Annotated in this window: 47 protein-coding genes and 1 pseudogene; 20 read left to right on the forward strand and 28 right to left on the reverse strand. The window is 62.3% G+C overall.

The annotated features are described in order from the left end of the window. From IGW03_RS29720 to ugpQ, 5 genes and pseudogenes are all read right to left on the reverse strand, one after another. Positions 1-190, reverse strand: a pseudogene (locus tag IGW03_RS29720) (electron transfer flavoprotein subunit beta/FixA family protein); the annotation flags it as partial. 290 nt (positions 191-480) lie between these two features. Then, the gene (locus tag IGW03_RS29725; protein ID WP_194726086.1) at positions 481-708 is read right to left on the reverse strand and encodes a sulfurtransferase TusA family protein; all 228 of its coding nucleotides are present in this window, start codon (positions 706-708) and stop codon (positions 481-483) included. A gap of 193 nt (positions 709-901) precedes the next feature. After that, positions 902-1399: an NUDIX domain-containing protein gene (locus IGW03_RS29730; protein ID WP_194726129.1), complete on the reverse strand. Its 498-nt coding sequence runs from the start codon at positions 1397-1399 to the stop codon at positions 902-904. A gap of 44 nt (positions 1400-1443) precedes the next feature. After that, positions 1444-4071 carry an alanine--tRNA ligase gene (gene alaS, locus IGW03_RS29735; RefSeq protein WP_194726087.1) on the reverse strand — a complete coding sequence of 876 codons (2628 nt, stop codon included), beginning with the start codon at positions 4069-4071 and terminating at the stop codon, positions 1444-1446. Positions 4072-4197: 126 nt separating this feature from the next. After that, a complete protein-coding gene (gene ugpQ, locus IGW03_RS29740; protein ID WP_194726088.1) occupies positions 4198-4974 on the reverse strand; it encodes a glycerophosphodiester phosphodiesterase in 777 nt (258 codons plus the stop codon). A 126-nt stretch (positions 4975-5100) separates the two neighbouring features. On the opposite strand from ugpQ, the gene IGW03_RS29745 reads away from it, so the two are divergent. From IGW03_RS29745 to IGW03_RS29775, 7 genes are all read left to right on the forward strand, one after another. After that, entirely contained in the window at positions 5101-6945 is a 1845-nt protein-coding gene (locus tag IGW03_RS29745; protein WP_194726089.1) for a diguanylate cyclase domain-containing protein, read from the forward strand. Positions 6946-7103: 158 nt separating this feature from the next. Then, positions 7104-8342 (forward strand): CaiB/BaiF CoA transferase family protein, encoded by a 1239-nt coding sequence (locus IGW03_RS29750; protein WP_194726090.1) that lies wholly within the window; start codon positions 7104-7106, stop codon positions 8340-8342. 67 nt (positions 8343-8409) lie between these two features. After that, the gene (locus tag IGW03_RS29755; RefSeq protein ID WP_194726091.1) at positions 8410-10005 is read left to right on the forward strand and encodes a gamma-glutamyltransferase family protein; all 1596 of its coding nucleotides are present in this window, start codon (positions 8410-8412) and stop codon (positions 10003-10005) included. 143 nt (positions 10006-10148) lie between these two features. Then, the gene (locus IGW03_RS29760; protein WP_194726092.1) at positions 10149-10529 is read left to right on the forward strand and encodes a DUF2306 domain-containing protein; all 381 of its coding nucleotides are present in this window, start codon (positions 10149-10151) and stop codon (positions 10527-10529) included. 37 nt (positions 10530-10566) lie between these two features. Beyond that, positions 10567-10842 (forward strand): 2TM domain-containing protein, encoded by a 276-nt coding sequence (locus tag IGW03_RS29765; protein ID WP_194726093.1) that lies wholly within the window; start codon positions 10567-10569, stop codon positions 10840-10842. Further along, positions 10839-11930: a sensor histidine kinase gene (locus IGW03_RS29770; protein WP_194726094.1), complete on the forward strand. Its 1092-nt coding sequence runs from the start codon at positions 10839-10841 to the stop codon at positions 11928-11930. The genes IGW03_RS29765 and IGW03_RS29770 overlap by 4 nt, the downstream gene beginning before the upstream one ends. Beyond that, complete coding sequence (locus IGW03_RS29775; protein WP_194726095.1) at positions 11927-12718, forward strand: LytR/AlgR family response regulator transcription factor; 792 nt, start codon at positions 11927-11929, stop codon at positions 12716-12718. Before IGW03_RS29770 ends, IGW03_RS29775 begins: the two co-directional genes overlap by 4 nt. A gap of 25 nt (positions 12719-12743) precedes the next feature. On the opposite strand, the gene IGW03_RS29780 is transcribed toward IGW03_RS29775, so the two are convergent. Then, positions 12744-13157, reverse strand: a complete 414-nt coding sequence (locus IGW03_RS29780) for a hypothetical protein (protein WP_194726096.1) — start codon at positions 13155-13157, stop codon at positions 12744-12746. Positions 13158-13538: 381 nt separating this feature from the next. Further along, positions 13539-14627 (reverse strand): DUF2157 domain-containing protein, encoded by a 1089-nt coding sequence (locus tag IGW03_RS29785; protein ID WP_194726097.1) that lies wholly within the window; start codon positions 14625-14627, stop codon positions 13539-13541. A 140-nt stretch (positions 14628-14767) separates the two neighbouring features. On the opposite strand from IGW03_RS29785, the gene IGW03_RS29790 reads away from it, so the two are divergent. After that, complete coding sequence (locus tag IGW03_RS29790) at positions 14768-15100, forward strand: YnfA family protein (protein WP_194726098.1); 333 nt, start codon at positions 14768-14770, stop codon at positions 15098-15100. A 74-nt stretch (positions 15101-15174) separates the two neighbouring features. Next, positions 15175-16917, forward strand: a complete 1743-nt coding sequence (locus IGW03_RS29795; RefSeq protein WP_194726099.1) for a glutamine--tRNA ligase/YqeY domain fusion protein — start codon at positions 15175-15177, stop codon at positions 16915-16917. 66 nt (positions 16918-16983) lie between these two features. Here IGW03_RS29795 and IGW03_RS29800 read toward each other — a convergent pair whose 3' ends face one another. The 5 genes from IGW03_RS29800 to IGW03_RS29820 all read right to left on the reverse strand — a co-directional run bounded on the left by IGW03_RS29800 (position 16984) and on the right by IGW03_RS29820 (position 20481). Then, positions 16984-17460, reverse strand: a complete 477-nt coding sequence (locus IGW03_RS29800; RefSeq protein WP_194726100.1) for a hypothetical protein — start codon at positions 17458-17460, stop codon at positions 16984-16986. A 97-nt stretch (positions 17461-17557) separates the two neighbouring features. Next, on the reverse strand, positions 17558-17863 hold the full coding sequence (locus tag IGW03_RS29805) for a hypothetical protein (RefSeq protein WP_194726101.1): 306 nt from the start codon (positions 17861-17863) through the stop codon (positions 17558-17560). Next, positions 17860-18378, reverse strand: coding sequence for a DUF2778 domain-containing protein (locus IGW03_RS29810; RefSeq protein WP_500048346.1), 519 nt, complete (start codon positions 18376-18378; stop codon positions 17860-17862). The genes IGW03_RS29805 and IGW03_RS29810 overlap by 4 nt, the downstream gene beginning before the upstream one ends. A 408-nt stretch (positions 18379-18786) precedes the next feature. After that, positions 18787-19578: a DUF3014 domain-containing protein gene (locus IGW03_RS29815; protein ID WP_228536187.1), complete on the reverse strand. Its 792-nt coding sequence runs from the start codon at positions 19576-19578 to the stop codon at positions 18787-18789. 192 nt (positions 19579-19770) lie between these two features. Beyond that, positions 19771-20481, reverse strand: a complete 711-nt coding sequence (locus IGW03_RS29820) for a transglycosylase SLT domain-containing protein (protein WP_194726102.1) — start codon at positions 20479-20481, stop codon at positions 19771-19773. Positions 20482-20716: 235 nt separating this feature from the next. Between IGW03_RS29820 and IGW03_RS29825 the strand changes: the two genes are divergently transcribed. Then, positions 20717-21331 (forward strand): hypothetical protein, encoded by a 615-nt coding sequence (locus IGW03_RS29825; protein ID WP_194726103.1) that lies wholly within the window; start codon positions 20717-20719, stop codon positions 21329-21331. A 65-nt stretch (positions 21332-21396) separates the two neighbouring features. Here the strand turns inward: IGW03_RS29825 and IGW03_RS29830 are convergent, their stop codons facing one another. From IGW03_RS29830 to IGW03_RS29850, 5 genes are all read right to left on the reverse strand, one after another. Next, positions 21397-21903: a hemerythrin domain-containing protein gene (locus tag IGW03_RS29830; RefSeq protein WP_194726104.1), complete on the reverse strand. Its 507-nt coding sequence runs from the start codon at positions 21901-21903 to the stop codon at positions 21397-21399. A 95-nt stretch (positions 21904-21998) separates the two neighbouring features. Continuing rightward, positions 21999-22778: a CBS domain-containing protein gene (locus tag IGW03_RS39325; RefSeq protein ID WP_438943686.1), complete on the reverse strand. Its 780-nt coding sequence runs from the start codon at positions 22776-22778 to the stop codon at positions 21999-22001. A 28-nt stretch (positions 22779-22806) separates the two neighbouring features. Beyond that, a complete protein-coding gene (locus IGW03_RS29840; protein WP_194726105.1) occupies positions 22807-22989 on the reverse strand; it encodes a hypothetical protein in 183 nt (60 codons plus the stop codon). A gap of 191 nt (positions 22990-23180) precedes the next feature. Continuing rightward, the gene (locus IGW03_RS29845; RefSeq protein WP_194726106.1) at positions 23181-23717 is read right to left on the reverse strand and encodes a hypothetical protein; all 537 of its coding nucleotides are present in this window, start codon (positions 23715-23717) and stop codon (positions 23181-23183) included. A 63-nt stretch (positions 23718-23780) separates the two neighbouring features. Next, positions 23781-25151: a cytochrome P450 gene (locus IGW03_RS29850; RefSeq protein ID WP_194726107.1), complete on the reverse strand. Its 1371-nt coding sequence runs from the start codon at positions 25149-25151 to the stop codon at positions 23781-23783. Between the two features lie 263 nt (positions 25152-25414). Here IGW03_RS29850 and IGW03_RS29855 point away from each other — a divergent pair, with 263 nt between their 5' ends. Next, positions 25415-25990 (forward strand): hypothetical protein, encoded by a 576-nt coding sequence (locus tag IGW03_RS29855; protein ID WP_194726108.1) that lies wholly within the window; start codon positions 25415-25417, stop codon positions 25988-25990. A gap of 39 nt (positions 25991-26029) precedes the next feature. Here IGW03_RS29855 and IGW03_RS29860 read toward each other — a convergent pair whose 3' ends face one another. Then, positions 26030-26470: a hypothetical protein gene (locus IGW03_RS29860; protein WP_194726109.1), complete on the reverse strand. Its 441-nt coding sequence runs from the start codon at positions 26468-26470 to the stop codon at positions 26030-26032. A 217-nt stretch (positions 26471-26687) separates the two neighbouring features. Between IGW03_RS29860 and IGW03_RS29865 the strand changes: the two genes are divergently transcribed. Together IGW03_RS29865 and IGW03_RS29870 are read left to right on the forward strand one after the other, a co-directional pair. Continuing rightward, on the forward strand, positions 26688-27614 hold the full coding sequence (locus IGW03_RS29865; RefSeq protein WP_194726110.1) for an ABC transporter ATP-binding protein: 927 nt from the start codon (positions 26688-26690) through the stop codon (positions 27612-27614). Beyond that, on the forward strand, positions 27611-28372 hold the full coding sequence (locus IGW03_RS29870) for an ABC transporter permease (RefSeq protein ID WP_194726111.1): 762 nt from the start codon (positions 27611-27613) through the stop codon (positions 28370-28372). Before IGW03_RS29865 ends, IGW03_RS29870 begins: the two co-directional genes overlap by 4 nt. A 297-nt stretch (positions 28373-28669) precedes the next feature. On the opposite strand, the gene IGW03_RS29875 is transcribed toward IGW03_RS29870, so the two are convergent. The 4 genes from IGW03_RS29875 to IGW03_RS29890 all read right to left on the reverse strand — a co-directional run bounded on the left by IGW03_RS29875 (position 28670) and on the right by IGW03_RS29890 (position 31172). After that, positions 28670-28822 carry a hypothetical protein gene (locus tag IGW03_RS29875; RefSeq protein ID WP_194726112.1) on the reverse strand — a complete coding sequence of 51 codons (153 nt, stop codon included), beginning with the start codon at positions 28820-28822 and terminating at the stop codon, positions 28670-28672. A 39-nt stretch (positions 28823-28861) separates the two neighbouring features. Then, the gene (locus IGW03_RS29880; RefSeq protein ID WP_194726113.1) at positions 28862-29524 is read right to left on the reverse strand and encodes a DsbA family oxidoreductase; all 663 of its coding nucleotides are present in this window, start codon (positions 29522-29524) and stop codon (positions 28862-28864) included. Between the two features lie 34 nt (positions 29525-29558). Continuing rightward, positions 29559-29939 carry a hypothetical protein gene (locus IGW03_RS29885; RefSeq protein ID WP_194726114.1) on the reverse strand — a complete coding sequence of 127 codons (381 nt, stop codon included), beginning with the start codon at positions 29937-29939 and terminating at the stop codon, positions 29559-29561. A 150-nt stretch (positions 29940-30089) separates the two neighbouring features. Then, complete coding sequence (locus tag IGW03_RS29890; RefSeq protein ID WP_194726115.1) at positions 30090-31172, reverse strand: HDOD domain-containing protein; 1083 nt, start codon at positions 31170-31172, stop codon at positions 30090-30092. A gap of 232 nt (positions 31173-31404) precedes the next feature. On the opposite strand from IGW03_RS29890, the gene IGW03_RS29895 reads away from it, so the two are divergent. The 5 genes from IGW03_RS29895 (at position 31405) to IGW03_RS29915 (ending at position 35842) form a co-directional block, all read left to right on the forward strand. Continuing rightward, positions 31405-32436 carry an HDOD domain-containing protein gene (locus tag IGW03_RS29895; RefSeq protein ID WP_194726116.1) on the forward strand — a complete coding sequence of 344 codons (1032 nt, stop codon included), beginning with the start codon at positions 31405-31407 and terminating at the stop codon, positions 32434-32436. Between the two features lie 116 nt (positions 32437-32552). Then, positions 32553-33641 carry a PRC-barrel domain-containing protein gene (locus tag IGW03_RS29900; RefSeq protein ID WP_194726117.1) on the forward strand — a complete coding sequence of 363 codons (1089 nt, stop codon included), beginning with the start codon at positions 32553-32555 and terminating at the stop codon, positions 33639-33641. Between the two features lie 51 nt (positions 33642-33692). Next, complete coding sequence (locus tag IGW03_RS29905) at positions 33693-34853, forward strand: glycosyltransferase family 2 protein (RefSeq protein ID WP_194726118.1); 1161 nt, start codon at positions 33693-33695, stop codon at positions 34851-34853. Positions 34854-34958: 105 nt separating this feature from the next. Further along, positions 34959-35429 carry an SRPBCC family protein gene (locus IGW03_RS29910; protein ID WP_194726119.1) on the forward strand — a complete coding sequence of 157 codons (471 nt, stop codon included), beginning with the start codon at positions 34959-34961 and terminating at the stop codon, positions 35427-35429. 59 nt (positions 35430-35488) lie between these two features. Continuing rightward, positions 35489-35842 carry a CzcE family metal-binding protein gene (locus IGW03_RS29915; RefSeq protein WP_194726120.1) on the forward strand — a complete coding sequence of 118 codons (354 nt, stop codon included), beginning with the start codon at positions 35489-35491 and terminating at the stop codon, positions 35840-35842. A 7-nt stretch (positions 35843-35849) separates the two neighbouring features. On the opposite strand, the gene IGW03_RS29920 is transcribed toward IGW03_RS29915, so the two are convergent. The 3 genes from IGW03_RS29920 to IGW03_RS29930 form a co-directional block, all read right to left on the reverse strand. Beyond that, positions 35850-36740 (reverse strand): MipA/OmpV family protein, encoded by an 891-nt coding sequence (locus IGW03_RS29920; protein ID WP_194726121.1) that lies wholly within the window; start codon positions 36738-36740, stop codon positions 35850-35852. 114 nt (positions 36741-36854) lie between these two features. Next, complete coding sequence (locus tag IGW03_RS29925; protein WP_194726122.1) at positions 36855-38138, reverse strand: hypothetical protein; 1284 nt, start codon at positions 38136-38138, stop codon at positions 36855-36857. A 268-nt stretch (positions 38139-38406) separates the two neighbouring features. Then, complete coding sequence (locus tag IGW03_RS29930; RefSeq protein WP_194726123.1) at positions 38407-39408, reverse strand: MBL fold metallo-hydrolase; 1002 nt, start codon at positions 39406-39408, stop codon at positions 38407-38409. Positions 39409-39570: 162 nt separating this feature from the next. Here IGW03_RS29930 and IGW03_RS29935 point away from each other — a divergent pair, with 162 nt between their 5' ends. Further along, positions 39571-39756, forward strand: coding sequence for a hypothetical protein (locus IGW03_RS29935; RefSeq protein ID WP_194726124.1), 186 nt, complete (start codon positions 39571-39573; stop codon positions 39754-39756). Between the two features lie 99 nt (positions 39757-39855). Here the strand turns inward: IGW03_RS29935 and IGW03_RS29940 are convergent, their stop codons facing one another. The 3 genes from IGW03_RS29940 to IGW03_RS29950 form a co-directional block, all read right to left on the reverse strand. Continuing rightward, positions 39856-40053, reverse strand: coding sequence for a hypothetical protein (locus tag IGW03_RS29940; RefSeq protein WP_194726125.1), 198 nt, complete (start codon positions 40051-40053; stop codon positions 39856-39858). A 122-nt stretch (positions 40054-40175) separates the two neighbouring features. After that, the gene (locus IGW03_RS29945; RefSeq protein WP_194726126.1) at positions 40176-40424 is read right to left on the reverse strand and encodes a GlsB/YeaQ/YmgE family stress response membrane protein; all 249 of its coding nucleotides are present in this window, start codon (positions 40422-40424) and stop codon (positions 40176-40178) included. Positions 40425-40550: 126 nt separating this feature from the next. Then, a complete protein-coding gene (locus IGW03_RS29950; protein WP_194726127.1) occupies positions 40551-40955 on the reverse strand; it encodes a nuclear transport factor 2 family protein in 405 nt (134 codons plus the stop codon). A 334-nt stretch (positions 40956-41289) separates the two neighbouring features. Here IGW03_RS29950 and IGW03_RS29955 point away from each other — a divergent pair, with 334 nt between their 5' ends. Next, positions 41290-41508 (forward strand): hypothetical protein, encoded by a 219-nt coding sequence (locus IGW03_RS29955; RefSeq protein ID WP_194726128.1) that lies wholly within the window; start codon positions 41290-41292, stop codon positions 41506-41508. The last annotated feature ends 322 nt before the right edge of the window (positions 41509-41830 follow it).

Raw genomic sequence — 41830 nt, forward strand, 5'->3', positions numbered from 1 at the left:
CGGCGGAGACGGCCACGATTTCGGTTGCCTTGCCGCCTTCCTTCAGGCGGGTGGCTTCTTCGACGGCAATCTCGTCAAAGGGATTCATCGACATCTTGACGTTGGCGATATCGACGCCGGAGCCGTCAGACTTCACGCGCACCTTGACGTTGTAGTCCACCACGCGCTTGACTGGAACCAAAACTTTCATAGCTTTGCCTTTGTAAAGAAACAATTGACGTTTACGTAAACCGAATCGTGATTATAAATAGATCTGTACTGATGCAGAAATTTAGCACGACCGTTCTTTTAATTGGTAGAGAGTATGCACTAAATTGAATGAAAAATCCAAAACAGGCTTGGTTGAAATCGTAGGACGCCGACGGATGGCGGAAATTGCAGTATGGAAGCCGTTCCGCGGCAACAGGGCCTTCGCCGCGGAAGAAAGATTAGCGCAAGCGGGTTGCCGCGTCTGTGCGCGCGATCATTGTCATGTGCTCGTTATTTGCGCTTCATGAAGAAGGTAAATTCCTTGTTGCTTTCGCTATGGTCAACAAGGTCATTGCCGGTCTGGCGGGCAAATGCCTGAAAGTCCCGCACCGAGCCCGGGTCGGTTGCCAGCACACGGAGTATTTCGCCGCTGCTCATTTCAGCCAGCGCCTTTTTCGCCTTGAGGATAGGCAATGGACAATTCAGACCCCTGGCGTCGAGCTCTTTATGAAATTCCATGTTCGAGTCCCTTACAAACGATAGATGGGAAAGTGGCAGAAAATTCTACCGCAATTATGGGAGGGATGGTGCGACGCAGCAAGCCAAAGAGAAATAATGGTGCGAAAGCTCATGGCTCCGGAGCGGCATTGCCGTGTTCTTTGAGCCGGCGCATGCATGCGGCTATGCAGCGAAATCGTGCGAAAACGCTAGCTCAGGCTGACGGCCGCTCCATGAATTCCACCGGAAGATTGCGCGCGCGCATCCAGTCGGCCATCGCGTAGCCGGTGCCGGCCCGCCATGGACGCAGCTTCTCTGGCGCCACGAGCCGGTACTCGACCAGTTCTTCCGACAAGCGGATCTCGCCGGACGCCTTCACATGATAGGCAATGATGAGCTCGTTCTTGCGGATGAATTCATAGACGCCGATGAGATTGATTTCATCGGCGTCCAGATTGGTCTCTTCCTTGAGTTCGCGTGCGACGCCCTCTTCCGGCGTTTCACCGCGCTCCATGAAACCGGTGATCAGCGCGAACATCTTTTCCGGCCAGGCCGCATTCCGCGCCAGCAGGATACGGCCCTCGACCTCAACCAGGGCAGCCACCACCGGCAATGGATTATCCCAGTGCGTCCAGTGTCCGTCAGGACAGGCAAGCCGCAGCTTGCCGCCCTCGCCCGCATCCGCCCGCTGGACCAGCGGTGCGGCGCACATCGGACAATACTGATAATCCAAGCCGTTCTCCTTCAGATCAAGAATCAGGCGCGCTCGCGCACCCAGGCGCCGACGCCGTCGAGCGCCTTGGCCAGGCCGCTCGGATCGGTACCGCCGGCCTGCGCCATGTCGGCGCGGCCGCCGCCCTTGCCGCCGACCTGCTGGGCGACGAAGTTGACCAGTTCGCCTGCCTTGACCTTGGACGTCGCATCCTGCGTCACGCCGGCGATCAGGCTGACCTTGCCGTCATTGACGGCGGCCAGCACGATGGCGGCGGTCTTCAGCTTGTCCTTGAGCTTGTCCATGGTCTCGCGCAGCGCCGGCACGTCGGCGCCGTTCAGCGTCGCCGCCAGCACCTTGATGCCGTTGATGTCGACGGCCTTGCCGACCAGTTCATCGCCCTGGCTGGAAGCCAGCTTGCCCTTGAGCGAAGCCAGTTCCTTCTCGAGGCTGCGCACCTGCTCGAGCACGCTGCCGATGCGGCCGGAAATCTCGGACGGCGTGGCCTTCAGCGTGCCGGCCACCTGGTTGACGGTCGATTCCAGCGACTGCAGGTAAGCCAGCGCATTCTCGCCGGTGACGGCCTCGATCCGGCGCACGCCGGCGGCGACGCCGCCTTCGGCAACGACCTTGAACAGGCCGATGTCGCCGGTGCGCTGCACGTGGGTGCCGCCGCACAGCTCGCGGCTGGAGCCGATATCGAGCACGCGCACCTCGTCGCCGTATTTTTCGCCGAACAGCATCATCGCGCCGGACTTCTGCGCTTCATCGATCGGCATCACGCGCGCCTGCGTCGGATGGTTGGCCAGGATTTCCGCGTTGACGATGGCTTCCACCTTGCGTATCTGCTCCTGCGTCATCGGGCCGTTGTGGGCAAAGTCGAAGCGGGTGCGCTCGGCATTGACGAGCGAGCCCTTCTGCTGCACATGCGCGCCGAGAACTTCGCGCAGCGCCTTGTGCATCAGGTGGGTGGCGCTGTGGTTGCGCACGGTGCGGGCGCGCTTCTCGGCATCGACCTTGGCGTTGACGACATCGCCGACCTTGATCACGCCTTCGACGATGCGTCCGTGGTGGCCGAAGACGTCGGCCTGGATCTTGAGCGTGTCTTCGACCAGGAAGCGGGCCGCGCCGTTGCGCAGTTCGCCGGTGTCGCCCACCTGGCCGCCGCTCTCGGCGTAGAAAGGCGTATGGTCGAGCACCACCACTGCGTCGTCGCCGGACTTGGCTTCGTCGACCGCCGTGCCGTCGACATAGATGGCAGTGACCCTGGCGGTGTCGTGGATCAACTTTTCATAGCCATGGAAAGTGGTCGCGCCGCCGCTGTATTCGAGGCCCTGCGCCATCTTGAACTTGCCGGCTTCGCGCGCGCGCTGGCGCTGCTCGTCGAGCAGCGCGTTGAAGCGCGCCTCGTCCACCGTCACGCCGCGCTCGCGGCAGACGTCGGCGGTCAGGTCGACCGGGAAGCCGTAGGTGTCGTGCAGCTTGAAGGCGGTGTCGCCGTCGATCTGCTTGGCGCCGGTCGCCAGCGCGCGCTCCAGGATTTCCATGCCGTTGGCGATGGTGCGGAAGAAGGCATCCTCTTCCTGCTTGAGCACTTCGGTGGCGCGCTGCTCGTTCTGGCGCAGCTCCGGATAAGCCTCGCCCATTTCCTTGACCAGCGCCGGTACCAGCGTATGGAAGAACGGCTTGCGCGCACCCAGCTTGTAGCCGTGGCGGATCGCGCGGCGGGCGATGCGGCGCAGCACGTAGCCGCGGCCTGCATTGCTCGGAATGACGCCGTCGACGACGGTGAAGGTGCAGGCGCGGATATGGTCGGCAATGACTTTGAGCGACGGGGAATCCTTGTCGCAGTCGCCGCCGCCGGCCGCATCGACCGCCCGCTTGGCCGCAGCGAGCAGGTTCACGAAGGTGTCGATTTCATAATTGCTGTGCACATGCTGCAGCACCGCGGTGATGCGCTCGAGGCCCATGCCGGTGTCGACGCTGGGCTTGGGCAGCTTGTGCATCACGCCCGCTTCGTCGCGGTTGAACTGCATGAACACGTTGTTCCAGATCTCGATGTAGCGGTCGCCGTCTTCATCGGGCGACCCGGGAGGGCCGCCGGCCACGTCGGGGCCGTGGTCGTAGAAGATCTCGGTGCAGGGGCCGCAGGGGCCGGTGTCGCCCATCATCCAGAAGTTGTCGGATGCATAACGCGCGCCCTTGTTGTCGCCGATGCGCACGATGCGCTCCGCCGGCACGCCGACCGTCTTGTTCCAGATCTCGTAGGCTTCGTCGTCTTCCGCATAGACCGTCACCCACAGCTTTTCCTTCGGCAGCTTGAAAACCCCGGTCAGCAGTTCCCACGCATACTGGATCGCGTCATGCTTGAAGTAGTCGCCGAAGCTGAAGTTGCCCAGCATTTCGAAGAAGGTATGGTGGCGCGCGGTGTAGCCGACGTTTTCAAGGTCGTTATGCTTGCCGCCGGCGCGGATGCACTTCTGGGAAGTCGTCGCTCGCGTATAGGGCCGCTTGTCGAAGCCGAGGAACACATCCTTGAACTGGTTCATGCCGGCATTGGTAAACAGCAGCGTCGGATCGTCGCCCGGCACTACCGGGCTGGACGACACAATGGTGTGGCCCTTGGATTCGAAATACTTCAGGAATTTTTCGCGGATTTCAGACGATTTCATGTTCAGTGACGAAAAGGGGTAAGCGGGTATGCGTATAAACGATTGATTATACGTGATAAGCCCGGCGCAAAGCGGTGTGGACGGATTGGCAAAACCGGGCCGCGAACTGCAATGCCCAATGCAGTTTCACGCGGCAAAATCATGTCCGATCAGGTCGATCCTGTCGGTGCAGAAGGCATCGACGCCCCAGGCCAGCAGTTCCCGCGCCCTCTCGGGATCGTTGACGGTGTAGCAGAACAGGCCATACCCCGCCCGCTTCACTTCGGCGGCTTGCTCACGCGACAACTTTTTATGATTGGTATGGAGTGCAATGGCGCCCAGCGCCTCCAGCCGCTCCTGCCAGTCCGGCGAGATCGTGTCGAGCAGGAAGCCGCGCGGTATCTCGGGGGCTGCCTTCGCTGCCTGGCCGAGCGCATCGAAGGAAAATGAGGAGAAGAGCGGCAGGCCGGATGCATTACCCTGTGATGCACTTCTTTCCGCCGCCGCAATTTCCTTGGCGAAAAGACGGCGCGTGACTTCGCCGACCACTCTGCCGGTTTCCACCTCATGCCCGGGCGCCGGCTTGATTTCCACATTCATCCAGATGCCATTGGACTTGCAGAAATGCACGGCCTGCTCGTAGGCGGGCACGGGTTCGCCCGAGAACCTGGCATCGAACCAGGCGCCGGCGTCAAGCTTGCCAAGATCGGCGGCACTGGTCAGCGCAACCTGCCCTTCTCCGCGCACCGTGCGGCCGAAATGGGGGTCGTGCATCAGCACGGGAACGCCGTCGGCCGACAGCATCACATCGAATTCCACCGCATGAAAGCCGTGGGAAAGACCGCACTGCAGTGCGGCAATGGTGTTCTCGGGAGCAAGTGTGCCGCCGCCGCGATGGGCAATGATTTTCGGATAAAACCACATGGCTTGATCTATGTCTCGGAATATTATCAAACGAGTCGTAGTCTAATGCCAATCGTTAATCCAGGGCGAAGGCCGTATCGCGACCATGCCGGTCGATATGCGGCGCGTCCATTGAACCGTCTTGCCATGCCAGCTGACAGTACTTATTCCACCACGCCTTTCGATACATCCAATTTCATCATTCCCGCAGAGTGGCATGCTTTTTCCGACCTGCTCGGCGGAGCGGATACCGGCCTGCTGTTCTTGCGGGACGGCATCGTCCTCCATGCCAATCCCACGCTTGCCACGCAGCTCGGGTATGAAGAGGAAGAACTCGCGGGCCAGCCGCTGGAATCCCTTTTTCTCAGGCAAGACGGCGATGCCGTACAGCCCGAGGCTACCGACGGCAGCCATATACGACTTCGCAACAAGAACGGCACCGCCCATGACTTTCTGCTGATCGCCAATCGGGTCGATACGCTGACCGATGCCGGCTGCGTGATCTGGGTGCTGCAGCCGCTGCTGTCCAAACGCGAGGTCGATGCGCCGGACTCTCCGAGCCGGCTCCGCGCCATCACCGAACATCTGCCCGACCTGGTCATGGTATGCGACCCTGACGGCAGCATCAGCTATGCCAACAAGGCTTACGACAATCTCGTGGGCGGGCAAGGCGATTCGCTGACGGAACTGCTGCACGAAGACGACCGTCCGTTCTTCCGGAGCGTGCTGGGCGAAAGCACCGAGAGCGGCCGCACCGAACAACTGGCATTCAGAATCAGGGCGCACGGCGGCGGATGGCGGCATGTGGCCGGCGAGGTGCGCAACCTGCTCGCCGATGAAGACATCGGCGGCCTGCTGCTCAACCTGCGCGATGTCACCGAGGAAACCCAGCGCCAGCAGGATATTGCCGCCGACAAGAAGCGGCAGCTGCATTACCTGACGCGGCTGCTGCAGATCGCGCAGAATCCCCACGCCAATTTCTCGTCGGCGCTCAAGGTCATTCTGAAGTCGGCGGCCAAGGCCCTGGGCACGCATCGCTGCGCCTACTGGGACGTGCACGATGAAGCCCCGCGCACGCTGTGCATGCTGTCCTACGACGAGACGAAGCAGAATTTCATCGAGGAAAAGATCGACCAGGGCGGCGACAGCCTGCATCCCCTGCTGCGCCACGTGCTGCGTACCGAGCATCAGCTCGTCATCGCCGATGTCGACCAGGACCCGCGCGCCGCGCTGTATTGCGAATATTTCCATGCGCAGTCGATCAAGGCGGTGATCGCCATGCCGGTCAAGCACAACGATGCCTACGTGGGCGTGCTGATGCTGTCGCATTTCGAGCAGCCACGTTCATGGCGTCGTGACGAATCCGAGTTCGCCGAAACCGTGGCCGGCGTGATTTCCCTCATCCTCAGGGAAGTCGAGCGCGTGCGCGCGGAAGCGCAGGCCAAGCACTTCGCCCGCCACGACCGCCTCACCGGCCTGCCCAACCGCGACTTCCTGCTCGACCAGGCGGCCGACATCTTCCCCAAGCTGACCGCAAAGGCCAATACGCTGGCGGCCTTCTTCATCGATCTCGACGGCTTCAAGGAAGTCAATGACAACCTGGGCAAGGATGTCGGCGACGAGCTTCTGAAGGCGGCGGCGATGCGCCTGCGCAACGTGGTGCGCAAGAACGACATCATCGCCCGGCTGGGCGGCGACGAATTCCTGCTGCTGGCACTCAACCTGAGCGACATGAAGATTGCCGACGACATTGCCTCGCAGCTGGTGGACACCATGCGCGGCGCTTTCTCGGTGGGCGGACACAAGGTCCAGATATCGGCCAGCGTCGGCATTGCGCTGTACCCGTTCGACGGCACCGACCTCGACACGCTGATGCGCAAGGCCGACATCGCGCTGGTCGAAGCCAAGCGCTCCGGCCGCGACCAGTACCAGATGTTCCGGCCGCAGCTCAACGACGGCCTGCCGCCGATTACGCGCAGCGGACGCAACTGAGCAGGCGCCATCGCAGTCAAGCCGTGCGCGGCGCAGTTTCTGCAGGGGCATGCGCATGGGGTTAGAATCGGTGACGCCCGGCCGGCGCGAGCAATGTAGACGCGCCGGCCGGGCGAGGTTCCCATGCTCCATCCCTGCTCACGACACATCATCAGAACATGTCCGCCACACCCGCCAAACAAGCGCTTTCCCATATCCGTGTCCTCGACCTTACCCGCGTCCTCGCCGGACCGTGGTGCGCGCAGAACCTCGCCGATCTCGGCGCCGACGTCATCAAGATCGAGCGCCCGGGCGCGGGCGACGACACCCGCCACTGGGGCCCGCCCTACCTGCGTGACGCCGACGGCAAGGACACCGCCGAAGCGGCCTACTATCTCGCCGCCAACCGCAACAAGCGTTCCGTCACGCTCGACATCGCCTCCGCCGAAGGGCAGCAGATCATCCGCGAACTGGCGCGGCAGTCCGACGTGGTGCTGGAAAACTACAAGGTAGGACAGCTGAAGAAATACGGGCTCGACTATGAATCCCTCAAGCGCGAGAAGCCCGACCTCGTCTACTGCTCCGTGACCGGTTTCGGCCAGGACGGCCCGTATGCGCAGCGCGCCGGCTACGATTTCATCATCCAGGGCATGGGCGGTTTCATGTCGATCACCGGCGAGCGCGACGACCTGCCGGGCGGCGGACCGCAAAAGGCCGGCGTGGCGATTTCCGACCTCATGACCGGCATGTATGCGACGATCGCCGTCATGGCGGCACTGACCCACCGCGACCGCACCGGCGAAGGCCAGTACATCGACATGGCCCTGCTGGATGTGCAGGTCGCCATGCTGGCCAACATGAACACCAACTACCTCGCCAGCGGACAGGCGCCCAAGCGCTGGGGCAATGCCCATCCCAACATCGTGCCCTACCAGACTTTCGCCACCTCGGACGGCTACATCATCGTCGCCGTCGGCAACGACGGCCAGTACCGCCGCTTCGTCGAAGCCGGCGGGCGTCCCGACCTGCATCAGGACGAGCGCTTCGCCACCAATCCGATGCGGGTGCGCCACCGCGACACGCTGGTGCCGCTCTTGGCGGAGATGGTGAAAACCAAGACCAAGCAGGAATGGATCGATGCGCTGGAAGCCGCCGGCGTGCCCTGCGGGCCGATCAACGACCTCGACGAAGTGTTCGACAATCCGCAGGTGCAGGCACGCGGCCTGCGCGTCGACCTGCCGCATCCCAGCGGCGGCACCGTCAAGCTGGTCGGCAGCCCGATGAGGATGTCGGCCACGCCGCCGCGCTACGATGCGCCGCCGCCGACGCTGGGCCAGCATACCGAGCAGGTGCTGCAGGACCTGCTCGGCTACAGCGAGCAGCAGATCGGGGAATTGCGCACCAAGGGAACGATCTGAACCGGCTTCAACTTCACGCCTGATACCACACGGTTCACGGGAACCAACGAAACCACAGGGAGCTGCCATGGACGACTTCGACTGGAACAATCCGTATCCGACCACGCGCAGCCCGCTGATGGCGCGCAATGTCGTTTCCACTTCCCACCCGCTGGCGGCGCAGGCCGGCCTGCGCATGCTGCTGCGCGGCGGCAATGCCGTCGATGCGGCGATTGCCGCAGCCGCAGTGCTGACCGTAGTCGAGCCGGTCGGCTGCGGGCTGGGCAGCGATGCCTTCGCCATCCTGTGGGACGGCGAGCAGCTGCATGGCCTGAATTCTTCCGGCCCGGCGCCGCGGGCATGGACGCCCGAGTATTTCAGCAAGCATGACGGCCGCATTCCCGCGCTGGGCTGGGACACGGTAACCGTGCCGGGCATGGTGGCCGGCTGGGTGGAATTGTCGGAACGCTTCGGCAAGCTGCCCTTCGCCGAGCTGTTCGATCCGGCGATCGATGTCGCCGAGCGCGGCCACATGGTTACGCCGGTGGTGCAGAGCAAATGGGAAAAGGCCGTGCCCAGGCTCAAGGACCAGCCGGGCTATGCGCAGGCCTTCATGCCGCAGGGACGCGCGCCGCGCGTAGGCGAGAACTTCGTCTTCGCCGACGCCGCCCGTTCCCTGCTGCGCATCGCCGAAACCCATGGCGAAGCGTTTTATCGCGGCGAACTGGCCGAAGCGATTGCGCTGCATGCGAAGCAGAACGGCGCGGCCCTCACCGCTGACGACCTGGCTGCGTTCCGCCCCGAATGGGTGACGCCGATCTCGCGCGACTACGGCGGCTATACCGTGCACGAGATTCCGCCGAACGGCCAGGGCATAACGGCACTGATCGCGCTGGGCATCATCGAACAGCTTGACTTGCGCCGCTATCCTCTGGATTCGGCGGACTTCCACCATCTGATGATCGAAGCCATCAAGCTGGCCTTCGCCGACACCTACCGCTGGGTTGCCGATCTCAAGCACATGACCGAAGTCACCGCCGAACACCTGCTCGACGACGGCTATCTGGCCGAGCGCGCAAAACTGATCGACATGAAGCGCGCAGGCAACGCGGCGCACGGCACGCCGCCGCGCGGCGGCACGGTGTATCTCTCCGCCGCCGACGAGAGCGGCATGATGATCAGCTTCATCCAGTCCAATTTCCTCGGCTTCGGTTCCGGCGTCGTGGTGCCGGGCACCGGCATCAGCCTGCACAACCGGGGCTGCGGATTCTCCACCGATCCGGCGCATCCGAACTGCGTCGCCCCGGGCAAGCGCCCTTTCCATACCATCATCCCCGGTTTTCTCACCCGCGACGGCCTGCCGCAGATGAGCTTCGGCGTGATGGGCGCCAACATGCAGCCGCAGGGCCATGTCCAGATCCTGGCGCGCATGTTGTCTTACGGGCAACAGCCGCAGGCGGCCAGCGACGCGCCACGCTGGCGGGTCAATACCGGCCTGGAACTCGACATCGAGCGCGGCATGCCGCCTGAAGTGGTGGCGGAACTGGCGGCGCGCGGGCACCGGGTCAATACCCGCACCAAGAGCATCCATGATTTCGGCGCCGGGCAATTCATCTGGAAGACGGCCGACGGCTATGTCGCCGCCAGCGACACCCGGCGCGACGGCCAGGCCGTCGGTTTCTGAGATTCCGGCTTAACCGCCCAAACGCTTCGCTCCGGCAGACCGGCGGTTCACGCCCGAAAACCGCAGTTCGTCGCATTCCGCTTTCAAGCCCGCCGCGCCTTCCCGACAATGCCTTCATCGCACGGCATTTTCGGGAGCGCATCATGGAATTCACTCCGGTCATCCTCATTCATGTACTCGCGGCAAGCGGCGCCATCGTTGCCGGCGGCCTCGCGCTGGCGCTGAAAAAGGGCACGACCCTGCACCGCATCCTCGGCCGCACCTGGGTGGCGCTGATGCTGGTGACCGCGCTGGGCTCCTTTGCCATCCAGAGCCGGGGGCACCTGTTCTGGATCCACCTGCTGTCGGTGCTGGCGCTGGCCGGCCTGGGCGGCTCCATCTACGCGGTAGCCCGCGGCCGCATCCAGGCCCACCGGCGCGGCATGCGCTTCACCTATATCGGCCTGGTGACCGCCGGCATCTTCACCCTGCTGCCCAGCCGCCGCTTCGGTTACCTGGTCTGGCATGGCATCGGGCTGATCTGATCCCGAACCGTCAATCGAACTTGCACAGGAGAACATCATGAACACCTCCCCCACCTATCGAAACGCCCGTCGCCATGTGGAACGCAAGCTCGGCTTCGGCATCCATCTCGGCGTCTACCTGATGGTCAACATCGGCCTCGTGCTTCTCAATTTCCTGGTCTCGCCGCACAAGGTGTGGGCGGTCTGGCCGCTGTTCGGCTGGGGAATCGGGTTACTATTCCATGGTCTCGGCGTCTTCCTGCATGCACCGGGAACCGCATGGAAGGAACGCCTGATCGAACAGGAAATGAACAAGCATCGCCGCCCCGAATGAACACAGTCCAAGCCAACACACTTCAAGATTATCCGCGGCTGCGCCGGTTCGCCGCGGATCTCGGCATTACCTGCATCTTCAATACCGCGATCGCGCTGGCCATCACTTACCTCATGCGCATCCACAGCTCGTTCTACGTCAATCTCGTGGTATCGATGTGCATCGGACTGACCATGGTATCCATCGTCGACGGCTGCCGGCTGCTGATGTGGGGCACCGGCAAGCCGCCGCGCCTGCCCTTCCTGCTGCTGTTCATCGTGGCGCTGCCGTCGGCCCAGTTCTTCGGCAACACGGTGGCAAGCTGGATACTCGGCATCCCGCGCGAAAGCATTACCGCCGTGCGCGCCAACAACACGGTCAGCTTCATGACCCTGTTCCTGCTGACCTGCATCGCGATCACCTGGTTCTTCTGGAGCCGGGGCAAGATGGAATACCTGAAGGCGCAGGCCGAAGCCGAGAAGGCCCGCGCCGCCGCCATCGAGAAGCAGGCGATCCAGGCGCAGCTGCAGATGCTGCAGGCGCAGATCGAGCCGCACATGCTGTTCAATACGCTGGCCAACCTGCAGGGACTGATCGCCGTCGATGCGCAGCGCGCCCAGCACATGCTGGACCAGCTGATCCAGTACCTGCGCGCGACCCTGGCCTCGTCGCGTTCCGAGAAGACCACGCTGGCGCATGAATTCTCTCTGATGGATGCCTACCTGAGCCTGATGCAGGTGCGCATGGGCGCGCGCCTGAAGTACAGCCTGCACCTGCCGGAAGAGCTGCGCGCTCAGGAAGTGCCGCCGATGCTGATGCAGCCGCTGGTGGAAAACGCCATCAAGCACGGTATCGAGCCCAAGCTCGGCGGCGGCCATATCGAGGTGTCGGCCCTGCGCGACGGCGGCATGCTGTGCCTGCGCATCGCCGATACCGGGCTCGGCCTTGAGCTTGAAGGGGGTGCCAGGCCCGCCGATGCGCACAGCACCCATGTCGGCCTGGCCAACATCCGCGACCGGCTGCGCGCGCTCTACGGCGAGCGGGCGTCGTTTGAACTGTCACCCAATGCGCCGGAAGGCGCGGTGGCCGAAGTGAGGATTCCATCATGAACAGACTGCGCGCACTGATCGCCGAAGACGAACCCATCCTTGCCTTCACCCTGCAGCAGACGCTGCAGCGGCTGTGGCCGGAGATGCAGGTCTGCGGCGTCGTCGACAATGGCGTGAGCGCGGTGCAGGAAGCCCTTGCGCAGCGGCCGGATGTGCTGTTCCTGGACATCAGGATGCCAGGCAAGACCGGCATCGAAGCGGCCCAGGAACTGGCCGAGGACTGGCCGGAACAGGTGCCCTTCCCGCTGGTCGTGTTCGTGACGGCCTATGATGAATTTGCGCTGCAGGCTTTCGAGCAGGCGGCGGCGGATTACGTGCTCAAGCCGGTCAGCGATGCCCGCCTCGGCAAGACCGTCGAGCGGCTCAAGGCGCGGCTGCAGCGGCATGCGGAGCGGGATGCGGCGCTCGAGCGCATCGTCGGACAATTGCGCACGCTGGTACCGGTGGAGTCGCAGCAGAGCGAGAAGCTGAACATCATCCGCGCTGCGGTGGGCAACCAGATCAGGCTGATTCCGGTCGCCGATGTGCATTACTTCGAGGCGACCGACAAGTATGTGAATGTGGTGACCGCCGACGGCGAGTCATTGATACGCACCAGCCTGAAGGAATTGATGCCGCAGCTCGACGGCAGCCGGTTCTGGCAGATTCATCGCGGCACGGTGGTCAACGTGCAGTGCATTCAGGCCGCCATACGGGACGAGAGCGGCAAGCTGTCGCTCAGGCTCCGCGACAGGGACGCGATGCTGCCGGTGAGCCGCGTGTATGCCCACCTGTTCCGGCAGATGTGACCGGGCGAATCTTCAAGCCGATCCTTCAAGCCGCGCGCTGCAGGGCAAATACCGCCAGCGGCACCGCGCCGAACAGCAGGGTCAGCATCATGCGCGCACGGTTGCCGAGCACGTCACCCCTGCTGAAGGTGGTCAGCGCAAACGTGCCGGCGGCGTAGATCAGCGCAAGGAAGAACAGCACGCCGACGCCCAGCGACTGCACCGCCTGTCCGGTGAACTGGAAGGCCAGCACTGCCGCGGCGGCCAGCCCGCCCAGCATGATCAACCAGCCGAGCGCACCGCGAATGCGCCCCGGATGCGCATTGGCCTGGCCGCTCAGTTCCATGCGCCTTGATCTCACGTCGCGCTGCAGGAGAAAGACCAGCAGCGAATCCACTTCCCGGTATTGCAATATGCCCACCGCGGCTGCGGCTTCCAGATCCTCGCGTCGAATGTTCATGCTCGCTCCTTGAATGTCCTGCATCTGACAACGCAGGTAGGCAATACCGTGCGGCATGGGCCAGCCGCAGGTCGTGCGTACCGTGATGATGACAAGCGCCCGCGTTGCCCATGCCTTGCATGGCTGCCGGCTTCTGTGATGCTGGACTGCAGACCAGCGGGGAGCTGCGCGTGATGATGTTCAGAAGGTATCCGGCGCTTGGCGCTTTGCTTATATGGCGTATTTAAACCACTTTCAAATGCGAGGAAATAGATGTACATCAAGGCGCGCAAGGCAACCGCCAAGTCCTTTAAGCAAAGTCAACTACAAGAACTTGATAAGCATGATTTGAAGGCATAAAGCCTGTTACTTCATCGTTATGAATCTGGTTACACGGCCGCTTCAAGGCCGTCTCGCATCGAGCAGTTCGCGCATCTGGTCCGGCAGCCATGCCCGCAGCTTCGCGGAAAGCGCGGCTTCATGCCTGCTCCACCACAGCCCCAGACCGATCAGTGCAAAACCCAGCAGGCTCAGGACGAGCACGAAGGCGATGCTGTTCCTGAACAGGTTCCACGAGAGGTCGCCCAGCACCAGCGCAATACCGATGCCGCCGAACACCGCGAACATGCGCCGGCCAAGCAGCGCGCCCGTGAACACCAGACCGACATTGACGGCCAGATAAACCAGCTTGCCGGCAAGCTGGCCCGAGCCCATCAGCGACAGCGCGCCCCAGAAAGTCATCAGGCCGAACAGATACAGCCAGTAGGCATAATCCCTGCCGCGGCGGGTGCGCAGGTCCACGGAGAAAGCCAGCAGCAGCATGAGCATGCCGAAGGCCAGGGAAATCATTTTCCGCAGCTCCCAAACGCGGCCGCTGAACCATCCTCCGCTTTCGCCGGCCCCGGCGATCAGGGCCGGTCCGATATCCATGCCCATGTACCACAAGGTGACGGCGATCGGCATCATCAGGAAGGGATAGCGGAAGCGCCGCAGCATGGCGGCGCCGGCCGCCAGCGTTGCCAGTTCCATCACCAGCCACCGCCAGTCGATGTAGCGGTGATAGTCCCGGTAATGCTCGGCATGCATGCCGTCGCTCCAGATGCCGAGCACGCGCTGCAAGGCGTAGACGGCTAGCGGCACCAGGGCGACCGCCAGCGCGGCGAAGATCCCGGCCGGAATGGGGTGGCCTCGCCTTTCCAGCATGACGGCGACCGCAATGGCCGCCGCTGCATACAGCGAGGAAATCAGCAGCAGGGCCGGCATGCCGGCGGCTTCCACCGCCAGCGTCGCAAACACGGTGGCGGCGCCGATGGCCAGCATGCCGCCGAGGTAGTACAGCACATGGGTGCCCGAGAAACGGGCGGCGCCCGGATGCGGCGCCTGGCTCAGGCTCAGGCGCCGGCCGAGAAAATCCAGCAGGCCGTCGATCTGCACCGGTTCAATAAATCCGGCCTCGGCCGCCGCCTGCAAATCCTCGCGTTTCAGTTTCATGCTTGCTCCCGGGTTATCATGCGTTGGCAATGTAATACCAATTTCCCCTGCTGCCTACCTGGAAAGCCTGAGGCGGCCGACGCTGCTACGGCCGGTCGCAGTTTGCGATACCTTCAGTTAGCTTGATACCGACAACATCCATGCTCGCCGCCAAAACCCTTGTTCTTTTCGTCCTGACCGCGCTTGCCGAGATCATCGGCTGCTATCTGCCGTATCTCTGGCTCAAGAAAGGCGCCTCGCCGTGGCTTCTCCTGCCGGCGGCATTAAGCCTGGCCGTCTTCGCCTGGCTGCTCACCCTGCATCCGAATGCGGCGGGACGGGTGTATGCCGCCTACGGCGGGGTCTACATCACCGTCGCGCTGGCCTGGCTGTGGGCGGTCGACGGCATTCGTCCTTCCGCATGGGATGTCGCAGGCGTGATGGTGTCGCTGGCCGGAATGGGGATCATCATGTTCGCGCCGCGGGGCGGGTAAAGCGGTTTCTTCCCGCTCCTTCCCCGTACGGTAAAATGCTGCCAGTCTTTCAATCCAAGCAAAACCCAGAATTCATGAGCAACGATCCCAAAGCCACTGCCGACAGCGCAAATGCCTCCAATTTCCTGCGCGGCCTGATCGAATCCGACATTGCTTCCGGCAAATACAAGCAGCGTACCGATACCCTCGGCCGCCCCCTGCCCTCGGTCGTCACCCGTTTCCCCCCCGAACCGAACGGCTACCTGCACATCGGCCATGCCAAGGCGATCTGCGTCGACTTCGGCCTGGCGCGCGATTTCGGCGGACGCTGCCACATGCGCTTCGACGACACCAATCCCACCAAGGAAGAACAGGAATACGTCGATACCATCCTCGACAGCGTCAAGTGGCTGGGTTTCGACTGGAAGGACGAGACCGGCGAGCATCTGTATTTCGCCAGCGACTACTTCGACAAGTTCTATGAAATCGCCGAATACCTGATCACCGCCGGCCACGCCTACGTGGACAGCCAGAGCGCGGAAGACATGGCGAAGAACCGCGGCAATTTCGGTGAGCCCGGCAAGAACTCACCCTTCCGCGACCGCCCCGCAGAGGAATCGCTCGACCTGTTCCGCCGCATGAAGGCAGGCCAATTCAAGGACGGCGAGCACATCCTGCGCGCGAAGATCGACATGGCTTCGCCGAACATGAACCTGCGTGATCCGGCGATCTACCGCATCCGCCATGCGCATCACCACCGCACCGGCGACAAGTGGTGCATCTATCCGATGTACGACTTCGCACACCCGCTGGAAGACGCGATCGAAAGCGTCAGCCATTCCTTCTGCACGCTGGAATTCCAGGACCACCGCCCCTTCTACGACTGGGTGCTGGAACGCGCGGCCGAAGGCGGCTTCTTCAAGCGCCCGCTGCCCGAGCAGACCGAGTTCGCGCGCCTGAACCTGACCTATGCCATCACCAGCAAGCGCAAGCTGCGCCAGCTGATCGACGACGGCATCGTCAGCGGCTGGGACGATCCGCGCATGCCCACCATCGTCGGCCTGCGCCGCCGCGGCTACACGCCGGAATCCATCCAGCTGTTCTGCGAGCGCGTCGGCGTGGCCAAGGCCGACAGCTGGATCGACATGAGCACGCTCGAAGGCGCGCTGCGCGACGACCTCGACGCCAAGGCGCCGCGCGCGGTCGCCGTGCTCAGGCCGCTCAAGCTCATCATCGACAATTTCCCCGACAGCCTGGTCGACGAATGCAGCGCCCCGGTGCATCCGCATCATCCGGAACGCGGCCAGCGCCATTTCCCGATCACCAAGGAATTGTGGATCGAGGAGGAAGACTTCATGGAAACGCCGAGCAAGGGCTACTTCCGCCTCTTCCCCGGCAACAAGGTGCGCCTGCGCTACGGCTACGTGGTCGAATGCACGGCCTGCGACAAGGATGCCGACGGCAACGTGATCGCGGTGCACTGCAATTACTTCCCCGATTCCAAGAGCGGCACCGACGGCGCCAACAACTACAAGGTCAAGGGCACCATCCATTGGGTCAGCGCGACCCATGCGCTGGAAGCCGAGGTGCGGCTCTACGACCGGCTGTTCAGCGACCCGCATCCGGATGCCGGCGGCAAGGACTTCAAGGCCGCGCTGAACCCGACTGCCAAGGAAGTCATCACCGCCTATCTGGAGCACGGCATGCGCGCCGCCCTGCCGGACGACAAGTTCCAGTTCGAACGGCACGGCTACTTCGTCGCCGACCGCGTGGATTCGCAGCCCGGCAAGCCGGTATTCAACCGGGTAGTGACGCTGAAGGATAGCTGGGGGAAGTGATCCTTCCGGAGTGGTATGCAGCACATTGAAAGCCATGGCTTGATGCCATGGCTTTTTTCATTCGAGCTATTTGAAATGCGTAAGACAGACTTCAACGTCTTCTTCGTTGGGAAACCTGCTGAGCATCAAGTGAACAGACTCACCGTCTTCATTGGCATAGGCAGTCAAATGTGATGGTTCGCGCCCGTTAATCTGAAACATGCGCGGAGGTGGGTCAGTCAGCGCCAATGCAAATCCACGTGCATGGAGATAACTGCCGGTATTTGCCACGATCCAGACTTCTTTGCTGCTTTGCGCTTCGTAACATACGGAAGATTCTGCAGGCTTGGGTCCGTCGCCTATGCTGCCGTGGTATGACGGCATAGACACGGCATCGATGATCGGAATATTTCGCACTAGAGAAGACAGTTTCAGATAAAAGGAAATTGTCCCCGGCTCCGGACCATAGTCTTCCTCATGGAACAGGTAAAACAACCATCCGACGAAAAGTATGGTGCAAATGGCTGCAAGAACAGCCGTTACTTGAAAAAACTTTGTCGCCATGTGGGAGAGAATATTTGCAATTCAAACAACATGGAATTCTAAAGTTTTTTATTGATGAAAACACAAATACTTTGCGGGCCAATGGCAAGTTGTTCGTTCACTTATGACCGGGATTAGATGTGAAGTGTGTACGCCGATATATTCTCAAGGCCGCGTAAGTGACCGACGACACTGCAACAAGCGCGATACAGAAAAGGTAAAGCAGCTCGATATCTTTTCCCTTTTCGCCATCGATATCCAGATATCTCCCGGCAAACATGACAACGCCGATACCCAGCGATTTCATTAACGACGGAAGACTTTCAGGGTTCACATACAACATGCGAGTGACTGCAACTGTCGTGGCCGCTATCCATGCGGTCAGCAGCGATAAGGACAGGAACGAGATCGGTGTAGTCTTCATTTGACCGTCACCATTCCATAAGCTTTCAGAACTGACCTGGGGATGGAAGCCCCTTGAATGCTGCGAAGTATGGCCCTGATTTGATCGAAGTCTGCGGCACTGTCAATCGTTATACAGCCCTCACTGACACCGAGGCCCGATTTGGGATGAAGACGAAAATTACCTCGCTTTACCTGATCGCAAAATGTGTAGTCGTCTATCGCAGAGTCGGCAGCATATAAGGCAAACCAGTCCCTCTTGCCGCTCATAAGATCGCGAACAGAACCGAGCATGCCGCCTGACTGGCGGTCGACGATATAGTAGCGCCCCAGCGGCAACGGTCCGACGCCTTTTGCACATGTCATCGACCGGCGGTTAGCATGCTCACCCAGTCCAGAGAAAGCTGGAAATGATTTATTGACTACAAAAAAATTACTCAACGGCTGGTTATTTAATTCAAAGCTGCAATGAAACATCAGGCACTTTTCATCCACGTTAGACGCCCGAACAGCATGTTCGGGTTCGTCTCGTGACAATGATTGTGCCTGCCGTGAAAATTGTAAAATGGTTAATTGTTACCAACTGTTGGTATCCAATACGGACCTGCCGCATTCCGAGCCTTGCAGCACGGCAGAACGTTGGATCAATCGTCAATGATAGATACAGCCCGACTACACGATTCCCGCATGCTCATCAGCACCGCCCTGCTCCTCGCTTACCCCTGCATCTCCCATGCACAAGTCAGCGACAAAGAGCCTTCTTACTTTTACGTCTGGATGATCGGCGCCGGCGCTGTATGCATGACAAGGCAGGATGTATTACCTAGACGCCTATCTGGCATTGACCGCGGCGGCGTGCGGCGCGGCTTGGGGGTGGCGGCACGGACGCAGATAACGCCATGCCGGCAAGCAGCAAGCGTCGCAGGCCAAGTGCGGCCATGGCCATCATCGCTTCGTTTCCGCGCTCCCCTTCACCAGTTCCTTGCGGATCGCCTGCAGCTTTGTCTTCACCTTCGCCGCATTGGCATCGCCCATGCGCAGCATCAGCTTGTGGCCGGCCGACAGCGATTCGAGTTCGGGGTCGGCGAACTTGTAGAACACATGCGGCTGCACCAGTTCGATCGGGCCTTCGACCTCCGGCGCATCGAGGATGTGGTCGATCACCGCAACCAGGCGGTCATTGAAATAACCCTTGGGATAGCCGAGATCGCGGTAGGCACCCTGGAACAGCGGGTAGTAGCGCATGTAGAGCGCAGCCAGCGCCTTGGCGTCCACCGTATCAAGCACGCGCACGAACGGGGTATAGCGCTCGTAGTTGGCCGATGCCAACGCAAGTTCCTCGCCCTTGCCGCTGGTGCGCAGCTTGCCGGGAACGGGCGTGGTGGGCATCAGCTGGCCTGACACGACCTTGCGCGGCAGGTTGTCGACCGTGACCACGATGCGGCGCACGATTTCCTCCGGCTGGAACAGGCGCTTCACCGCTGCCTTGCCTAACAGTTCCGATAATGCGCCGAGGATCACAGGATCGCTCTTGTCCGGCGCCGGCATGGCGGTGGGCGGTGCGTCGGGTACGGGATAGAGGATTTCCGGCTCGGCGGCGACCGTCGGGGGCGGCGGCGCGTCGGCGGGGGCCGAAGGCGCCGGCCGGTAGGTCGGTCCTTGCAGCCACAGGTAAAAGGCAACTGCGACGGCCGCCAGAACAATGATGCCGAGCAGCGATCCGATAGCTTTCTTCATCCGGCTCTCCAGTGCGGTGGGATGGAAAGCGTGCGAGCAGTGCTTCGCACGTCCACCCTCACGTTACGCCATTTCTTTACGGGATTCAAAGCCGGTCTGCGGCGATGCTTATGATTGCTCAAGCGGCGCCTGGCGCCGCACGGGAGGCTTGCATCAGAGCATCGTTTGTTGCCCTTCCGTCGTTTCTCCTGTTCACGACGGCAAGAGTTCGCCGCGCCGGATCTTGTTCAGCAGGTCGTGCACGCTGTTCATGTAATTCGGGTCGCCGAGCGCGGGATTGTTGCCGGCGTTGGGTCCATGGTTGTATTTGAACATTGCGTCATCCCAGCTGCCGCTGCCTTTCAATTCCTTCAGGTACAGGGCCGCCGTCACCTGGCCTTCCGTGGAAAGATGGCTCAGCCCGCCGAGCAGCCCGGGATTCTTGTCTTGAAGATACTTGAATTCGTTCGGGCCGAGCTGCATCAGGCCGCCTGCATTCTTCATGGCCTCGATGCTGATGCCGCGCGATTCCTGCACCATCACGGCGGCAAGAATATCGGCCGGTACGCCGGTTTCCCTGGACAGCTTCTGGAACATGGGCATGAGGGTCTGGACCTTCTTGTTGCTGTCGTTGTCCTTGCCCAGGATAGACGTGTCGATTCCGGCGGAGGCCGGCGCTGCTGAAGGCGTTGATGCAGGCGCTAATGAAGACTGCGGATCGCCGCCGGTCCGTGCGAGGTTGCTTGTCGCGGCGGGCGGATCGATGATGCCGCCGCTGCCGGGCGGCGTATCACGAATGTCGTTGGCATCATTCATCGCCTTGACCACATCCAGCTCCGCCTGGAAATGCGCCTTCAGCGCCGGGTCCTTCGCCGCGTCGCGCATGCGCAAGCGCTCTTCGTAAAAGCCTGCGTACAGCTTCATCCCCATTTGCTCTCCGTTTCCTGTGTGCTCTTGTATCGGCTCCGGCATCGCCCTTGGCGGGTGCCGTCATTTCATGAGTGACACGGCATGGCGGGCGGTTCCAGTCCCGCCTTGCACTCCGGGAATGCAGGCGGCACGTAAAAACCGTCAAATATCAACGAAACTTGAACCTCAGGCCGCGTTTCGCTGAACGATTTCTTGCAAAGCGCAACAAAACGCCTTTGGAGGACGCATCATGGTTCATCACGACGCGCATGAAATCAATCGCCTGGTCGGCGAATTCACTGATCTGCAGGAACAATGGGAACGCAACCCCTCGGCCTTCGACTGGCGTGCGCTGCAGTCCCTGGCACAGCGTGGAGCACAAGCCTACAACGAAGGCGGCGGCCCCTCATTCCAGTCGCTCGCACTGGACGGGATGCGGCACGGCGAATTCCATGAACGCTTTCTTGCCGACATGCTGCGCGCCGGATTCGATCCGTTCAAGCTGGCACAGGCCGGCAACGGGGGCCATCCCATCCCGGTGATCGATCATGCAAACCTGGCGGAGGCCGCGGAAGACAATCCTTCATCGCGGCGCATGCGCGCGAGCCTGATGGACCTTGCGCGCATGCGCTTCGAGCGATTCGCCAATGAAGTCCAGCTGGGCAAGCAGGCCAGCGCCTCGCCGCTGTACGACATCATCGATGCCTGCGCCGAGTCGATTCCGGAGGACTTGCTGCAGATGATCGATTCGCGGCTGGTGGAGCGCGCACGCAGCACGCCGGCGCGGCGCGAGGTCAATCCCGTGGAAGGCTATCTCAGCACCGCGGAAATGCAGATCGAGAACAGCCGCAGGCCGCACGGTTGAAGAGATGAAAAGGATGGAAGCGATGCGGCGCGGCGTCGCCGCATCGCGCCGACGTGCCGCGGCCGCTACTGCCGCAATCCGGGCGCCGTCGGCTTTTGCAGGCGGTCCGCGATCATGCGGGTCTGCAGCGCCTGCATCTCTAGGCCGATCGCACCGAGGTCGAGCCCGGCCTGCTCTACCTTCGGAAACAGGTTGGCCTCTTCCTGCTCGACATGCAGCAGCACCATGTCGGCAAGCTGGCGGAACAATTGCTCCGCCTGGGGATCGCTTTCGTCCATCGGCTTGAGCCTGTCGATCAGCTGGCGCGCCTCTTCATGGTCTTCTTCGCAGTGGTCGACCAGCCTCGGGTCCGCATCGCGCACGCGCGGATAGAACACGCCTTCCTCGAGCGATGTGTGCATTTCGAGCAGCAGCAGCACATGGCGGCCGGTTTCCCTCTTGGTGTCTTCATCGCGCGTGGCGAAGTAACGATCGAAGAGTTCTCTCACAAAACGATGATCCGTCTTCAGCGCCTCGATCGGCGCATCGGCGGGAAACTCGCCGCGGCGAAATCCGTTGACATCCTTGTTCATGCGCATCTCCTTGATGAAGAAAACTTCCGGCACGGCGCAGGCCGCCCTGCATTGGCCTGCCACGCCGTGCCTGACGTAATGGACTTGCGCCGAAGCTATGGCTTGGCGCCGACGCCCGTGCCCGCAGAACCGGCCGTGCCGGCGGTGCCGCCGGATGCACCCACGGCGCCGGCCGCATCGGTGCCGCCCGGCGCTCCGGTTTCACCGGTATTGTCGATGCTGCCGGCCGTGCCCGCGGCGCTCGACGGCGTGGAATTCCACGGGCCAGAAGGATCGATCAGGGCGCCCGGCTCCGCCCTGTCGCGCCCCTCGGCGAGCAAGGCATCGGTCCCGGCAAAACCGGTCGCGGTGCCGGTATTGGAGCCCTCGGACGGCGTGCCGCCCGAAGGCCGGCGATGATGACGCGCCTGCTGCGCCGGATCGGAGCGGTCCGGCTCCGACGGCGTGGAAATGCGCGCGGCGGTATCTTCCACGCGCTGTTTCTGATCACCGTCACCCGGACTGGTGATCAGGTCGCCGAGGGCGACGATGCCCACCAGCCTGTGCCGCTCATCATGCGACACCACCGGCACGCGGCGGATCTGCGTATCGGCCATTTTCTGCATCACGCTGTCGACGGGCTCGTCTTCGAAACACCAGCGCACGTCGGTGCTCATCACTTCATCGACATGGGCTTCGGACGGCGAGCGCCCGGCCGCGGTAGCCCGCACGGTGATGTCACGGTCGGTCACCATGCCGACCAGCCGTTCGCCGTCGCAGACCGGCAAGGCCCCGACATTGAGTTCATCCATCAGCTGCGCCGCGCGCTGCAGGCTTTCATGCGGCGTAACGGAGCGCACGTCGCGCGTCATGACTTCGGAAACCATCTGCATCATTCTCTCCTTATGACGGCCGGCCATCCGCTTATTGGAAGCCGGGCCGTGGTTGCGGCATTGCGCCTCTGTTCAACGGTTGCGTATCGTCGAGCTGCTTCACATCGTCGGCTTCCTGCATGAAGCGCGGATAGCCATCGAAGCGGCTCGGCCGGTGACAAGCGGTGTGGACCGTGACCCTGCCCTCCAGCGATTGCCGAATCGTTGCCATCATGAACCTCCTGTTCCATCATGCGCCGCCAGGCGCAGAAACATGCAGCGCGCCGTCGATGGAAGACATCGACGCCATGGGAGATATGAGAGCGCGGCAGGCGGGACAAGTTGCGATGCGCGGACAGAAAACGACGAATGAGAGAAATGAAAAAGGCCGGCAAAACCGGCCTGGGTGAAAAGCTGCCTGAGGGATCAGCGGCCGATGCCGTTGGTGGGGCCGGCGATGCCGGGACCGGCAGGCGAACCGGAGGAGCCGCTGCCCATGGTGCCCACGCCGCCGGAAGTCGGATTGGAACTCGGCATGCCGGGGCCGCTGACGCTGTTGCCTGTGCTGCTGCCCGATGCATTCGGCGTGCTGCCCGAGCTGCCCGACGATTGTGCGGTGCCGCAGTTGATGCCTGCGCTGCCGGTCTGCGTGGACGCCGTTGCGCTGGCCTTGCCGCCGTTTGCCGATGCGCTGCTCGTCGGCGGACAATCGGCGCTGCTGCCGGTGGACGCGGCGCCGGAGCGGGCGGTGCCGGATGCGGTCGAGCCGCTTCCGCTGGATGACGACATGCCGGTCGATCCGCTGCTTGCATCGCCGCCGCTGCGGCTGTTCGGTTCTACCGAGCTGCCCGAGCCCATGGTGCGGGAACTGATGCCCGAGGTGCTGTTGGTCGGCGTCTGCGCCTGTGCAAGACCCGCGGCTGCCAGCAGCGCCGCGAGGCTTATCGAGGTAAGGATCTTCATCTTGGCTCCATCATGGTTCATATCGGAACGATGAAGGGCTGCAAGGAGCATGCCACCGAGGGATCATGCGGCATGACCTTCATTTCCGATGTCACGCCTGCCGTGCAAGCCGCCTGCGCCCTGCGCTTTCGGCAGATCTTGCCCGGCCTGCATTTCGATGACCGGCGGCGCGGTATGGAATACATGCCTGACGCGGCTGATCACGAAGCGGCTCTCGGGTATTGCAGGCATGCGCGACATGTCGATGCGCAAGTCCTGCTGCGGCACTTCATAATGCATTGACGACAGCAGCAGGCGCGTGGCGGTTTTCACCAGTGCAATGGTCAGCCATTCGCCGGCGCAGCGATGGCCGAGATCGACATCGCCGCCGCCTTGCGGAATGAAATTGAAGGCACTCGCATTCCAGTCGCGGAAGCGCTCCGGACGGAAGGTCTGCGGATCTTTCCAGATGCGCGGGTCGTGATTGGTGCCGTAGACGTCGAGCAGCACCCATGTCCCTTTTTCAAAATGCAGCCCGCGCCATGTAAATTCTTCGCGCACCCGCCCTCCCACTGCGGGAAAGAAAGGATAGAAGCGCCGCACCTCCTGTACGAACCAGCCCAGATAGGCGTCGTCATCGTCACGCCCGGAAAGCAATCGCTCGCGCGCCTGCGGATAGCGATGCAAAGCCAGCGCGGCGAAGGTGATGTAGCGGGCGACCGCAACCGTGGGCCGAAGGATGTTGACCAGTTCGACGGCCGCAACCTCGGTATCGAGAAGTTTTCCGTCCGCATCGCGATGCCAGGCAATGGTCTGCGCCACGCTTCCTTCGGGTACCTGCATGTGCCCGGCGCGGATCATGACGATCACGCTGCGTATCCAGTCTTCGGTACGGGAACGCAGGCGTATGCCTGTCCAGTTGCGCGGGCCCACAGAACCTGCACCGTCGATCATCGCGGAGAACTCCCGGGTGCGCTGGCGCAATGCCGCGTCGGTCAGCGTCAGCCCCGCCCATGCGCAGACCGCGCCGCACAGCAGTTGCTCGGCTTCATGATGCAGCACCACCTGTTCCGCGTTTTCCCATTGTTTCAGGCGGCTGTGCCATTGCTCCTCGAAAAGCCGGATCAGCCCGGCGATGCTGTCGGGCTTGAGAATGGACATGAACATCTGCTTGCGCCGCCGGTGCGCTTCGCCGTCGAGCAATTGCACGCTGCCAATATCCTGCAGCAGCAGCAAGGCAGTAGGCGGCATCGCATGCTGGCGGGTGAAGCGGTCGGGCTGATAGAACATCGCTGCACCCGCTTCGCCGGAAACGCAGATCACCTTCTGCCCCATCAGGCGCGTTTCGAACATGTCGCTGCGCAGGCGCCCGCAGCGGTTGGGAATGAAGTTGTACGCTTCGCGCAGCAGGGCCAGCGTGCTGTCGAGCGCCTTGTCCTTGGGTATCGGCTTCATGGATGCATGGGTCAGTACCGGTCGCGACTTCCACGCGGAAGCCCTGCCGGCATGGTTTCAAGCGGTACTGCTGCGATGAGCGGGCCGCGGGAAAGTTCAGCGCCGCCAAGGCGCACCGAACCTTCTCAAGGCCGGGACCGCCTGAATGAACTTTGTGCCGCTTCGATTTTCTGACGGCTACAATGTTTCCTCCTGCCCTTTGCTGATTCTCATCGCCGTCCCGCCAGGCTTTGCTAACTTATACGGCAAAGGAGGCATGTGCCATGACCCTACCCTCTTCCCCCCGTTACCTTCTGCCAGCCCTGCTGCTCACAAGCTTTTCCCTCTCCGTCCACGCCGCTGAAGAGATCACCATCACCGCCCCCGCCAAGATCGGCAAACCCGCAGACAAGGTCTACCGCCAAGTCATGCCCGACGGCAAAATCGTTTACTCCGACAAGCTGATCAAGGGCGCCAAGCTGGATGAAACGCTGTCGCCCGATCCTGCCGCCAACACCTGGAAATCCGATTCAGGCAAACGCCCCGTCGTGCCGCCGCGCGTCGAACGCACGCCCGTCAGCAAGGTGCCGACGATCGCAGCCCTGGACAGGCAGAGAAACGTTCAGGACGCGGAAAGCGATGTGATCAAGGCCGAGATGCTGCTGGAAGATGCGAAGAAGCGCCAGCAGGCAGGCGTCGAACCGCTGCCCGGGGAGCGCACCGGCAATGCCGGCGGCGGTTCGCGCCTGAATGAACACTACCTGGTCCGGCAGCAGCGGCTGAAGGAAGACGTGGCTGAAGCCGAAGCGATGCTCAAGCGTGCTCGTGCCGAACGCACCGCGCTGCTGCCCGTGCGCTGATGCGGAGCGAAGCATGCGGACCTGCGCCGCATCGATGCATCACTTGAATTGAGTCCAGGGCACGCTGCCGATCGGCGCGGCATTGCGCCCGCAATCGCATTCGTCCCAGTTGTGATGATCCCAGACTGCCGGATTGAATTCGCTCGAGCTTGCGTGGAACTTGCTCGATGCCGCCTTCGGCAGGGCTGCTCCATTGGCCTGACGCATATCGTCGTCGGCAGGCGCGCCGCCGCAGGCGCTTAATATTGTTGCAGCACATACCGACATCAGCATTGATGTCAACGCTTTGCAAGTTGTTGCCGTGTTCTTCAAAACTTTCCCATCCCAGAAAATCTTTCCTTGCATCATGTTGATGCAAGGCACGTGTCTCTGAGATTGCTGTACAGAAAAGGTTCCGGCCGTCAACGCAAAAAATGAATCGAAACAATTGTTACTGCCGAGTTCGTAGTAGGAAGAGCAATGAACTTGCACTTGCTGCATGCCATCCAGCCAAGATGCACTGACGAAATGGCAAGGCTTGCGAACTCGTCATGCCGTCGCTTCACATGGGCACCGCTCGCGTTTCCGCGCAATGTCTTACCATGTCGTCTATTCATTGCGACAAGGAGAAAAACACATGGCACATATGTCACATAGGGAGCGGCTTGCCCGCATTGCATGCCCTTTCCTTTCCAGTTCCGGCTGTTGAGGAGAACGCGTGCAAGCAGTCATTTCCGTTAAAGGAATCACCAAGACCTATGCCTCCGGCTTCCAGGCGCTCAAAGGCGTCGACCTCGACATACGGCGCGGCGAAATCTTCGCTCTGCTCGGCCCCAACGGCGCCGGCAAGACCACGCTGATCAGCATCATCTGCGGCATCGTCAACGCCAGCACCGGCACCGTGCTGGCGGATGGCCACGACATCGCCCGCGAATACCGGGCGGCCCGCTCCAAGATCGGACTGGTGCCGCAGGAGCTGTCGACCGATGCCTTCGAAAGCGTGTGGGATACCGTCAAGTTCAGCCGCGGCCTGTTCGGCAAGGCGCCCAACAAGGCCTATCTCGAAAAGATCCTGAAGGACCTGTCGCTGTGGGACAAGCGCGATGCGAAGATCATGGCGCTGTCCGGCGGCATGAAGCGGCGCGTGATGATCGCCAAGGCGCTCAGCCATGAGCCCAACATCCTGTTCCTGGACGAACCCACTGCCGGCGTCGACGTGGAACTGCGCCGCGACATGTGGCAGATGGTGCGCAGGCTGCGCGAGAACGGCGTCACCATCATCCTCACCACGCACTACATCGAGGAAGCCGAAGAGATGGCCGACCGCATCGGCGTCATCAGCAAGGGCGAGATCCTGCTGGTCGAAGACAAGCATGTGTTGATGAAGAAGCTGGGCAAGAAGCAGCTGACCCTGCATCTCCAGCAGCCGCTGGCCGCCGTGCCCGACGCGCTGCGGGACTATCAGCTCGAACTGACGCAGGACGGCACGCAGCTGACCTACACCTTCGATGCGCAGGGAGATCAGATCGGCATTCCGGATCTGCTGAGGCGGCTCGACGAACACGGCATTCATTTTCGCGACCTGCAGACCAGCGAAAGCTCGCTGGAGGAAATCTTTGTCAGCCTGGTAAGGGGACGCGCATGAATTTCCACGCGATCAAGGCCATCTATCTTTTCGAAATGGCGCGCGCCTGGCGCACGCTCCTGCAGAGCATCGCCTCGCCGGTCATCTCGACCTCGCTCTACTTCATCGTCTTCGGTTCGGCCATCGGCACGCGCATGGCGCAGATCGACGGCGTCAGCTACGGCGCCTACATCGTGCCGGGGCTGATCATGCTGTCGGTGCTGACCGAGAGCATTTCCAATGCGTCCTTCGGCATCTACATGCCCAAGTGGGCGGGCACCATCTATGAAGTGCTGTCGGCGCCGATTTCGGCCTTCGAGATCGTGATCGGCTATGTCGGCGCGGCGGCCAGCAAGTCGGTGATCCTCGGCCTGATCATCATGGTCACCTCCTGGATGTTCGTCGACTATACGATCGTGCATCCATGGTGGATGCTGGCCTTCCTGATCCTGACATCGATCACCTTCTGCCTGTTCGGCTTCATCATCGGCGTCTGGGCCGATGGCTGGGAAAAGCTGCAGATCGTACCCATCATGATCGTCACGCCGCTGACCTTCCTCGGCGGCAGCTTCTACTCGATCAGCATGCTGCCGCCCTTCTGGCAGAAGGTGACGTTGTTCAATCCTGTGGTGTATCTCGTAAGCGGCTTCCGCTGGAGCTTCTACGGCGTGTCGGATGTAAGCGTGGGGATCAGCCTCGGCATGACGCTGGTGTTCATGCTGCTGTGTTTGGCGGGGATCTGGTGGATCTTCAGGACGGGGTATCGGTTGAAGACTTGATCGTTGCTTTTTCTTGGAGGGCCAGAGTATTAATCGACAACCAACTTCAACTCGCCAGGACCTCAAACGTTCCGTCCCCTTCAAGGGGACGGAGCAGGGGTTTCGCAAGGCATGCCTTGCGCCTGCGTAGTCGGAGCGGCTTGCAAGCCGCGAGGTGGAAGGTTGGGATGGGGATGGGTTTCAAGCGCCGGATGCCGGAGTTGAACCCCATCCCCACCCTAACCCTCCCCTTGAAGGGGAGGGAACAGATCTCTAGGCACCCCGCTTAGCGGTCGATTCAAACTACAACCGAAATCCTCAGGATGTCCGCCCCGGCTCCTGCTCATCCTCCTCCCCCGGCAACTCCTGCGGCACCGGCTGATACCCCGGATTCACCAGCGGATCCTGCTGCGGCACATCGGTCCTCGGCTGGATCGGCATCGGGTCGGGACGCGGCTCTTCACGGTGCATGGCAACTCCTTGACGAATGAAATGGCCGAGCTTTCAAACTCAGCCCTGCTGCGAAGCCTGCGCTATCTTGCGCAGGGCATCTTCAAACACTTCCACCGGCTGTCCGCCCTGCACCAGGTAGCGGTCGTTGATGATCACCGCCGGCACCGAGTGAATGCCCTGGTCGAGATAGAAGCGTTCGCGGCGGCGCGTGTCTTCCGCATACTCGTCGGAAGACAAGATCTCCTTTGCGCGGGCTACATCAAGGCCGGCCTCCACGGCCGCGCGCAGCAGCACCTCGTGCGAACCCGGATTCTCGCCCTCGGTGAAATAGGCGCGGAGCAGCGCATGCTTGAGCGCAGCCTGCTGTGCCGGCCCCTCGAGTTCCGCCCAGTGCAGCAGGCGGTGCGCGTCGAAGGTGTTGTAGATGCGGCTGCGCCTGTCCATGCGGAAATCGAACCCCACCTCCGCGCCGCGCGCGCGGATGGCATCCCGGGTGCGCTCCGACTGCTCGGGCGTGGCGCCGTATTTCTCGGCCAGGTGCTCGTTGATGTCCTGGCCTTCCGGCGCCATCTGCGGATTGAGTTCGAAAGGCTGGAAATGCAGATCGGCGCGGATGCCGTCGCCGACGCGTTCGAGCGCCTGCTCCAGCGACTTCAGGCCGATCGCGCACCAGGGGCAGGAGACGTCGGAAACAAAATCGATCTTCAATTGGGTGGTCATGGCATCGGCCTCGGGAGTCACGGAAACCCCGATCTTAATCGTTCTTGTCCGTTTCCGTTCTCTTCACCTCGACTGCATTCATGTCGCCTCCCAGTCCGGCCTTGATGCGGCGCAGGCGGGCGAACTCTTCCGGGTCTTCCTTGGCGAGCTTGCTGTCGCGCCACTTGTAGAACACGGCGATACCCAGCATGGCGGCCGCGCCGATGGCGAGCTTGCCCTTGTTGTTGCCGATCAGGGCGGCGGCCTTCATGGCCAGCGGCGTGTCGGCTTCGGCGGCTTCATCGGTCAGGGTATGCTGGGGTTCGGATTGCGGCTCGGGTTGCGGCTCGACCTGCGGTGCGGCGTCACCGGCTTTCCTGCCTTCGGTATCGACTGCCTGGCTGGCGTCTGGCTTGGCGGAGTCCTGTTCGGGCATGGTGGCTTCTTTCACTGATGTATCGGCGATGATGTTCTTGTAACAAGCTTAGTTTTATTGCTCCGGCAGTAGTTCACCGGTGAAATAGATGTAAGTCACTATTTTTCGATTGCAAGCGCTTGCGTAACAATAAATTACCAAATTTCCCGATTATCGGTTGCCGCCGGCCATGCCGAGCCAGTCGCGTTCCTCGACGTCGGCCAGCTGCCGCAGGCAATCCGCCTCCGCGTCGGACAAACCGTCAGCGACGTGCGGATCGGAAACATCGAGCCGGCCGTGGCGTGCCAGGATGTCGATCTTGCTCAGGTAATCGCCCATCCACAGTATCCTGCCCGCCGGCGACATGGCGGCCGGGCGCAAGGCCTCGCCCTGCTCGCGGATGGCGTTCATTACGGTATCGGGGAAGTGCCATTCGCTGCCGATGTTGACCGCCAGCGTGCGGCCGAAGCCTGCCAGTGCATTGCAGAAGGTCGGCGAGCCCACCGGCTGGCGGCCGTCGGACATCTGGTCGATTACCCGCAGCGATACGGTCAGGCCGACGTTCTGCACCAGGCCGGCGAGAAAGACCTCGAGCGGGTCGGCCGCTTCGCCGTCGGCCAGCAGGCGGTTGGCGATCGCGCAGCGTTCCGACTGGGCCCACAGGCGCGGGGCCACCATCCGGGTGAAGTTGCCGGAGTTGAGATTGATGATGGGCTTGAAGGCGACGCCCGTGATCAGCTGGCGCAAGCCGTCCTGTCCGAGGATGAGGATCGCATGGTCGATGCTGGTGATCGGCTTGCCGGGGCTGTAGGCGGCGCTGTTGGCAAGGCGCAGCACCTCGGCCACCAGCACCACGTCCTGGGATATCCTGCGCGCCAGTTCCGGCCCGGCAAAATCGCCGTTGCGCAGGCTCTGCAGCAATTGGGGAATCACGCCCGGCATGCGCCTGACCAGGTGGGCGCCGGCCTGCTCCGACTTCACCACGCCGTCCAGCGCGGCAAGAATCGCATCCTCGTTGCCATTGGTGAAGATGTCCGGATGGTTCTCCGCCTCGAACAGCCAGCTGGCGAAGATGAAATCCACCTGGTCGCGCTGCAGGTTCGAGACGCTGTCGGCGGCAAAGCCGGGCTGGCGCCGAGGCACGGCAGACGCGGCCGATGCGACACCTGCGGAAGGCACAGGAGGCTTGGCGGGGTGGGCCGTGCGCGCGGATGCGCCGGAATCGGAAAACAAGCGGCGAAGCCAATCGTACATGATTCGACAATGAGTTGTTTAAGGGCAATGCCATCCGATTTAAACATGCCGCGCCAGCGGCGTCGAGACCATTCCCATCGAGCGCCCTGCCCGGGCTTCGCAGCGCGAAGGCAGGCGCTGCCGGCCCAGTTCCGCCGCGCAGGGGAAAAGCCATCAGGCAGGCTATACTTTCCTTCCATTACTCCGCATGCCGCTCCATTCCGGAGCGCTGCCGTTTCCGCTGCAGTCCTGAATGAAAAACTGGTTGAACCGCCTGCTGGGCCGCGAACCTGGCCTGTCCCGGGCCCCGGCAAACGAAGACGCTTCGCCGCCGGCGACGCTGGATACCGCCACCACCATGCTGGCGCGTTCGGCCACCGATATCGACGGCCTGTTTCATCCCTGGCTGCTCGGCGTCGATGCCGCCGCCGGCCTGCGGCCCAATGAAACGGAGGTGCGCCTGGCGCGGGCGCTGGGACGCATCGCCGGCGGAACCGGGCAGCCGGTGTCCGGCCTGGTGCCGCGCATGCCGGCAGTCATTCCGATGCTGCTGCAGAGCCTGCGCGACAAGGACGTTTCCAATGCGCAGCTGTCGCAGCAGATCGTGCAGGACCCGGTACTGCTGGCGGCGGTGCTGCGCCAGGTCAATACCTCCCATTACCGCCGTCGCGCCGCAATCGCCAGCATCGAACAGGCGCTTGCGCTGCTCGGCCAGAACGGCTTGCGCCTGCTGGTGGCCAGTGTTGCCTTCAAGCCCATGCTGGGCCAGCAGTCCGGCCATTTCACCCGCACCGTCGCGCCACGGCTGGTCGAACTGTCTTCTCACACGGCGCTGGCCTGCCGCTGCCTGGCGGCACGGCTCGGGGCCGATGCCTTCGAGGTGTTCCTGGCGGGACTGCTGCAGAACGTCGGCATGATGGTGGCGCTGCGCGCGATGGACCAGGTCCATGACGGCAAGGAACACCTCCAGTCGGGAAAATTTTGCGCGGTGTTTGCAGACAATGCACGCCGCCTCTCAGTGCGCGTCGGCCGGGAATGGGCGTTTCCGCCGCAGGTGGTGGAAGCCGCCGGGCAAGCCGGCCTTGCCGCCGCTGCCCCCTCGACGCTGGCGCAGGCGGTCAGGCAGGCGGATCTGCTCGGCAAGACGCGCACGCTTGCGCATGGCGGCGGCATCGGCATGGATGAAGCCGAATGCCTGATTGCCGAGTTGGGTGCCGATGGCCTTGCATGCTGGCAGGAACTGGCCGAACGCGATGCGGATGCCGGCGGTCCGGAAAGCGCCTGACCCTTCTTCCACTGCCGTTTTGCATGGGTTTTCATTCCGCTGGGCTCGGATTTTGCTCAAGACGGGGAAAGAACGCCCTGGCGTTCATGTCTCGAATCTCTTGAGGAGTCTGAATAATGAAAATCGAAAACGGAAAAAAACTGATCGCGGCGGCCATCATGGCAACCTTCGGCGCAGCCCTGTCCTTGCCGGCTCAGTCGCAATCACAATCTCAGTCGCAGTCCCAGGACAAGACCGGCGCGCCTGCTGCCCGCTCGTCGACCGGCGCCAGCACCTCGCGCGACATGCGCGCCAGCAAGCTGATCGGCATGGATGTAAAAAATGCAAAGGGCGACAAGCTCGGCAAGATCGACGACGTGATGGTGGACATCGACAATGAGCGCGCCGCCTACGTCGTGCTGTCCGCCGGCGGCGCGCTCGGCGTCGGCAACAGGATGGTGGCGGTGCCCGCCGCCAGCTTCAAGGTCGGCAACGACAAGGACGGCGTCATCCTCAACGCCACTGCCGACCAGCTGAAGAAGGCGCCGGAGTACGACGAGAAGAAGCAGGCCAACTTCAGCCGCGACAGCTATCGCAGCGAAGTGGACCGCTATTTCTTCAAGGAAGAAACCGTGCGCCACACGCCGTCCGGCGCCAAGCTGATGTCGGCCAAGACGCTGATCGGCAAGGACATCAACGACCGCGCCGCCCATGACGCCGGCGAGATCGAGGACCTCGTGCTCAACCTCGGCAATGCCGGATCCTATGTGGTGATGGAAGTGGACAAGTCCTGGAGCCCCGGCGACAAGCTGGTGGCGGTGCCTTTCTCCGCATTCACCTATCCCAGCCGGCCCGACCTCGACCTGCTGCTCAACATCGACCGCAAGGTCCTCGAGAATGCCAAGGGCTTTACCGACAACAAGTGGCCCGATCTGGGCTCCACCGCCGCGCAGCAGCAGGTGCGCCAGGAACTGGCGAGCATGCAGTCGGCGGTCAAGTCCAGTCCGGGCGAAACCCAGACCGGCCGCGAAACCGCAGCTTCCGGCAACATTCCCGGCACCCAGCCGTCCGGCCCGTCCAGCGGCGGCCCGGGCAATGCGACCGGCGGCAGCTCCAGCAGCGGCGGCGCCGGCGGCTCGGCGGGTGCCAATGCGGGCTCCTCGGCGGGCACCAGCTCGGGTGCGGCGCCGGCTTCCGGCACGCCGTCCGGCAGCAGCGCACGCTGACCGGCTCCATCGGCTACAGGCACAAGCACTGGCCGGGGGCTGCCCTTGTTCATGAGCATGCATGATGCGGCCTTCTGGCTGGCGCTGGCCAGCTTCATCATCGTCGCCGGCATCTGCCTCGAAGTCGCGCTCGGCTGGCGCAGGATCGCCCAGCTCAGGGATGTACCGCCGGCGGAGGGCGATGCATTGCCGCTGGTGTCGGTGGTCGTGTCGGCGCTCAACGAAGCCGGCACCATCGAGCCGGCGATGCGCTCGCTGCTGCGCATCGACTATCCCAGGCTGGAAATCATTGCCATCGACGACCGTTCCACCGATGCAACCGGCGCGGTGCTCGACCGCATCGCGGCCGACGATGCACGGCTGAAGGTGCTGCACCTGGAATCGCTGCCGGCCGGCTGGCTCGGCAAGAACCATGCGCTGCAGCGCGGCGCGCAGATGGCCGGCGGCGACTACCTGCTGTTCACCGATGCCGACGCGGTATTCGCGCCGAGTGCCTTGCGCCGCGCGATCGCCTACTGCGAGGACAGGCGTGTCGATCACCTCACCCTGTTCTTCGACGTGGTTGCGCGCCCGCCCCTGCTGCAGGTGATGATCCTGAGTTTCGCCACGGCCTTCATGTCACGCTTCAAGCCCTGGAAAGTGGCGGACTCGCCAAGCCGCTACGTCGGCGTCGGCGGTTTCAACCTGGTCAGGCGCCATGCCTATTTCGATATCGGCGGCCATGCGGCGATGCCGCTGGCGGTGCTCGACGACATGATGCTGGGCAAACGGATCAAGGCGCACGGCTACCGCCAGCATGCGCTGTTCGGCAGCGACATGGTGGCCATCGAGTGGTATCCGACGACGCGCGACATGATGCGCGGCATGGAAAAGAACATTTTTTCCGCCTTCGATTACCAGCTGCTGCAGCTGCTTGCGGTGACGCTGCTCATTCTCGGGCTGCGCGTATGGCCGTGGATAGGCATGTTCGTCACTGACGGCGCCACCCGCTGGCTCAACATCGCCACCGTGCTCGCCGGCATGCTGCTCTACATCGACCTGCTGCAGGCGCGCGGCTGGTCCTGGCGCTGCCTGCTCTACGCCCCCGTCGTCAGCCTGGTGGAACTGCTGATCTGGTGGCGCGGCAGCCTGCTGGCGCTGGCGCGCAACGGCATCGACTGGCGCGGCACGCGCTATCCCTTGCAGGAACTCAAGCGGGCGCACGAACGCTGAGCCGGCACTGAATCTTTGTATCCGAATCCGCTGTCCAAACCGGCAGACAATGCGGAGGCACGTCCGTGTTCTGCAGTTATCGGCCAATACTGGCAGGAGTCAATCATGTCGACCGTAGAAAAATCGGTGCAGGTCAATGTGCCGGTCAGCACCGTCTACAACCAGTGGACGCAGTTCGAGGAGTTTCCGCAATTCATGGAAGGCGTCATCGAGGTGAGGCAGCTCGATCCAACCCGGCTGCACTGGCGTGCCGACTTTGGCGGCAGGACCAAGGAATGGGAGGCCGAGATCACCGAGCAGCTGCCCGACCGCCGCATCGCATGGCGCAGCATCTCGGGTGCGCCCAATGCCGGCATCGTGCTCTTCGAGGATCTCGGCGGCAGCACGCGGGTCACCGTGCAGATGGACTATGCGCCGCAAGGCATTGCCGAAAACATGGCCCATGTGCTCGGCCTGCTCGGGCGCATGCTGGAACACAATCTCGAGCGCTTCAAGACGTTCATCGAAGCGCGCGGCCGGGAAACCGGCGCATGGCGCGGCAAGGTCGACCAGCCGCATGAGCATGCCCGCGGCTGAAGCCGCCTCGCCGCCTGGCCGCGTCGTTTCACGCTTTCCTCCACTCACCGGAGAACGACATGAAAACCACTTCCCTGCGAACCGCCATCGGCGCCTTCGCACTCAGCCTCGCCTCGCTTTCCGCCTCGGCACTCGAAACCCCGGTCAGGCTGCTGGGCGACCCGGCGCCGCCGGAAGCCGCGCAGTACACGATTGCCATCACGCCTTCGACGCGCTGGGTCAACGTGACCGGCGGTGAAATCGTCAGGTTCGATGTCGGCGGCAAGTCCTTTGCGTGGAGCTTCACCGGCGCCACCAGCATATCGTCGTTCGACCTCAAGCGCGTGGCGCCGCCCGGCATGCTGGACCGCAGCATCATGGCCTATATCGCACCCGACCCGCGCTACATCGGCGGCGATGGTCCCGAAGAGTGAACAGGCCTTAATCGAGACTGTAATCGTCGTCCTGCACCCTCGCGGCCGACTGGCCGAACACCCATGACACCGCAAGGCCACCGGTGACGGCGCTGCGCTGCCGCACCAGCGGGCTGTCGGCAAATGCCGCGCCGCCCAGATGGTCGTAGCGCAGGAAGGCGCCCACCCAGTAGCGGGAAAAGCGCTTCGACAGCGTGGCCATTGCCTGCATCCCGGCGTAGCCGCCGGGCGCTGCGTAAGCCGGACGGTCCGACCTCGCATCGGTTGCGCTTACGCCATAGAAGTACTGGTTGTATTCGCGCGAACTGTAGACCGGTCCGGTCTGCAACCCGAGCTTCCATCCGCGCAGTCCCCCGGGATCGGTCATCTGCAGCAGCAGGATGGGCGAAAACAGCCAGCCGACGTGGCGCGGCGAGGATTCCACCGTGAACGCCGCGCGTACCGGCAGGCGCAGATCGAGGCGGGCCTGTTGGCGCTCGCTGCTCCACAGGCGCAGATCGGCGGTCGGTCCGGCTTCGACGATGGGCCGCAGTTTTTCCATGCCCCGGCGCAAGGGACTGTTGTCGCTGCGCCCCGGCACGCTGGCGTTCAGGCTCAGGTTGAGCTCCACCCGGTCGCTCTCGAACAGCGCCGCGCGCAAGCCGCTGCGGTCGGCCTGAAGGATCTCGCCGCGGTAGACGAAGTAAGGCGCCGGCAGCAGATAGGTGGAACGGGTGTCGGCCCCGCGATAGTCGGGCACGCTCAGCACGCCGAGCCCGAGGCCGACTTCCCACTTGGGCTGCGCTTCAGGTTGAGATTGGGCGCGGACCTGGCCCGGCATGGCATGGAAGAGAAACAGCAGCGCAGCGAACGCCGCGCGCGGAACAAAAACTGAGGAGGCAGGATGAAGTGCGGGCATGCGGCTCGGAAAGAAGGGAAATTCCGCATTGGACCGCAGGCTCTGCCATTTATCCCGGCTGCTTGAGCTGGCGCATGCCGCTCCAGTCCAAGCAGCAAGCTCAAGCCATGGAAATCAGCCGCCGAACAAGCCCTTGAGCATCCTCACCGGATTGGGCACGCCGGGCAACGACGGCAGTACCGATTCCTGGGGCTCCGCAGTGCCGCCGTTCACGCCGGCCCCGCCCATACCGCCCGTATTGCCTGCGCCGCGCTGGGCATCCGCGCCGTCGGCCATGCCGAGCATGGTCATGCCGGTGGACTTGATGCGGACCCTTGCCGTCCACTCCGGCTGCCAGTCGGCGGGTGCCTTGGCCGGGCGCGGCGGATGCGACACATTCAGTTCGGGACCGTAGGCGATCATGTTGACCATCGCGCCTTCGGCCTTGTCGAAGATGCCTTTGGGTATCGTGCAGTTCGTGACGCTCGGCTGCAGCACGATCTTTTGCTGCAGCAGCCTGGCCACCTGCGCCGGCGATTGATAGCCCATCAGCGCCCAACCGTTCTCCGGCTTTTCGCTCGAGCTCCAGAGAATCATGTCCTGCGCGCCGTCCGGCCCGGAAGCCGCGCCCTGCGCCTGCAGGAAGTAGGCCCTGGCGTGCTGCATGGATGGCCAGCTCAGCTGCACGCCATCCCTGGGCTGTCCCTTGGCGGTCATGCTGGCGCGCGGCAGGAAGTCGTATTCCTGGCCGACGCTGAACTTCAGGCCGGGCGGCACCCCTTCCCCGCTGACCGCATGCTCGCCCTGCAGCGATGCATTGTCGGGCACGCGCTTGGTGTCGCGCTCGTTGGGCCACAGCGCATTGCCGGCGCGGTTCTGCACGCCCTTGCTGGTGCCCGCATGGCTGGAGAAGAACTGCGCATATTCTGCGGGGTTCTGCTTGGCGAAATCCAGAATGCGCGGCTGTCCCGCAGCGATGCTGTCGCCGCAGCCCCAGTACATCAGGATGCGGCCTTTCGGCTTTTCCGGCGTGTCGCTGCGCTGTTCGGAATGGGTGCTGCCATGGCCGGCCGGCTGCGGACGGTAGGGCATGAGCAGCAGCGACGGCCCCATGTTCATGCCGGAAGGAATGGCATGCGTGCCTTCGACGCCAGCCGGCCTGGCGCGTACATGGAGTTCGGCATCGAGGGATTTGCCGCTGCCGCCCATGCCGCCCATGGCTGCTGCCGGATTGCCGCCCGTCAGTGCGCCGAGCAGTCCGGCGCCCATGCCGCCTCCGTCGGGCATGCCGGGAATCGACATGCTGGCGGTGGACAGGTCAACCCAGTATTGCGCGGCCGGCGCGCGGTTCTGGGCGTGCGCCGTCAGCGCGCCGGCCGCGATGCAGGCGGCAAGGACGGTGCGGGTGGATGCGGACATGATGTTCTCCCTGGTGCGAAGTATCGGAATCGTGGAATGGTTAATCGGCGAAGCGGCAGGCCGCGCGGCAGGCTCGCGCACGGCGGCAGATGACAGGCGGCAAGCCGGATACCATGAAAGCGCGATAGCTTACGCGAGCACCCCGGCCTTGTATCTCCCACGTTCATGGGAAAGCCGGAGTGTCAGGAAGACTGGGGAAAGAAGCGGACAGGAGCAAGCCCGTGCCGGCGAGGGTTCCGGCACGGGTAAGGAATCACTTTTACTTCTGCTACTTCTGCTGAAGCGGCGAATACTCGACCGGCACCCAGGAGAATCCCTTCCTTTCGGCGCGCACATGGCCGATGCCGGGGAAAGGCAGGTGCGCACCGGCGACCCACAGCTTGTTCTTTGCAGCCCGGGCAAAGAGGGCCTTGCGGGTCGCGATGGCCTTCTTGCTGTCGACGTCGAATTCGATGGCGACTTCCGGCCGGGCGAACTGCACCGCGTGGCTGTGCACGATGTCGCCCCAGACCAGCAGCTGGTCCTCGCCCGAGCCGAACAGGTAGCCGGCATGGCCCGGCGTGTGGCCCTGGGCCGGCACCGACACCACGCCAGGCAGGATGGTATCGCCCGGATCGAACTGCTTGAACTTGCCGGCCGCGACATAGGGCTCGATCGCATCCTGCGCCATCTTGAAGAAGGGCTGCGCATCCTGCGGCGCCTTGGCTCCGTTGTCCTTGCTCAGCCAGAACGCAGCCTCGTCCTCGGCTGCATAAATGGTGGCATTCGGAAAGGCGGGCCGGCCGTCGGTGGCCAGCAGGCCGCAGGCATGGTCGCCGTGGAGGTGGGTCAGCAGCACCGTGTCGACGTGAGCCTTGTCGTATCCCGCCGCGCGCAGGTTGTCGGGAATGACGCCGAGCGTCGGGCCGAAGCATTTGGCAGCGCCGGTATCGACCAGGATGAGATTCTTGCCGGTGTTGATCAGAAAGGCGTTGACCGCCGTCTGCACGCCCTTTTCCGATTCGATGAACATGCGGGCCAGCAGGCCCTGGATATCATTGGCGCTGGCTCCCTTGAGCAGCTTGGTATCGAGTGCGACATAGCCGTCATACAAAGCGGTGACTTCGATATCGCCGATATTGATCCGGTAATAGCCGGGCACCTGCGTCGTCTGCTTGGCCGGGGGCGCCGCCTGAGCGGCCGAAGGCACGGCACCGGCAAGCGCCGCAGCGCCGGCAAACAACGCAGACAGCAGCCAGCGCTGTCCCCTCTTCGATCTGAATCCTGCCATGGGCGTTTCCTATCAATTGAACAAGATTGTCGATCATAGCGTAAAACCATGAAGGAAATTTTGCATGCCTGCCAACGCGGGATGCAAATTAACGCATTGCATCACAGAACCATTTTCGAAAAGCCGAAACTAAGATGTTTTGAGACTCCGCAAGGTGATGTCATGCAAGATCGCAGAATGAATTCCGTCAGTGCCGGCACCGCAGCCAGCGCATTCACGCGCCTGATGGAAAAGCTCACCGGCAAGCCGGCGGCAACGGAACAGCCGAAGCCCGATGATGGCGCGGACTTCGGATCGAAGTCGATCGTCGACGTGACGGAAGCACTGCTGCGCCAGCTCGACAAATAAGCGAAAAGACAAATTGAAACAGCGTTAAAAAAGAAAGGCACCGTCAAGCGGTGCCTTTTTTCATGCCTGCATGTTACGGCATGCCATCATCGGTAAGGATTAATGATGGCGCTCCTGCTTCTTGCCGCCACCCGCGCCTTCATCGCTGCCGGCCTTGGTATGGCTCTTGGCATCATGGCTGGTCTCGTTGCTGCGCCCCGACTGGCCGTCGACGGACTTGACGTCGGCTTCGGTGACTGCGCCTTTCTTCTGGTCCTGCGGCGTGCTGCCGGTGTTTCCTGTGCTTGCATTCGTCATGATGAACCTCGATGATCTATGTCTGAAAATTAAGCATTGGGCTATCGTAGACAGCCGCGTATTGCCAAAGATTCAGCGGAGTTGCAAAAAAGCCGGTGATGCAATGATGTTGTCCGCGGCAATCAGCGCCCGGCCCGCCTGACGAGCCTCAGCAGCAGAAGGAGCACGATGGCGCCGATCGTGGCGACAATGATGCTGCCCAACATGCCCCCGCCTGCCGACACACCGAAGGTGCGGAACAGGAAGCCGCCGAGAAAGGCACCGACGATTCCCAGGACGATGTCGCCTACCAGGCCGAAGCCGCCGCCGACAATCGCGCTCGCCAGCCAGCCTGCGATCAGGCCGATCAACAGAAACCACAAGAGATCCATATCTTCCTCCTTTGGAATGATCAAGATGATGTGTGTTCTGTTTGACAAACAAACCTTGCCGCCTTTCCTTTTCTTGACTGTCCTCAAGCGGGCATGGCAGCAATCGATCATCGGTCCGGACTGAAATCAGCGGGTCCGGTAAGCCGCGACACCGGTGGCGGTATCGGCGAATTCCCGGAAGCGCGCGATCTTGCCGTCGCGGATGGTGAAGATTTCCGCCCAGTCGCTTTCGAATACGCGGTCGGTGCACTTGACGCTCCATGCGGCATGACCGAGTGCAACTACCTTGTCGCCCTGCGCGATGTACTCGTGCGGTTCGAAGCTCAGCGGATGCTGCGACTCATCGAGGGTGGAGAAGAATTCGGCTACCTGATCCTTGCCGCGCCGCTTGCCGGTGAACGGCACGTCTTCATGACGGTCGAGCTCCCATTCGATATCGTCGGCGCACAGAGCCAGCAGGCCCGGAATGTCGCCGCTGCGGAATCTTTCGTAAGCCTGCTTCACCAGCTCGGTATTGTTCCTCTCGTCCATGATCACGCTCCTGTTCTGGTCACGTTGATACCGGTTGTAGCATAGGCCGCAGCAATCGAACATGCAATGAAAGAGCGGCAGTCATTGCGCGCAGCCTTGCGTCTATCAGCGACGATTGCTGAAGGTTCATGGTTCGTTGCCGATCCCCTTCCTGCCGGGCCCGGTGCCACCGAAGCAGATGCGAACACCTTCCATGCCTGATGGCTTTAAAAACGACATTCAAATAATTTCATTGCATTAAAAATAATCGGGAACTCACCCTGCCTGCGGCTCCACACATAGAGGCACATCGTTGTGCAACATTCAACAAATTATTTAATTAAAGGAGCATGTTATGGGTATGCCATCAGTTTCAAATACAGGCACTAGCAACTACGCACCACCGCCGGAGAAAGGCGGTGAAAAGGGATGCAGCAAGAAGGCTGGCGAAGGAGAAAAGGGGCTTCCGGAAGGGCTTCCGCAAGCGAACAACGCGGATCCTGACATGATGGCGAAGCTAATGGAACTGTTAAACCAGATTCAGTCAGGTAAAGTCCCGGACGTTCCTGTTTAACCAGTTCCTGACTCACTGAGATCAAGAATCAGCATTCCAATTTCCTCCACGCGACAGTCTTCCGGCAATGCATTGACCGCAGACACAATTCGCCCGATGGAAGACTGTCGCGCGGTTGAAAACTCTGATTCGATATAACAATCATCAATTGATTGGCCGAGGGAATACCGGCTCCGGTATTCCCTCCGCATGAAAGCTTAAGGAACCTCTGCTCAAGTCTGGAAATCGGGCGTCATGGGTCTAAACATTGATCGATATTGCGTACTGTCGATAGAACCAAGCGCCAGTTCTCCCTTCGATACCCCGGTATGCGCTGCTTTAG

This window comes from Noviherbaspirillum malthae, from assembly GCF_015352985.1.
GTDB classification, from domain to species: Bacteria; Pseudomonadota; Gammaproteobacteria; order Burkholderiales; family Burkholderiaceae_D; genus Noviherbaspirillum; species Noviherbaspirillum malthae.

Excerpts from the sequence above, each read along its gene's own strand:
- IGW03_RS29725 (WP_194726086.1), bottom strand. The coding sequence starts at position 708 with ATGGAATTTCATAAAGAGCTCGACGCCAGGGGTCTGAATTGTCCATTG.
- IGW03_RS29730 (WP_194726129.1), bottom strand. The coding sequence starts at position 1,399 with ATGTGCGCCGCACCGCTGGTCCAGCGGGCGGATGCGGGCGAGGGCGGC.
- alaS (WP_194726087.1), bottom strand. The coding sequence starts at position 4,071 with ATGAAATCGTCTGAAATCCGCGAAAAATTCCTGAAGTATTTCGAATCC.
- ugpQ (WP_194726088.1), bottom strand. The coding sequence starts at position 4,974 with ATGTGGTTTTATCCGAAAATCATTGCCCATCGCGGCGGCGGCACACTT.
- IGW03_RS29745 (WP_194726089.1), top strand. The coding sequence starts at position 5,101 with ATGCCAGCTGACAGTACTTATTCCACCACGCCTTTCGATACATCCAAT.
- IGW03_RS29750 (WP_194726090.1), top strand. The coding sequence starts at position 7,104 with ATGTCCGCCACACCCGCCAAACAAGCGCTTTCCCATATCCGTGTCCTC.
- IGW03_RS29755 (WP_194726091.1), top strand. The coding sequence starts at position 8,410 with ATGGACGACTTCGACTGGAACAATCCGTATCCGACCACGCGCAGCCCG.
- IGW03_RS29760 (WP_194726092.1), top strand. The coding sequence starts at position 10,149 with ATGGAATTCACTCCGGTCATCCTCATTCATGTACTCGCGGCAAGCGGC.
- IGW03_RS29765 (WP_194726093.1), top strand. The coding sequence starts at position 10,567 with ATGAACACCTCCCCCACCTATCGAAACGCCCGTCGCCATGTGGAACGC.
- IGW03_RS29770 (WP_194726094.1), top strand. The coding sequence starts at position 10,839 with ATGAACACAGTCCAAGCCAACACACTTCAAGATTATCCGCGGCTGCGC.
- IGW03_RS29775 (WP_194726095.1), top strand. The coding sequence starts at position 11,927 with ATGAACAGACTGCGCGCACTGATCGCCGAAGACGAACCCATCCTTGCC.
- IGW03_RS29780 (WP_194726096.1), bottom strand. The coding sequence starts at position 13,157 with ATGAACATTCGACGCGAGGATCTGGAAGCCGCAGCCGCGGTGGGCATA.
- IGW03_RS29785 (WP_194726097.1), bottom strand. The coding sequence starts at position 14,627 with ATGAAACTGAAACGCGAGGATTTGCAGGCGGCGGCCGAGGCCGGATTT.
- IGW03_RS29790 (WP_194726098.1), top strand. The coding sequence starts at position 14,768 with ATGCTCGCCGCCAAAACCCTTGTTCTTTTCGTCCTGACCGCGCTTGCC.
- IGW03_RS29795 (WP_194726099.1), top strand. The coding sequence starts at position 15,175 with ATGAGCAACGATCCCAAAGCCACTGCCGACAGCGCAAATGCCTCCAAT.
- IGW03_RS29800 (WP_194726100.1), bottom strand. The coding sequence starts at position 17,460 with ATGGCGACAAAGTTTTTTCAAGTAACGGCTGTTCTTGCAGCCATTTGC.
- IGW03_RS29805 (WP_194726101.1), bottom strand. The coding sequence starts at position 17,863 with ATGAAGACTACACCGATCTCGTTCCTGTCCTTATCGCTGCTGACCGCA.
- IGW03_RS29815 (WP_228536187.1), bottom strand. The coding sequence starts at position 19,578 with ATGAAGAAAGCTATCGGATCGCTGCTCGGCATCATTGTTCTGGCGGCC.
- IGW03_RS29820 (WP_194726102.1), bottom strand. The coding sequence starts at position 20,481 with ATGAAGCTGTACGCAGGCTTTTACGAAGAGCGCTTGCGCATGCGCGAC.
- IGW03_RS29825 (WP_194726103.1), top strand. The coding sequence starts at position 20,717 with ATGGTTCATCACGACGCGCATGAAATCAATCGCCTGGTCGGCGAATTC.
- IGW03_RS29830 (WP_194726104.1), bottom strand. The coding sequence starts at position 21,903 with ATGAACAAGGATGTCAACGGATTTCGCCGCGGCGAGTTTCCCGCCGAT.
- IGW03_RS39325 (WP_438943686.1), bottom strand. The coding sequence starts at position 22,778 with ATGATGCAGATGGTTTCCGAAGTCATGACGCGCGACGTGCGCTCCGTT.
- IGW03_RS29840 (WP_194726105.1), bottom strand. The coding sequence starts at position 22,989 with ATGATGGCAACGATTCGGCAATCGCTGGAGGGCAGGGTCACGGTCCAC.
- IGW03_RS29845 (WP_194726106.1), bottom strand. The coding sequence starts at position 23,717 with ATGAAGATCCTTACCTCGATAAGCCTCGCGGCGCTGCTGGCAGCCGCG.
- IGW03_RS29850 (WP_194726107.1), bottom strand. The coding sequence starts at position 25,151 with ATGAAGCCGATACCCAAGGACAAGGCGCTCGACAGCACGCTGGCCCTG.
- IGW03_RS29855 (WP_194726108.1), top strand. The coding sequence starts at position 25,415 with ATGACCCTACCCTCTTCCCCCCGTTACCTTCTGCCAGCCCTGCTGCTC.
- IGW03_RS29860 (WP_194726109.1), bottom strand. The coding sequence starts at position 26,470 with ATGCAGCAAGTGCAAGTTCATTGCTCTTCCTACTACGAACTCGGCAGT.
- IGW03_RS29870 (WP_194726111.1), top strand. The coding sequence starts at position 27,611 with ATGAATTTCCACGCGATCAAGGCCATCTATCTTTTCGAAATGGCGCGC.
- IGW03_RS29875 (WP_194726112.1), bottom strand. The coding sequence starts at position 28,822 with ATGCACCGTGAAGAGCCGCGTCCCGACCCGATGCCGATCCAGCCGAGG.
- IGW03_RS29880 (WP_194726113.1), bottom strand. The coding sequence starts at position 29,524 with ATGACCACCCAATTGAAGATCGATTTTGTTTCCGACGTCTCCTGCCCC.
- IGW03_RS29885 (WP_194726114.1), bottom strand. The coding sequence starts at position 29,939 with ATGCCCGAACAGGACTCCGCCAAGCCAGACGCCAGCCAGGCAGTCGAT.
- IGW03_RS29890 (WP_194726115.1), bottom strand. The coding sequence starts at position 31,172 with ATGTACGATTGGCTTCGCCGCTTGTTTTCCGATTCCGGCGCATCCGCG.
- IGW03_RS29895 (WP_194726116.1), top strand. The coding sequence starts at position 31,405 with ATGAAAAACTGGTTGAACCGCCTGCTGGGCCGCGAACCTGGCCTGTCC.
- IGW03_RS29900 (WP_194726117.1), top strand. The coding sequence starts at position 32,553 with ATGAAAATCGAAAACGGAAAAAAACTGATCGCGGCGGCCATCATGGCA.
- IGW03_RS29905 (WP_194726118.1), top strand. The coding sequence starts at position 33,693 with ATGAGCATGCATGATGCGGCCTTCTGGCTGGCGCTGGCCAGCTTCATC.
- IGW03_RS29910 (WP_194726119.1), top strand. The coding sequence starts at position 34,959 with ATGTCGACCGTAGAAAAATCGGTGCAGGTCAATGTGCCGGTCAGCACC.
- IGW03_RS29915 (WP_194726120.1), top strand. The coding sequence starts at position 35,489 with ATGAAAACCACTTCCCTGCGAACCGCCATCGGCGCCTTCGCACTCAGC.
- IGW03_RS29920 (WP_194726121.1), bottom strand. The coding sequence starts at position 36,740 with ATGCCCGCACTTCATCCTGCCTCCTCAGTTTTTGTTCCGCGCGCGGCG.
- IGW03_RS29925 (WP_194726122.1), bottom strand. The coding sequence starts at position 38,138 with ATGTCCGCATCCACCCGCACCGTCCTTGCCGCCTGCATCGCGGCCGGC.
- IGW03_RS29930 (WP_194726123.1), bottom strand. The coding sequence starts at position 39,408 with ATGGCAGGATTCAGATCGAAGAGGGGACAGCGCTGGCTGCTGTCTGCG.
- IGW03_RS29935 (WP_194726124.1), top strand. The coding sequence starts at position 39,571 with ATGCAAGATCGCAGAATGAATTCCGTCAGTGCCGGCACCGCAGCCAGC.
- IGW03_RS29940 (WP_194726125.1), bottom strand. The coding sequence starts at position 40,053 with ATGACGAATGCAAGCACAGGAAACACCGGCAGCACGCCGCAGGACCAG.
- IGW03_RS29945 (WP_194726126.1), bottom strand. The coding sequence starts at position 40,424 with ATGGATCTCTTGTGGTTTCTGTTGATCGGCCTGATCGCAGGCTGGCTG.
- IGW03_RS29950 (WP_194726127.1), bottom strand. The coding sequence starts at position 40,955 with ATGGACGAGAGGAACAATACCGAGCTGGTGAAGCAGGCTTACGAAAGA.
- IGW03_RS29955 (WP_194726128.1), top strand. The coding sequence starts at position 41,290 with ATGGGTATGCCATCAGTTTCAAATACAGGCACTAGCAACTACGCACCA.